The sequence below is a fragment of the Cellulomonas sp. Y8 genome, from assembly GCF_008033115.1.
Classification (GTDB): Bacteria; Actinomycetota; Actinomycetes; order Actinomycetales; family Cellulomonadaceae; genus Cellulomonas.
In genome coordinates this window covers 3833374-3890206 of the sequence record NZ_CP041203.1, presented here as the reverse complement: position 1 = coordinate 3890206, position 56833 = coordinate 3833374, and the positions used below count along the sequence as shown (strand labels likewise).

At 76.4% G+C, this 56833-nt stretch carries 51 protein-coding genes and 1 tRNA gene (2 of these 52 running past the window's edge); 25 read left to right on the top strand and 27 right to left on the bottom strand.

Annotated features, from left to right (window positions below; all coding sequences use genetic code 11):
* Positions 1-1395 carry the 3' portion of a threonine/serine exporter ThrE family protein gene (locus FKM96_RS17640; protein ID WP_147796343.1) on the top strand. It extends 555 nt beyond the left edge of the window, so 1395 of the gene's 1950 nt are visible here — the last part of the coding sequence; the start codon falls outside the window, past its left edge; the stop codon is at positions 1393-1395.
* Here the strand turns inward: FKM96_RS17640 and FKM96_RS17635 are convergent, their stop codons facing one another.
* Genes FKM96_RS17635 through FKM96_RS17620 form a run of 4 tightly spaced genes read right to left on the bottom strand, consistent with a single transcriptional unit; the run spans position 1396 to position 5260 of the window.
* Entirely contained in the window at positions 1396-2184 is a 789-nt protein-coding gene (locus FKM96_RS17635; RefSeq protein ID WP_147796342.1) for a histidine phosphatase family protein, read from the bottom strand.
* The gene (locus tag FKM96_RS17630) at positions 2184-2924 is read right to left on the bottom strand and encodes a zinc ribbon domain-containing protein (protein ID WP_147796341.1); all 741 of its coding nucleotides are present in this window, start codon (positions 2922-2924) and stop codon (positions 2184-2186) included. The genes FKM96_RS17635 and FKM96_RS17630 overlap by 1 nt, the downstream gene beginning before the upstream one ends.
* A complete protein-coding gene (locus FKM96_RS17625) occupies positions 2921-4162 on the bottom strand; it encodes a Nif3-like dinuclear metal center hexameric protein (RefSeq protein ID WP_147796340.1) in 1242 nt (413 codons plus the stop codon). The genes FKM96_RS17630 and FKM96_RS17625 overlap by 4 nt, the downstream gene beginning before the upstream one ends.
* A 48-nt stretch (positions 4163-4210) precedes the next feature.
* Positions 4211-5260: a zinc-dependent alcohol dehydrogenase family protein gene (locus FKM96_RS17620; RefSeq protein ID WP_147796339.1), complete on the bottom strand. Its 1050-nt coding sequence runs from the start codon at positions 5258-5260 to the stop codon at positions 4211-4213.
* A gap of 62 nt (positions 5261-5322) precedes the next feature.
* Here FKM96_RS17620 and FKM96_RS17615 point away from each other — a divergent pair, with 62 nt between their 5' ends.
* The 3 genes from FKM96_RS17615 (at position 5323) to FKM96_RS17605 (ending at position 8570) form a co-directional block, all read left to right on the top strand.
* Positions 5323-7110, top strand: coding sequence for an HNH endonuclease signature motif containing protein (locus tag FKM96_RS17615; RefSeq protein WP_147796338.1), 1788 nt, complete (start codon positions 5323-5325; stop codon positions 7108-7110).
* A gap of 131 nt (positions 7111-7241) precedes the next feature.
* Entirely contained in the window at positions 7242-7967 is a 726-nt protein-coding gene (locus FKM96_RS17610; RefSeq protein ID WP_147796337.1) for an SOS response-associated peptidase, read from the top strand.
* A gap of 27 nt (positions 7968-7994) precedes the next feature.
* Entirely contained in the window at positions 7995-8570 is a 576-nt protein-coding gene (locus tag FKM96_RS17605; RefSeq protein WP_147796336.1) for a hypothetical protein, read from the top strand.
* Between the two features lie 52 nt (positions 8571-8622).
* Here FKM96_RS17605 and FKM96_RS17600 read toward each other — a convergent pair whose 3' ends face one another.
* A complete protein-coding gene (locus tag FKM96_RS17600; protein WP_210417296.1) occupies positions 8623-9471 on the bottom strand; it encodes a siderophore-interacting protein in 849 nt (282 codons plus the stop codon).
* Positions 9472-9634: 163 nt separating this feature from the next.
* On the opposite strand from FKM96_RS17600, the gene FKM96_RS17595 reads away from it, so the two are divergent.
* Positions 9635-10312 carry a hypothetical protein gene (locus FKM96_RS17595; protein ID WP_210417295.1) on the top strand — a complete coding sequence of 226 codons (678 nt, stop codon included), beginning with the start codon at positions 9635-9637 and terminating at the stop codon, positions 10310-10312.
* 9 nt (positions 10313-10321) lie between these two features.
* Here FKM96_RS17595 and FKM96_RS17590 read toward each other — a convergent pair whose 3' ends face one another.
* The 4 genes from FKM96_RS17590 to FKM96_RS17575 form a co-directional block, all read right to left on the bottom strand.
* Entirely contained in the window at positions 10322-10867 is a 546-nt protein-coding gene (locus FKM96_RS17590; RefSeq protein ID WP_147796335.1) for an NUDIX hydrolase, read from the bottom strand.
* A 34-nt stretch (positions 10868-10901) separates the two neighbouring features.
* A complete protein-coding gene (locus FKM96_RS17585) occupies positions 10902-11966 on the bottom strand; it encodes a hypothetical protein (protein ID WP_147796334.1) in 1065 nt (354 codons plus the stop codon).
* Positions 11967-12106: 140 nt separating this feature from the next.
* Positions 12107-12769: a response regulator transcription factor gene (locus FKM96_RS17580; RefSeq protein WP_147796333.1), complete on the bottom strand. Its 663-nt coding sequence runs from the start codon at positions 12767-12769 to the stop codon at positions 12107-12109.
* Positions 12766-13953, bottom strand: coding sequence for a sensor histidine kinase (locus tag FKM96_RS17575; protein ID WP_147796332.1), 1188 nt, complete (start codon positions 13951-13953; stop codon positions 12766-12768). Before FKM96_RS17575 ends, FKM96_RS17580 begins: the two co-directional genes overlap by 4 nt.
* Positions 13954-14159: 206 nt before the next feature.
* Between FKM96_RS17575 and FKM96_RS17570 the strand changes: the two genes are divergently transcribed.
* Together FKM96_RS17570 and FKM96_RS17565 are read left to right on the top strand one after the other, a co-directional pair.
* The gene (locus tag FKM96_RS17570; protein ID WP_147796331.1) at positions 14160-14657 is read left to right on the top strand and encodes a DUF1269 domain-containing protein; all 498 of its coding nucleotides are present in this window, start codon (positions 14160-14162) and stop codon (positions 14655-14657) included.
* 58 nt (positions 14658-14715) lie between these two features.
* Positions 14716-15153, top strand: a complete 438-nt coding sequence (locus FKM96_RS17565) for a hypothetical protein (RefSeq protein ID WP_147796330.1) — start codon at positions 14716-14718, stop codon at positions 15151-15153.
* Between the two features lie 89 nt (positions 15154-15242).
* Here FKM96_RS17565 and FKM96_RS21135 read toward each other — a convergent pair whose 3' ends face one another.
* Positions 15243-17879: a LuxR C-terminal-related transcriptional regulator gene (locus tag FKM96_RS21135; RefSeq protein ID WP_246855050.1), complete on the bottom strand. Its 2637-nt coding sequence runs from the start codon at positions 17877-17879 to the stop codon at positions 15243-15245.
* A gap of 267 nt (positions 17880-18146) precedes the next feature.
* On the opposite strand from FKM96_RS21135, the gene FKM96_RS17555 reads away from it, so the two are divergent.
* On the top strand, positions 18147-19451 hold the full coding sequence (locus FKM96_RS17555; protein WP_147796329.1) for a DUF1254 domain-containing protein: 1305 nt from the start codon (positions 18147-18149) through the stop codon (positions 19449-19451).
* A gap of 9 nt (positions 19452-19460) precedes the next feature.
* Here the strand turns inward: FKM96_RS17555 and FKM96_RS17550 are convergent, their stop codons facing one another.
* Positions 19461-19667, bottom strand: coding sequence for a hypothetical protein (locus tag FKM96_RS17550; RefSeq protein WP_147796328.1), 207 nt, complete (start codon positions 19665-19667; stop codon positions 19461-19463).
* Positions 19668-19763: 96 nt separating this feature from the next.
* Entirely contained in the window at positions 19764-20333 is a 570-nt protein-coding gene (locus FKM96_RS20850; protein WP_168216822.1) for a hypothetical protein, read from the bottom strand.
* Between the two features lie 87 nt (positions 20334-20420).
* On the opposite strand from FKM96_RS20850, the gene FKM96_RS17545 reads away from it, so the two are divergent.
* On the top strand, positions 20421-21011 hold the full coding sequence (locus tag FKM96_RS17545; RefSeq protein WP_210417294.1) for a TetR/AcrR family transcriptional regulator: 591 nt from the start codon (positions 20421-20423) through the stop codon (positions 21009-21011).
* A gap of 278 nt (positions 21012-21289) precedes the next feature.
* A complete protein-coding gene (locus tag FKM96_RS17540) occupies positions 21290-22930 on the top strand; it encodes an FAD-binding protein (protein WP_147796326.1) in 1641 nt (546 codons plus the stop codon).
* Here the strand turns inward: FKM96_RS17540 and FKM96_RS20845 are convergent.
* A complete protein-coding gene (locus tag FKM96_RS20845; RefSeq protein ID WP_168217030.1) occupies positions 22836-25367 on the bottom strand; it encodes a hypothetical protein in 2532 nt (843 codons plus the stop codon). The genes FKM96_RS17540 and FKM96_RS20845 overlap by 95 nt on opposite strands.
* Before the next feature lie 191 nt (positions 25368-25558).
* Complete coding sequence (locus FKM96_RS17535; RefSeq protein ID WP_147796325.1) at positions 25559-28534, bottom strand: hypothetical protein; 2976 nt, start codon at positions 28532-28534, stop codon at positions 25559-25561.
* A gap of 375 nt (positions 28535-28909) precedes the next feature.
* On the opposite strand from FKM96_RS17535, the gene FKM96_RS17530 reads away from it, so the two are divergent.
* Both FKM96_RS17530 and FKM96_RS17525 read left to right on the top strand, forming a co-directional pair.
* On the top strand, positions 28910-29965 hold the full coding sequence (locus tag FKM96_RS17530; RefSeq protein ID WP_147796324.1) for a hypothetical protein: 1056 nt from the start codon (positions 28910-28912) through the stop codon (positions 29963-29965).
* A 240-nt stretch (positions 29966-30205) separates the two neighbouring features.
* Entirely contained in the window at positions 30206-31012 is an 807-nt protein-coding gene (locus FKM96_RS17525) for a hypothetical protein (protein WP_147796323.1), read from the top strand.
* A 113-nt stretch (positions 31013-31125) separates the two neighbouring features.
* Here the strand turns inward: FKM96_RS17525 and FKM96_RS17520 are convergent.
* The 3 genes from FKM96_RS17520 to FKM96_RS17510 form a co-directional block, all read right to left on the bottom strand.
* A tRNA-Val gene (locus FKM96_RS17520) sits at positions 31126-31199 on the bottom strand.
* Between the two features lie 49 nt (positions 31200-31248).
* Positions 31249-31713, bottom strand: a complete 465-nt coding sequence (locus FKM96_RS17515; protein ID WP_147796322.1) for a redoxin domain-containing protein — start codon at positions 31711-31713, stop codon at positions 31249-31251.
* 10 nt (positions 31714-31723) lie between these two features.
* Positions 31724-32143, bottom strand: a complete 420-nt coding sequence (locus tag FKM96_RS17510) for a DUF3052 domain-containing protein (RefSeq protein ID WP_147796321.1) — start codon at positions 32141-32143, stop codon at positions 31724-31726.
* 488 nt (positions 32144-32631) lie between these two features.
* On the opposite strand from FKM96_RS17510, the gene aceE reads away from it, so the two are divergent.
* Positions 32632-35373: a pyruvate dehydrogenase (acetyl-transferring), homodimeric type gene (aceE, locus tag FKM96_RS17505; RefSeq protein WP_147796320.1), complete on the top strand. Its 2742-nt coding sequence runs from the start codon at positions 32632-32634 to the stop codon at positions 35371-35373.
* A 188-nt stretch (positions 35374-35561) separates the two neighbouring features.
* Here the strand turns inward: aceE and FKM96_RS17500 are convergent, their stop codons facing one another.
* The gene (locus FKM96_RS17500; RefSeq protein WP_147796319.1) at positions 35562-36242 is read right to left on the bottom strand and encodes a hypothetical protein; all 681 of its coding nucleotides are present in this window, start codon (positions 36240-36242) and stop codon (positions 35562-35564) included.
* Positions 36243-36354: 112 nt separating this feature from the next.
* On the opposite strand from FKM96_RS17500, the gene FKM96_RS17495 reads away from it, so the two are divergent.
* The 9 genes from FKM96_RS17495 (at position 36355) to FKM96_RS17455 (ending at position 45365) form a co-directional block, all read left to right on the top strand.
* Positions 36355-37716, top strand: a complete 1362-nt coding sequence (locus FKM96_RS17495; protein ID WP_246855049.1) for a CdaR family transcriptional regulator — start codon at positions 36355-36357, stop codon at positions 37714-37716.
* A 193-nt stretch (positions 37717-37909) separates the two neighbouring features.
* Positions 37910-38890, top strand: coding sequence for an ACP S-malonyltransferase (locus tag FKM96_RS17490; protein ID WP_147796318.1), 981 nt, complete (start codon positions 37910-37912; stop codon positions 38888-38890).
* Positions 38887-39891 (top strand): beta-ketoacyl-ACP synthase III, encoded by a 1005-nt coding sequence (locus tag FKM96_RS17485; protein WP_147796317.1) that lies wholly within the window; start codon positions 38887-38889, stop codon positions 39889-39891. Before FKM96_RS17490 ends, FKM96_RS17485 begins: the two co-directional genes overlap by 4 nt.
* Before the next feature lie 89 nt (positions 39892-39980).
* Positions 39981-40229, top strand: a complete 249-nt coding sequence (locus FKM96_RS17480) for an acyl carrier protein (protein WP_146838928.1) — start codon at positions 39981-39983, stop codon at positions 40227-40229.
* A 148-nt stretch (positions 40230-40377) separates the two neighbouring features.
* Complete coding sequence (locus tag FKM96_RS17475) at positions 40378-41616, top strand: beta-ketoacyl synthase (RefSeq protein ID WP_147796316.1); 1239 nt, start codon at positions 40378-40380, stop codon at positions 41614-41616.
* A 97-nt stretch (positions 41617-41713) separates the two neighbouring features.
* Positions 41714-43099 carry an NAD(P)/FAD-dependent oxidoreductase gene (locus FKM96_RS17470; protein ID WP_147796315.1) on the top strand — a complete coding sequence of 462 codons (1386 nt, stop codon included), beginning with the start codon at positions 41714-41716 and terminating at the stop codon, positions 43097-43099.
* 25 nt (positions 43100-43124) lie between these two features.
* Entirely contained in the window at positions 43125-44102 is a 978-nt protein-coding gene (gene sigJ, locus FKM96_RS17465; protein WP_147796314.1) for an RNA polymerase sigma factor SigJ, read from the top strand.
* A gap of 69 nt (positions 44103-44171) precedes the next feature.
* Positions 44172-44930, top strand: coding sequence for an SDR family oxidoreductase (locus FKM96_RS17460; protein WP_147796313.1), 759 nt, complete (start codon positions 44172-44174; stop codon positions 44928-44930).
* A gap of 87 nt (positions 44931-45017) precedes the next feature.
* The gene (locus tag FKM96_RS17455) at positions 45018-45365 is read left to right on the top strand and encodes a hypothetical protein (RefSeq protein WP_147796312.1); all 348 of its coding nucleotides are present in this window, start codon (positions 45018-45020) and stop codon (positions 45363-45365) included.
* Here the strand turns inward: FKM96_RS17455 and FKM96_RS17450 are convergent.
* Together FKM96_RS17450 and FKM96_RS17445 are read right to left on the bottom strand one after the other, a co-directional pair.
* Positions 45362-46312 (bottom strand): alpha-L-glutamate ligase, encoded by a 951-nt coding sequence (locus tag FKM96_RS17450; protein ID WP_147796311.1) that lies wholly within the window; start codon positions 46310-46312, stop codon positions 45362-45364. The two genes, FKM96_RS17455 and FKM96_RS17450, sit on opposite strands and share 4 nt — an antisense overlap.
* Positions 46313-46703: 391 nt before the next feature.
* Positions 46704-47594 (bottom strand): M12 family metallopeptidase, encoded by an 891-nt coding sequence (locus tag FKM96_RS17445; RefSeq protein ID WP_147796310.1) that lies wholly within the window; start codon positions 47592-47594, stop codon positions 46704-46706.
* Positions 47595-47753: 159 nt separating this feature from the next.
* Between FKM96_RS17445 and FKM96_RS17440 the strand changes: the two genes are divergently transcribed.
* Complete coding sequence (locus FKM96_RS17440) at positions 47754-48110, top strand: RidA family protein (protein ID WP_147796309.1); 357 nt, start codon at positions 47754-47756, stop codon at positions 48108-48110.
* 153 nt (positions 48111-48263) lie between these two features.
* On the opposite strand, the gene FKM96_RS17435 is transcribed toward FKM96_RS17440, so the two are convergent.
* Entirely contained in the window at positions 48264-49223 is a 960-nt protein-coding gene (locus FKM96_RS17435) for a hypothetical protein (RefSeq protein WP_147796308.1), read from the bottom strand.
* Positions 49224-50165: 942 nt separating this feature from the next.
* Between FKM96_RS17435 and FKM96_RS17430 the strand changes: the two genes are divergently transcribed.
* Complete coding sequence (locus FKM96_RS17430; RefSeq protein ID WP_147796307.1) at positions 50166-50549, top strand: hypothetical protein; 384 nt, start codon at positions 50166-50168, stop codon at positions 50547-50549.
* Between the two features lie 33 nt (positions 50550-50582).
* Here FKM96_RS17430 and FKM96_RS17425 read toward each other — a convergent pair whose 3' ends face one another.
* From FKM96_RS17425 to FKM96_RS17415, 3 genes are read right to left on the bottom strand one after another with little or no spacing between them, the layout of a single operon-like run.
* Entirely contained in the window at positions 50583-52097 is a 1515-nt protein-coding gene (locus tag FKM96_RS17425) for an FAD-dependent oxidoreductase (protein WP_147796306.1), read from the bottom strand.
* On the bottom strand, positions 52094-52996 hold the full coding sequence (locus tag FKM96_RS17420; RefSeq protein WP_147796305.1) for an FAD:protein FMN transferase: 903 nt from the start codon (positions 52994-52996) through the stop codon (positions 52094-52096). Before FKM96_RS17420 ends, FKM96_RS17425 begins: the two co-directional genes overlap by 4 nt.
* On the bottom strand, positions 52983-53486 hold the full coding sequence (locus FKM96_RS17415) for an FMN-binding protein (RefSeq protein ID WP_147796304.1): 504 nt from the start codon (positions 53484-53486) through the stop codon (positions 52983-52985). Before FKM96_RS17415 ends, FKM96_RS17420 begins: the two co-directional genes overlap by 14 nt.
* A 191-nt stretch (positions 53487-53677) precedes the next feature.
* On the opposite strand from FKM96_RS17415, the gene FKM96_RS17410 reads away from it, so the two are divergent.
* Entirely contained in the window at positions 53678-55231 is a 1554-nt protein-coding gene (locus FKM96_RS17410; RefSeq protein WP_147796303.1) for a CehA/McbA family metallohydrolase, read from the top strand.
* A 183-nt stretch (positions 55232-55414) separates the two neighbouring features.
* Here FKM96_RS17410 and FKM96_RS17405 read toward each other — a convergent pair whose 3' ends face one another.
* The 3 genes from FKM96_RS17405 to FKM96_RS17395 form a co-directional block, all read right to left on the bottom strand.
* A complete protein-coding gene (locus tag FKM96_RS17405) occupies positions 55415-55912 on the bottom strand; it encodes a DUF3145 domain-containing protein (RefSeq protein ID WP_147796302.1) in 498 nt (165 codons plus the stop codon).
* 195 nt (positions 55913-56107) lie between these two features.
* Positions 56108-56593, bottom strand: a complete 486-nt coding sequence (gene def / locus FKM96_RS17400) for a peptide deformylase (protein ID WP_147796301.1) — start codon at positions 56591-56593, stop codon at positions 56108-56110.
* A gap of 66 nt (positions 56594-56659) precedes the next feature.
* On the bottom strand, positions 56660-56833 hold the final stretch of the coding sequence (locus FKM96_RS17395) for an AlkA N-terminal domain-containing protein (protein ID WP_147796300.1). The gene runs 1542 nt beyond the window's last position; only the last 174 of its 1716 coding nucleotides appear in the window; its start codon lies beyond the right edge, outside the window — the gene reads right to left on this strand; the stop codon is at positions 56660-56662.

The following is a 56833-nucleotide window of genomic DNA, read 5'->3' as shown; positions in this document are numbered from 1 at the left end:
CAGGGTGCCGACGGCGGCGCGGCCGGTGCGACGCCGGTGCCGTCCGGCGCGGCGGGCGCGGACGGAGCCGCCGACGACACCGCCGAGCTGCGCCCACCGCCGACGTCCGCCGAGGTGCTGCGCCTCATGGTCGTCGCGGGCGAGGCGATGGTCGACGCCGGCCACACGGTGTCCTCGGTCGCCGACACGCTCGACGAGCTCGCCGCCGTGCACGGCGTCGCCGGCACCGAGACCGTCGTCCTGCCGACCGCGCTGCTCGTGTCCGTCCCCGACGGCGACGGCGTCGCGACCGCGGCCGTGTCGACCGGGCGGCGGCCGCTGATGCTGCACCAGGTCGACGAGCTCACCGACGTGCTCCGCGACGCGTCGGCGCCGGACGCCGACGTCGCCGGCGTGACCGCGCGCATCACCCTGCTGCGGACCGCGGCGCCGCCGTTCGGCATGCTCGCGCGGCTCGGCGGGTACCTGCTCCTGTCGGTGGGCCTCGCCGCGCTGCTCGGCGGGTCCTGGGTGGACCTGCTGGTCGCCGCCGGTCTGGGCCTGGCCGTGGGCGCGGTGCAGCTGGTCGTCGGCCGGATGCCGAGCGGCGTCGAGGTGCTGGTCACCGTGGCGTCGGCGTTCGTCGTGGCGGCCGCCGTGCTGCTCGCCGCGCGCGTGGTCCCGGACCTCGGCGTGCTGCCCTCGCTGATCGCGCCGCTCGTGCTGTTCCTGCCGGGCGGGCTGCTCACCACGGGCGTCATCGAGCTCGCGACCGGGCAGATGCTGTCCGGCGCCGGGCGGATCGCGGCGGGCGCGATGCAGCTCGTGATGCTGGCGGGCGGCATCGTCGCGGCCGCCGCGCTGGTGGGCGTCCCCGCCGTCGACCTGGCGACCGGCGGCCACCCGCTCGGGCCGCTGGCGCCGTGGATCGGGGTCGCGGCGTTCGGCGCCGGGACGGTGGTCTACCGGTGCGGCCGGCCGCGGACGATCGGCTGGGTGATCCTCGTGCTCGCCGTCGCGTACGGGGCGCAGGTGCTCGGCGACGCGCTGCTGGGCGGGGCGCTGTCGGCGTTCGTCGGCGCGCTCGCGATGACGCCGGTGGCGCTGGCCGTGGCCCGGTTCCCCTCCGGGCCGTCGCCGCTGGTGTCGTTCCTGCCCGCGTTCTGGCTGCTGGTGCCGGGGGCGCTCGGGCTGGTCGGGGTCACCAGCCTGCTCGACGGCGACAGCAACGGGGTGTCCACGCTGGTCACGACCGGCGGGACGATGGTGGCGATCGCGCTGGGCGTGCTCGTGGGGCTGTCCGCGGCGCGGGGCCTGCCCGGCCGGCAGGCGCGGTGGTCGCTGGGCGGCGTGCCGGGCCTGATGCCGGCGGCCCGGCCGTGGCCGCGCCGCGGCCGCACCGACCCGCCGGTCTGATCAGCCGCGCGCCGGCCAGCCCTCGCTCGGCGCCCCGGCGACGGCGACCTCGTCGCGCTTGTCCGCGAACAGCCGCACGATGCTCACCGACGCCGGCGCGACCCGCAGCTGGCTCCACGACCCGGGCTGCGCGCCCATGGTCCGGCCGAGAGCGGCCCGGATCGACACGGCGTGCGACACGACGACCACGGTGCGGTCGGTGCCCGCCGCCAGCAGACCGTCGAGCGCCGCGCCGATCCGCTCCCCCACGTCGGCGATCGACTCGCCGCCCTCGGGCCGCAGGTCGGCGCGGGTGTGCCAGGGCTCGAGCTGCCCGGGCCAGCGCTGCTCGATCTCCTCGGCGGTGAGCCCCTGCCAGGCGCCGAAGTCGGCCTCCTGGAACGCGGCGTCCACGCGCGGGGTGAGCCCGAGGCGTGCGCCGATGATCGCCGCGGTCTCCTGGGTCCGGACCATCGGCGACGCGATCAGCTCGGTCGGGTACGGGACGTCGCCCCACAGGTCGTCGCCGACCCGCCGGACCAGCTCGCCCGCGGCGGCGGCCTGCGCGCGGCCGCGCTCGGTCAGCGACGGGCCGGGCTCCGACGAGCCCGAGTAGCCGCGCGAGACGGTCATCTCGGTCTCGCCGTGCCGCACCAGGATGACGGTCACCGGCTGGGCGTCGTCGAACCGCACCGCCGCACCCGACGGCCGGCCGCGGCGCGCGGGCTGCTCGCCCCGCCCGGGCGGCGCCGGGGTGCCGGCCTCGGGCTCCAGCGGCTGCGCGCTGCCCTGCGGGCCGTCGGCGGGCATCAGTACGCGTCCTCGCCGCGGACCAGGATCCGGCCGGAGTCCTCGCAGTAGACGATCTCGTCCTCGGGCGTCGCCTTGATCTTGGCGAGCTCGGTGGCGGGGACCGGCAGGCCGCTGCCCTCGGACCGCCCGTGCCGCAGCGCCGCGACGGCCACGCCGCCGAGCCGGCCGCGCAGCCGGTCGTAGAGCTGGATCAGCGGCTCGGCCAGCGGGGCGGCCATCGCGTCGCGCTGGGTCGTCACCTCGCCGGCCTGCTTCTCGATGATCGCGAGCTCGGCGTCGCGCTCGGCCACGACGGCCGCGCGGTCGTTGAGCAGCGCGGCGTGCGCGGTGGTGAGCTCGCCGAGGGTGCCCTCGTGCGCCTCCAGCCGCTCCATCGCCTCCAGCTCGACCTCCTCGAGGTCGCCCTGCCGGCGGGCCAGCGAGACGAGCTCGCTCTGCAGCGCCTGCAGGTCCTTCGCGGAGCCCTGGCCGGAGTCGAGCCGCGTCTGGTCGCGCGCGGCGCGGTCCCGGACCTGCTGCACGTCGGACTCGGCCTTGCTGACCTCGCGCTGGATGTCGCCGACCGCGGTGCGGGAGGCGGCGATCGCGGTGTCCAGGTCCTTCAGCTGCGCGTCGAGCTCCGCGATCCGCTTGTGCTGCGGGAGCGCGGTGCGCTTGTGGGCCAGCTGGTCGAGCTTGGTGTCGAGCCCCTGGAGGTCGAGCAGCCGCTTCTGGTCCTGCGGGGAGGCCTTGGTCACGGGTGGTGTCCTTCCGACGGTGCGGTGGTGCTGGAGGGCGCCGGGACGCGGCCGGTCCACGGGTCGGTGCGCAGGGTGCTCACGCGGGTCTCCACCGTAGTGCCGCGCGCGGCCAGGTCGGCGCGCAGGTCGCGCTCCGCGCCCCGCAGCCAGGGCCACTCGGAGGCGAAGTGCGCGGCGTCCACCAGGTACGGCGGGCTGGCGGCGGCCCCGCGGGCCTCGAACTCGGCGCGCTCGCGCAGCTCGGAGGCCGGGTGGTGCCGCAGGTCGGCGGTCAGGTAGGCGTCGGCGCCGGACGACCGGACGTCGTCGAACAGCGAGTCGCCCGACCCGCCGACGACGGCCACCGTCCGCACGGTCGCGTCCGCCGGGCCGGCGTACCGGATGCCCTGCGCCGTGGCGGGCAGCGCGGCGGCGACCCGCTCGGCGAACGCGTGCAGGCTCAGCGGCTCGGCCAGGTGCCCGACGCGGCCGGTGCCGGTCGGGCCGTCCCAGGTCGCGAGCTCCAGCACGTCGAAGGCCGGCTCCTCGTAGGGGTGCGCGGCGCGCATCGCGGCGACGACCGCGGCACGGAGCCGGCGCGGCGCCACCATCTCGACCCGGGCCTCGACCACGCGGGCGGCCTCGCCGGCGCGGCCGATCGCCGGGTCGGCCCTGTCGGACGGCGTGAACGTGCCCTCGCCGGTGCTGGTCCAGGCGCAGCGGCTGTACTCGCCGATCGCGCCGGCGCCGGCCGCGGCGAGGGCGTCGACCAGGCGCTCCGCGTCGCCCGCCGGGACGAACACGACGTGCTTGTCGAGCGGCTCCGCGGGCGCGGGGACCAGGGGGCGCAGGTCCTCGAGCCCGACCAGCCGGGCGAGCTCGTCCGCGACCCCGCCCGCCGCCGCGTCCGCGTTGGTGTGCGCGGTGTACAGGGCGACCCCGCCCCGGATCAACCTGTGCAGCAGCGCACCCTTGGCGCTGGTCGCGGCGACCGAGTGGATCCCGCGGAGCAGCAGCGGGTGGTGCACGACCACCAGGTCCGCGCCCCAGTCCAGCGCCTCGTCGACGACGGCGGCCAGCGGGTCGACGGCGAACAGCACCCGGCGGACCGGTTGGCCGGGGTCGCCGGTCACCAGGCCGACGCGGTCCCACGACTCGGCGGTGCGCGGCGGGTAGCGGCGATCCAGCACGCCGACGACGTCGGCGAGGGTGGCGTGCGCGGGCGAGGGGGTGGGCGGCGGGGCGGGCTGGCTCACGCGGTCGAACCTACCGGTGCCGGTCACGCCCTCGCCGCACCGCACGCGTCAGGGCAGCAGCATCGACTTGATCGCGCGGCGCTCGTCCATCGCGGCGTACGCCTCGGCGACCTCGTCCAGCGGCAGCACCAGGTCGAACACCTTGCCCGGCAGGATCCTGCCGGACCACACCTCGGCGGCGAGCTCCTCGATGTACGCGCGCACCGGGGCGATCCCCCCGCGGACGCCTACGTTGCTGCCGAACATCTGCTGCACCGGCAGCTCCGGCCCGCCCGCGGGGACGCCGACGAAGCCGACCTGCCCGCCGGGCCGCGCGGTGTCGAGCGCCTGCTGCATCGACTCCTTGGTGCCGACGCACTCCAGCACCTGGTCCGGGCCGACGCCACCGAGCAGGTCGCGCACCGCCGCGGCGCCCTCGTCGCCCCGCTCCGCGACGACGTCGGTCGCGCCGAACTCGCGCGCCAGGGCCTGGCGGGACGCGTGCCGCGACATCGCGATCACGCGCTCCGCACCGAGCCGCTTCGCCGCGAGCACCGCGCACAGGCCGACCGCGCCGTCGCCGACCACGGCCACCGTCGAGCCGGGTCCGACGCCTGCCGAGAGCGCGGCGTGGTGCCCGGTGCCCATGACGTCGGTCAGCGTGAGGACGTGCGGCAGCAGGTCGGCGTCGGGGGTGTCCGGCATCGCGACGAGCGTGCCGTCGGCCAGCGGGACCCGGACGTACTCGCCCTGCCCGGCGTCGGTGAACACGCCCTCGGCGTCGTCGCCGCCCCAGCCGCTGCTGTGCACGCAGGACGTCGGCACGCCGTTGCGGCAGTGCACGCAGGTGCCGTCCGAGACGGTGAACGGCGCGACGACGAACTGGCCCGGCCGCAGCGTCCGGACGTCCGACCCGACCTCCTCGACCACGCCGACGAACTCGTGCCCGATCCGGCGCGGCTGCCTGGTCGGGCGCACGCCGCGGTACGGCCACAGGTCGGAGCCGCACACGCACGCCGCGACCACGCGCACGAGGGCGTCGGTGGGGCGCTGGATCGTCGGGTCCGGGACCTGCTCGAGGCGGACGTCGTGGGGGCCGTGGATGAGGGTCGCTCGCACGGGGGCAGCCTACGACGGGGGCGTCCGGCGGGCGTGTCAGTGGTGGCCGGTAGTGTCGTTCCATGGCATCTGACCTGCAGGAACACCCCGACGGCGACCCGGTCGCCGCGGTGGTGCTGCCGGTCTACGGGCCCGACGGGACCTGCCTGACGGACTTCGGCCCGGACCCCGTCGTCGCGGCCGGTGGGGCGCCGCGGACGGGTGAGCAGCGGCAGATCGAGGCGATCCGGTCCTGCGAGCCCGGACCCGAGCTCGATGCGTGGTTGCGGGGGCTGGATGCGAGCGTGCTGCCCTCGGCGATCGTGGTCGAGGTGATCGCCGCGCAGACCCGGATCGAGTCCTACCAGCACGCCCGGACCCTGGGCCTGATCGCGGAGCTCGCCTCCCGGGAGGAAATGAGCCCGGAGTGGTCGCCGCTGGCGGGTGCCCCGCCCACGCAGGCGTGCGTCGCGGGCGACGAGCTCGCGATGCGCCTGGGGTGGTCGCGGGTCGCCGCGACGAAGACCGTGCACCGGGCCCTGGTGCTCGACAGCATGCTCGGCGCGACCCGGGAGGCCCTGGAGGTCGGTCACCTCGATCCCGCCAAGGCCCAGGTCCTGACCGCAGGGCTGGCGGACCTGCCCTTCCAGGTCGCGCACGCGGTCGAGGACGCGGTCCTGCCGGACGCCGATCAGTGCTCGGTCGCCGAACTGCGGCAGCGCGTGGCGCGGGAGATCCGCCTGGTCGACCCCGAGGGCGCCGCCGCCCGCCGCGAGCGCGCCCGCTGCACCCGCAAGGTCTCCCACCCCCGCCCGCAGCCGGACGGCATGGCCTCCATGTGGCTGGTTCTGGACGCGGCGGACGCACTGCGCGTCGACGGGGTCCTGACCCACGCGGCGAAGACCGCCAAAGCGCTCGGCGACGACCGGACCCTGGATCAGCTGCGGGCCGACGGGCTGCGCGACCTGGTGGTCGGCGACGTCCCCGCATCCGACGGGCCGGCGTTCGAGGTCCACCTGTCCCCGGGCCTGCCCGTGCCGCCGGAGCCGAAGCGGTCGTGGAACGGGGCGACCTCCACCGACCGGGACGGCGCGCTGCTCATGCGCCCGGTCGAGCCGATCCCGATCGCCACCCTCACCCCGGTCGACGACACCGCCACGCACCCCGCGCGCGACCAGGTAAGCCGCGCTTCGCTGCCCGGCGCTCCGGACGCACCGACCGGGACCGCGACCGGCACCGAGGCCGCGACCGACACCGCGATCAGGACCAGCACCGTCGCGACCACGACTGCCACCGCGCGTCGTGGCTGCACCCGCTGCTCGGGACGCCCCGGCGCCGAGGTCCGGATCACCATCCCCGCGTCCACCCTGCTCGGCCTGGACGACCAGCCGGCGCACCTCGACGGGCACGGCCCCATCGACGCCGTCCAGGCAAGGGCCCTGGCGATCGGCGGGGTCTGGCAGCGAATCGTCACCGACCCGCTCACCGCCCGGGTCCTGGACGTCGGCCGCGAACGCTACCGACCACCCGCCGCCCTGGCCGACCTCATCCGCACCCGCGACAAGACCTGCGCCGCACCCGGGTGCAGAGTCCCGGCCTGCGCCTGCGAGCTCGACCACACCCAGGAGTTCCACCCCCAACCCGGCGGCGACCTCGACGCGCCCCTGGGCCGCACCGACGCCGACAACCTCGGGCCGGTGTGCCACCGGCACCACCGACTCAAGACCGACGGCGGCTTCCGGCTGCGGCAGATCAGCCCCGGGCTCTACGAGTGGATCACCCCCACCGGACACCGGTACCTCACCCGGCCCGGCACTGGTCAGTGCCACGACGCCACGGCCGACCCCCACGACGCACCGCCCCCGTTCTAGCCGCTCAGGTTCTAGCCGCTCGGGCCCGAGCTCCCGTCCCGGGCGCAGGCCCGATCCCGCGACCCGAGCCCGGCCCGTGCCCGGCACCCTTCGCGTCGTCGATGTCGGTGGTGCGCGGCACACTGGGCCCCATGTGTGGCCGCTACGCGCAGACCCGTGCCGCCGACCAGCTCGAGCGCGACCTCGCGATCGACCGGATCCTCGGCGAGCACCCGGGACCGTCCTGGAACGTCGCCCCGACCCAGGACGTGCCGGTGGTGCTCGAGCGCGTCGAGGACGACGGCCCGCAGCGCCAGCTCCGGCAGGCCCGGTGGGGCCTGGTGCCGTCGTGGGCCAAGGACGTGTCGATCGGGTCGCGCATGATCAACGCGCGCTCGGAGACGGTGCTCGACAAGCCGGCGTTCCGGAAGGCGGCGGCGAGGCGGCGCGCGCTGGTCCCGATGGACGGCTACTACGAGTGGCAGGCCAACGAGCGCGGCCCCAAGACGCCGTACTTCCTGCACGGGGCCGAGCCGCTGGCGGCCGCCGGGCTGTACGAGCTGTGGCGCGACCACGCCAAGGCCGACGACGACCCGACGCGCTGGCTGTGGACGGTCACGATCATCACGCGCCCCGCGACCGACAGCCTCGGGCACATCCACGACCGCTGCCCCGTGCTGCTGCCCGGTCACCTGTGGGACGGCTGGCTCGACCCGTCGATCACCGCGGCCGACGAGGTCGGGGCGATGCTGGTGAACGTGCCGGAGCCGCACCTGACGCCGCGCGAGGTCGGGCGGGCCGTGGGCAACGTGGCGAACGACGGCCCGGGGCTCGTCGAGCCGGTAGCCCATGAGGCCGGGCCCGAGACTCAGGGCTGAGCAGCGGGGTCCTGAGAAGGAGGCGGCGTGCCCGGCTGGGACAGCGCTCTGGAGGCGTTTCTCGCGGTCGCGGACGACGACGTCGCGTGGATGGTCGTCGGCAGTGCCGCGACCCGCCTGCAGGGCGTCGCGGTCGAGCCGGGTGACGTCGACGTCCTCGTGCACCCCGGCACGTCCGACGACGCCATGCGGGTGCTCGCCGAGCAGCTCGTGGAGTTCGCCGTCCCGGGACCTGCGTCCAGGGAGCTCGACTCGTTCCTCAGCGCGCCCGACCGACCCCTGGTCGCGACGCCGGACGGCGAGTGGCTGTTCGGACGCTGGTGGGTCGGCGGCGGGAAGCTGGAGCTGGCGCGGATCCGGGTCGATCTGGGCGACACGGCGGTCGTCGAGACGATGGGGACGGCGGTCTGGAAGACGCGGCGGACCGTCGGCTGGCGCGGGCGCGACGTGCCGGTGGTGCCGCTGGAGGTGCAGCTCGCGACGATGCTGCTGCGCGGGCAGGCGGACCGGCAGCACGCGGTTCGGGCTCGGCTCGCCCGAGCCGGCTCCGACGACGCGCTGATCGCGCGGGCGCTGGCTGCCCGAGGGCTTCCTGTGCCGTGACCGACTCGGACCGGCCTCTCGGCCGTCGAGAGGCACGGCTCGTACGCGCCCGTCAGGCCGCCACGCGCGCCTTCGCCGCCCGCCAGTAGCCGCAGAACGTGACGTCCTGCTTCGGCACGCCCGCAGCGACCCAGTGCCGCCGGGCCGCGGCGACCAGCGACTGCTCCCCCACCACCCAGGCCGTGACCGGCTCGTCCGGGACGGGCAGCGCCTCGACCGCCGCGAGCGCCGCCGGCCCCGCCACGGCGTGCGGGTCGTCGCGCACCACCCAGCGCACCTGGACGCCGGCCGGGCCGGCGAGGTCCTGGACGTCGTCGGCGTGCGGCACCTCGACGACGGCGACGCCCCGGGCGCCGGTGCCGAGCGAGCCGAGGATGCCGGCGACCGCGGGCAGCCCGGTCTCGTCGGCGACGAGCAGCACCCGGTCGTGCGCGGCGGCCGCGGGGAACGTGATGCCCTCGTCGAGGATCGCGACGGCGTCCCCGGGCGCGCAGGTCTGCGCCCAGGTCGCGGCGGGCCCGGAGGTGCCGTCCTCGGGGGTGCCGTGCAGCACGAAGTCGACGTCGAGCTCCGGGCCCTCGGGTCCGTCGGGCCGGTGCGCGCGGACGGTGTAGTTCCGCAGCACGGGGCGCTCGGTCCGCGCGATCGCGAGGTACTTGAGGTACGCGAGGGTGTCGAGCCTGTTCGGCAGCCGCGACAGCACCGCGTCGTCGGCGACGGGGATGAACAGCCGGAACCACTGGTCGTAGCCCATCGGCCGGAACCGCGCCGCGTCGCCGCCCCCCAGCGTGACCCGGACGAACCCGGTCGACACCCGCGCGGTGCGCAGCACGTGCAGCGTCAGCAGCTCCGTGAACTCGGGCTTGCGCCGGCCGGCGCCGATGTTGCTGCTGCGGGCCACGGGGCGCTCCTGTCGTCGATGTTGGTAAGCCTGTCCTTACCGGAGCGGCGACCGTAGCAGCCGCCGGCCCCGGCACCGGAATCCCCCGTCCACGCCCGGCGGCGCCCCGGCCCGGGACGTCGGTCCGTGGCGGCGGGCGCCGCGCGGTGGCGTGATGGTGCGCATGACGCCCGCCGCCACGGACCACCGGCCGGATCCGGGCGGGCCCTCGCCCGGCGTGCTGCTCTGCTGGATCCCGCTCGGCGCGGGCGGGCCGCGGGTCGTGCGCGCGAGCGGCCGCGCCTACGAGGCCGTCGCCGCGCTCCGGGACCGCCGCCCGCGCCGGACGCTCGTGCACGCCGCGCTGCTCGTCCGGCCGGCGACGGGTCCGGAGGTCGCGGTCGAGGTGGCCCCCGCATGGGGGCAGCCGGCGGGCGACCGCGGCGTCGTCGCCACGGGCCCCGTCGGCGCGCGAGTCCTCGGGAGGTCCCGGCTGTTCCGCTACGAGGTGCGGTGCTGGGCGGGCGGCTCCGTGCCGGACCTGGCGTGGGCGGTCGCGCGGCGGTGTGCGACCACGGACCCACGGGTGGCCGCGGCGCTGCTGGCGGCGGCGCCGGGCGTGCCCGTGCGGACCTGGGGTGGTCGTGCTCCGGGCGTCCGGGACATGTGGACGTCGAACTCGGTCGTCGCCTGGCTGCTGGCGGCGGCGGGCCTCGACCCCGAGCACCTCGGTCCCCCGCCGGGCTGCCGGGCACCGGGCTGGGACGCGGGCGTGCGGGCGGCGCCGAGCCGTCGCGCCGCCCTGCCGACGCCTTCCGGCCCCGCCGCCCCCGATCGGCGCAGGCCGGGCCGGAACGCGTAGGCGCCCCGGTCAGGACACCCGGCCGAGCGCCACCGCCGCGTGCAGCAGCGCGCCCAGGGACTCGTTGTCGGTGATCCCGCCCGCGCGCACCAGGGCCGGCAGCTCGGACCACGGGACCCGGCGCACGCCGACGATGCCCTCCTCGTCCTGGGCGTGCGCCTCGTCGGCCGGCCGCAGGCCCCGCGCGAGCAGCACGTGCCCCGGCGCGTGCGCCACGCCGTTGAGCGAGAACACCGGCCCGAGGTGCGTCCAGTCGTCGGCGGCGAGCCCGGTCTCCTCGCGCAGCTCGCGCGCCGCGGCGACCAGCGGGTCCTCGCCGTCGGACCCGCCCGCGGGCACCTCGAGCGACACCGCGCCGGTGGTGTACCGCTCGACCTCGACCAGCACCACCTCGTCGTCGTCGGTCACGGGGACGACGAAGACCGCCGGCTGCCGGACCTCGACGACGCCGTACACCCCGTCCCCGCCGTCGGGCCGGGTGACCGCGTCCTCGCGGACCCGGATCCACGGGTTCTCGTAGACGGTGCGGGAGTCGTGGGCGTGCCAGGCGGACATGCCCGCCATCGTGCCAGGAGGGCGGGCGCCGGGCTCAGCGTCGCCGACCGCCCGGCCCGCGGGAGGCGTGCCGCGCGAGGTGCGCGGCGCCGAGCACGACCAGCCCCAGCCCGACCGCGCCGACCGCGCCGGCGGCGAGGCCCGCGGCGTCCGATCCGGTCGCCGCCAGCACCGCCGACGACGTCACCGCCGGCGCGTCCGGGTCGGCCGCCGCCACGCAGGACGCCGCGGCGGGGTCGCCGGGCACCTCGTCGAGCACGGCCGGGTGCAGGACCGTCCGCCCCGGGTGGTCGACCGTGACGGCCTCGTGCTCGACCGTCCGGGCGGGGTGGTCCACCGTCTCGGCCGGGTGCTGCACCGTCGTCGCGGGGTGCTCGACCGTCGCGGCCGGGTGCTCGACGGTGCCCCACTCGTCCGGGACCTCGACGGTCCGGGTGACCGCGGGGTGCTGCTCGACGTGCGTGACGGCCGCGTGCTCGATCGTCTCGGTCCACGCGGCGTGGTCGACGACGGTCTCGGTCCAGGCGGCCGTGACGACGGTCTCCCGCTGGTCGACGACCCGCCAGCCGTTCCCGGGGAACGTGGACCGGTCCGCGGTCCACGCCGAGCCGTTCCCGTTCTTCTGCTCCATCAGCCACTCGGTCCGGGTGACGGCCGGGTGCTCGACGGTGCGCGTGACGGCGGGGTGGTCGACCGTCTCGGTCCACGCCGGCGCGTCCACGACCGTCTCGTCCCAGGCCTCCGTGACGACCTCCTCGACGGCGTGCGCGGGCGTGACGAGCACCCGCTCGGACCACGCCTCGCGGACGGTCTCCGTCCACGCCGGCACCTCCTCGGTCCACGCCTCGCGCACCGTCTCGGTCCAGCCGGGCACCTCTTCCGTCCACGCCGCGCGGACGGTCTCGGTCCACCCGGGGACGTCCTCGGTCCACGCGGCGGACCGCAGCACCCACGTCGACGCCGCCGGGGCCGCCGCCGTGCAGACGATCCCGTGCCCGCCCACCCCCGCGAGGTCCGTCGCCGGCGCCGCCGGGGCGGCCGGGAGGACGAGCGTCGCGCCGGAGACGGACGCGGCGAGGGCGAGGGCGAGGGACGACATGGCGGGCTCCTGGTGGCTGTGCGGGGGCGGCCTGCCCGCCCCGTCGACACCCACCACGCTCCCGCCGCGGGCACCCCCGCGACCTCGTCCGACCGGCTCGTCCGACCCGGTCCGAACGGATGCTCCTGGACGTCGGCGGGTCAGCCCGCGGCGGGCGGCACCAGCCCTGCGTCGTGCGCCACGATCGCCGCCTGGGTCCGGTTGTCGACGCCGAGCTTCGTCATCGCGTGCGCGAGGTGCGCCTTCACGGTCGGCTCCGCCAGGTAGAGCCGCCGCGCCGTCTCCGCGTTCGACAGCCCCTCCGCCACGCAGGCGAGCACGTCCCGCTCCCGTGCGCTGAGCGGCGCGACCCGGTCCCGGGCCTCCTGCGCCAGCCCGGAGAGCGCAGGCCCGACGGCGTCGAGCAGCCGCCGGGTCACGGTCGGTGACAGCATCGCGTCCCCCGCCGCCGCGGCGCGGATCCCCCGGTGCAGCTCGTCGACCGTGCTGTCCTTGAGCAGGTAGCCGGCGGCCCCCAGGCGGAGCGCCGGGACGATGTACCGGTCGGACAGGAAGCTGGTGAGGACGACCACGGCCGCCCCGGTGCCCGCCCGCAGGATCTCCTGCGCGGCGCTCAGACCGTCCATCACCGGCATCTGCATGTCGAGCAGCACGACGTCGGGCCGGTGCGCGCGCACCTGCTCGACGGCGGCCCGCCCGTCGGCCGCCTCGCCGACGACCTCGAGGTCGGGCGCGGCGGCGACGAGGCGGGCGATGCCCTGCCGGAACAGCGCCTCGTCGTCGACGACCAGCACCCGGATCACGCCGGCGTCGCCCGCCTCGGCAGCCGGGCGTCGAGCAGGAACCCGCCCGCCGGCGTCGGCCCGGCGTCCAGCCGGCCGCCGACCAGCGCCACCCGCTCGCGCAGCCCGGCCAGGCCGGTGCCGCCGGTCGTGAGCCCCGTGGGCACCGACCGCGCCTCGGTCGTGAGCACCTGGACGTGCAGCTCGGGCCCGGCGTCCTCGACCAGGACCCGGGTGCCCGCGCCGGGCGCGTGCCGGACGGCGTTGGTCAGGCCCTCGCGGACGACCCGGACGGCGGTGCGCTCCGCGGGGTCGGGCGGGTCGCGGTGCGCGGCGGCGACCACCGCGGTGACGGGCTGCCCGACGTCGCGCGCGGCGGCGACCAGCCCCTCGACCTCCGGCAGCGCGTGCCGGGCCAGCCCGTCCTCGCCGGGGTCCCGCCGCAGCAGCCGCAGCACCTCGCGCATCTCGTCCAGCGCCGCGCGCCCCGTGTCCCGGATCTCGCCCGCCGCGGCGTGCACGGCCGGGTCGTCGGTAGCGGCATCCAGCAGGTTCGCGTGCAGCACGATCAGGCTGATCCGGTGCGCGACGACGTCGTGCAGCTCCCCGGCGAGCCGGGTGCGCTCGGCCCGCCGGACCGCGAGCGCGGCGGCCTCCGCGGCCGCGCGCTCCTGGGCGACCCGCAGCACCGCCGCGTGCGCCGCCGACCGCTGCCCGCGCCCGGCCAGCCAGGGCACGAGCACGTCGAGCAGCAGCAGGAGCGGCACCGCCACGCCCGTGCGGAACGCGGTGACCTGCCACACCGGCCAGACCATCAGCAGCGCGGCGACCAGACCGAGCCAGGCCGCGCGCGGGCCGGCCCACCGCGCGACGAGGTACAGGGCGACCGGGGTCGCGAGCACGGGCGACACCAGGCACAGCGCGAGGCAGACCGCGAGCGCCACCACCTCCCGGCGCAGCAGCAGCGTCGCGGCGCCCACCACCTGCGCGGCGGCCTCCCACGCGACGGGTTCGAGCGCGACGCCGGCGCGGGCGCGCGCGACGACCAGGGCCAGGCCGCCCGCGGCGGCGACCGCGGCGAGCGCGAGGCGCGGGGCTCCCGGCGCGAGCACCGGCTCGGGCTCCCCCGGGGCGCGGCCGGCCCGCTCCGGCGCGCCCGCGTCCGGGGCGTGGCCGAGCGCCGTCGCGGCACGGTCCTCGGGCATGGCGACTCCCCCCGGTCGTCGGTGCTCGCGACGAGCCTCGCGCCCCGGCGGCCCCGGGGCGTCGTCCTCCGCGGATGACCCGCCCCGGACCGGCGGGGTCACCCGGCCCGGGCGATGCGCGCCGCTCGTCGCCCCGGTGAGGCTGGCAGACGTCCCACCCGGCGACGAGACCGACGAGCACGACGAACCGACGAAGGAGCACGACGGTGGCCACTCTCAGCGTGTGGAAGTTCGAGACCCCCGGCGGCGCGCAGCAGGCCGAGCAGGCGCTCGAGTCGCTGGCGAAGCAGGAGCTCATCCAGGTGCACGACGCCGCCACGGTGTCCTGGGACCCGGACAAGTCGAAGCCGAAGACCCGGCAGGCGCACAGCCTCGCGGCCGCGGGCGCGCTGGGCGGCACCTTCTGGGGCATGCTCTTCGGCCTGCTGTTCTTCATCCCGCTCATCGGCGCCGCGATCGGTGCGGCGGCCGGCGCGCTCGCCGGATCGCTCACCGACGTCGGCATCGACGACGACTTCATCGAGTCGGTGCGCAGCAAGGTCACGCCGGGCACGTCGGCGCTGTTCCTGCTGTCGTCCGGCGCCGTGCCGGACAAGGTCTTCGGGGCGCTCAAGGAGCAGGGCATCCACCCCGAGCTGATCCAGACGAACCTCTCCGAGGAGGAGGAGGCCCGGCTGCGCGAGGCGTTCGAGGAGAACGCCTGAGCGGTCGGCGGAGCCGGAGCGGGGACCGGGCGACGGCCCGGTCGGGAGGGGGACGACCATGACGAAGGCGTACGCGGACCCGGGCGCCCGGGTGCAGCCGCGCGAGACGGCGTGGGTCGGCTGGATCTGGTTCGCCGCGCTCATGATGATCCTCATGGGCCTGTGGGGGATGTTCAGCGGCCTGGTCGCGGTGTTCTCGCCGCACACGATCGTCGCCTGGACGAGCTATGGGCTCGCGACGGTGGACGTCTCGACCTGGGGCTGGGTGCACCTCGCGGTGTCGGCCCTGGTGTTCGTGGTCGGCATCTCCCTGCTGACCACGGCCGCCACCTGGGCCCGGGTGACCGCGGTGGTCCTGGTCGGCCTGGAGCTGCTGCTGCAGTTCGCCGCCCTGCCGGCGACGCCGTGGTGGTCCCTGGTCTCGATCGGGCTGTGCGTCACGGTGCTCTGGGCGCTGGTGGTGCACGGCGGCGAGCTGCGCCCCGTGTCGACCTGACGCGGGACGGGCCCGACGCGCAGCAGGGCGGCGGCACCCGGGCGGGTGCCGCCGCCCCGGCACGTGCAGTGGCGGGCGGGGCGCCCGGGTCAGAGCAGGCCGCGCTGCACCGCCGTCCGCACGGCGGCCCGCCGCCCGTCGACGCCGAGCTTCCGGTAGATCGCCCGCATGTGGGTCTTCACCGTGTTGATCGACAGGAAGAGCGAGCCGGCGATCTCCTCCGAGGTCAGCGACGACCGGAGGCAGGCCAGCACGTCCCGCTCCCGCGGGGTGAGGTCCCAGGCGGAGGCCCGCGGCGTCGGCGCCTCGTGCTCGGCGACGAGCAGCCGCGTCACCAGCGGCTCGTGCGCGCTCCCCCACTCGAGGTGCGCCGACAGCAGCGGGTGCAGGGCGGCCGCGCGGTCGCGGAGCGGGCGGACCAGCCCGTGCGGCTCCGCGGCCGCGAGCGCCGCCTCGAGCGCCGCGTGCGCCGCGCCCGCGTCCTCGTCGGCGTGCAGCGCGGCGGCCGCCGCCAGGTTCGCGACCCGCACCTGAGCCGGTGTCGCGCCGAGGACGTCCGCCGCGCCGGCCGCGGCGTGCTCGGCCGCCCGCAGCGCGCGCTCCGCGCCCTCGATGTCCCCGATGCGCAGCAGCTGGTCGCTCTGCCAGCCGAGGGCGAGCGGGTCCGCGAACGCGACCGAGGACTCGTCGACGATCGCCAGCGCCTCGCGCGGCCGGTCCTCGGCGCCCAGCTGCACGGCAGTGAGGAAGTCGCGGAACGCCGTCAGGTGCTCCGGCGCGGACCCGTCGGGCCAGGACGCGTCGGTGATCTCCCGGGCCCGCGCGAGCCCGGGCGCGTCGCCCTGCGCCAGGCAGACGATCGCCAGCACGCCCGCGGCGTGCACCGCGACCTCGCGCCGGTTCCGGCCCGCGGCCTCGATCGCGGCGCGCAGGTGTCCCGCGGCCGCGCACAGCTCGTCGCGCCAGTACGACGCGACACCGCACGCGAGGTGGGCCGAAGCGACGATGCTCGTGCCCTGCCACTCGTGCAGCGCCGCGGTCGCCAGCACCGCCCGTGCCCCGTCCAGCGCGGCGCCGACGTCGCCACGCAGCGAGGCGGCGAACGCCTCCTCCGCCCGGCAGCCGAGCTCGAGCGCGACCCAGCCCCGCTCGGCGGCGAGCGCGCCGCCGGCCGCGAGGTGCCCGAGCGCGGCCGGGTCGGGGCCGTACTGCTGCAGCTCGGCGCGGCCCACGAGGTACAGCGCGAGCGCCCGGACGGCGTCGTCGGGGACCCCGCTGTCGGGCACCCCGCCGTCGAGCAGGGCCCTGCCGCGGCGGACCGACTCCTCCAGCGACGGGCGCCCCGGCCCGAGGAACGTCCGCACCAGCTCGCCGACCCAGGCCGGCCCCCCGTCGTCGTCGCGCGCGCCGTCGGCCTCGTAGGCGTGCGCGGCGGCGAGCGCCAGCAGCACGTCGGGGTCGCTGCGGTACCGCGGCGGCAGTGCCGCACGCAGCCCGCGCACCTGGCCGACGTCGCCGCGCACCACGAGGTCCGGCCACCGCTCGCCGAGCACCCGTGCCGCGAGGTCCGGCGCGTGCCCGTCGAGGGCGTGCCGGATGGCGGCCGCCGGGTCGCGCGGCCCGAGGTGGGCGGCCACCACCCGGTGGGCCACCCGCGCAGCGAGCGGGTCCCGGCGGGTCAGGACGGCCCGCGCGTGGGCGGCCACCAGCGCGTGCCACCGGTAGACCGGCCCGTCGCCGGCGTCGCCGACGTCGGTGAGGAACAGCCCGCGGCCGACGCACTCGTCGAGCAGCCGGGCCCCGCCCGGCACCAGCGCCTCGGCGAGCTCGGGGTCGACCTGGTCGGCCACGCTCGCCCGCAGCACGAAGTCCGCCAGGTCGTCCGGCAGCGACCCGACGACCTCCTCCACCAGGTACCCCGTGATCGGCACGTCGCGGTCACGCAGCTGCGCCAGCGGCTCGCCCGACCCGTCGAGCACGTCGGCGGCCAGCGCCAGCCGCACGGCGACCGGCCAGCCGCGCGTGATCTCCCAGAGCGCCCGGACCGCCGCGGCGTCGCCCGGGACGCCCACCGCGCGCACGACGTCGGCGACCTCCTCCTCGGTGAACGCCAGCGCCCGCTCCCGCAGCTCGCCCACCTCGCCGGCCATCCGCATCCGGTTGACCGGCAACGCCGCGTCGTACCGGCCCGCCAGCACGAACCGGGGACCGGCGTAGCGGAGCACCGGCCCGAGCACCTCGCGGGAGGTGCGCGCGGAGAGCAGGTGCACGTCGTCCAGCACCACCACCGTCTCGGGCGGCAGCGCCTCGAGCGCCGTGACCAGGGCGTCCAGCCGCCGGGCGACGGTGGCCAGCCCCCGGTCGGGCCCCGGGTCGTCCTCGGGCCGGGCGCCCGGAGCGATCCGCGCGAGCGCGTCGCCCAGGACCCGCACCAGGCGCCCGGGCTCGTCGTCGAGCGGGTCGAGCGAGACCCACGCCACCGGGCCGGGCGCGCGGGCCACCCACTGCGCGAGCAGCGTCGTCTTGCCGAAGCCCGCCGGCGCGCTGACGACGGTCAGCCGGTGCGCGGCCACCGTCGTCGCCAGCGCCTCGTCGCACCGCGACCGCACGACCAGACCGCGCGGTGGTCGCGGGACCGTGAACTTGCCCCCCGGGGCCGCGCGACCGCGACCCGCCCCCGCGCGCGCCCGGCGCACCGCCCCGCCGCCGTCGTCCTCAGCGTCCATCTCCACGCCCCCCGACGCGTGCTCGACCTCACCGTAGACCGCCTGCTCGCGGGTCCCCGGTTCGCCTGCCACCACAGTGACACACCCGGGGTGATCGTGAGTCACGCTTTGTCCTGACTCCCTCACCCGCCCGGGGTGACCCGCGAGGCGGGCGCGCAGGTCGCCGTCCGCGGCCGCGCGGTTCACGCGCCGCGGGTGAGGCCCCGGGCGCCCCGCGCGGCTGTGCTGGTGGGCGTCGGTGCGGGACGGGCGCGAGGACGGTGGGCGATGCCGGAGACCCTGCCCGCGCCGGTCCCGGTCCCGCACGACCCGGAGGTGGTGCGCGCCGCCGCCGAGGCCGCGGTGTGGGCGCACCCGGCGCTCCTGGGGTACCGCGAGCTGCGCACCGAGCTGCGGACCGGCGTCGCCGCGCTCGGGGTGCTCGACCACGACGAGGGGCCGCCCGCGCCCGGCGACGGCACCCGGTCCGCGGACCCGCTGCTGCTGCGGTCGAGCGCCTGGCTCGACCTGCGGGCCGAGCCCGCCGTCGTCGGCCACGCCGACCTCCCCGCCGGGCTGTACTCCGGGGCGCAGGTGATCGACCTGCTGGGCCGCACGGTCGCCCACGTCGGGGCCGCACGGACCGGCACGGGCGCGGGTGACTGGGCCGTCGTCGGCCCGGGCTGGGACGGGCCGGTCCCGCCCGGGGTGCGCGGGGTGCTGCGGTCGACCTCGTCGCTGGTGCGGGTGCTCACCCGCACCGCGGTGCCCCGCCCCGGCGATCTGCCCGCGGCGCGGGCCGTGCAGCGGGCGTACCGGGTGCGGCCCCTGCACGCGCTCGGCGGCGTCACCCCGCCCCGGCCGGCGCCGTCGGTCGCGTGGCTGCCGTGGGACGAGGAGCGCGCCTGGGGCGCCGGGTTCGTCGACTACCTCGCCCTGCTGCTCCGGCTCGCGCGGCCCGCCGACCCGGCGGACCGCGAGGGCGTCGAGCGGTGGGTGCGCCTCGGCGTGCTGCCCGGCGGGCCGGACGGGTGGGGGGCGCGCGGCCCGGACGCACGGACCCGGGTGCTCGTCGCGCGCGGGGCGGCGCTGGGGGCGGCGCAGCTCGAGGACGCGCTGCGCCGGGAGGGCCTGGGGTCGGGGACGGGGGGCGGTGCCGGGGCCGGCTCGGCGGCGCTGCGCCGGGCCGTCGCCGCGGAGCACGAGCTGCACGAGCCCGAGCCCGAGGAGGTCCGCACCCTGCGCTGGCGCGCCGTCGACGACGAGCCCCTGGACGGCCACCGGCGGTACCGCATGACGCTGCCGGCCCCCGTGCCCGCCCGGCTGCACTGGTCGCTCGCCGCCCACGCCGACCCCTCCGGCGAGCTCGTCGCGAACCCGGCCCGCCGGTACGCCCTCGGGCCGGGCACGCCGGACCTGCCCCGCGCACCCGACGGCGCGCTGGTCGTGGCGCTGCAGCACGACGCCCCGGTCGACGCCGCCGGCCGGGCCGGGTGGCTCCCCGTGCCGCCCGGGCCGTTCAGCCTGGTGCTGCGGCTCTACGCGCCCGAGCCGGGGCAGGAGTGGTCGCCGGTGCTCCGCGCCGTGGGGTGACCGCCGACGTCACGCGCGGCGGGACACGGCCTGGAGCTCCGCGATGTCCACCCCGAGGTCGCAGAGCAGCGCCACCACCCCGGTCAGCCCCGAGGCGTCGGGCACCTCGCAGGACAGGATCGCCCCGTCCCCGGTCGGCGCCGCCACGATGTCGGCGTAGTCGCCCAGCCCGCCGAGGTCCCGCTCGGGGCCGACGACCCGGATGTGGTAGAGCACCGCCCCGCCCCCTCCCGCGCCGCGTCCTGACCCGACGCCGCCAGCGTGGCGCCCGGCGCGCGCCGCGTCGTCACGCGCCGGGGGTGAGCCGCGGGGTCAGGAGAGGACGACGGCGACGGCGGCCCGGGTCTCGGGGAGCACCTCGAACGACCAGCTCCCGCTCAGGTCGTCCAGCGGCAGCACCGTGACCAGCGGCTCCGCGTCGAGGTCGGCGCCGTTCGAGCACGCGACGTCGGCCTCGCCCAGCACCTCGCCGCCGGCTGTGACGGTGAGGTGCGCACCCCGTCCACGCTCCGAGGCGCACAGCACCGTGACCTCGCGGGGGCCGCCCGGGGCGTCCGAGGAACCGCCGGTGAGCCCGACGTCCGGCCCGGCGGACCCGGTCGACCCGAACCGGTAGTCGCTGCCGGAGGGCATGAGCCCGTCGGACGACTCCGAGACCCGCGCGACGGCCGCGTCGAGGTCGAACGTGCCTCCCGCCGCCTGGACCCCGAGCACCGCCGCGACGGCGACCACCGGGACCGCGAGGGCCACGAGCGGGACCCAGCGGCGGGCGGGGCGGCGGGCCCCTGCCCGACGGTCGGGGTCCTCGGCGGGGGCGTCGTGCACGACCTCGACCAGGTCGCGAGGGCGGGCGCGCGCGGGACGGTCGTCGTCGGCAGCCATCCCCCGAGCCTCGCACGCAGAGGCCGTCCGGCGGGGTCGTCCGGTCGGTCGAGCCGACCGGCCCGCCGCGTCCCCTACTCTCGGCACGTGGCGGAGCGACGGGACGCGGTGCGCAACCGGCGGCTGATCGTCGCCGCGGCCGAGGCCGTGTTCCGCGAGGAGGGCGCGGCGGTTCCGCTCGACCGCGTGGCGCAGCGGGCCGGCGTCGGCCGGGGCACGCTGTACCGGCACTTCCCCGACCGGCTCGCCCTCGTCGCGGCGGTGTACGCGGCGCGGGTCGACGCGCTGGAGCGGCACGTCGGCACGCTGCCGCCGGAGCGCCTGGTCGAGCACCTGGTCGCCGAGATCGGGGCGCAGCAGGTCGCCGCGCCCGGGCTGTTCGGGGCCGTGCACGCCGCCGACGACCCGGCGGTCGCGGAGGTCGAGCGCCGGGCGGGCGCCCTGCTCGACGCCGCGCTGGCGGACGCCCGCGCCCGGGGCCGCGTGCGACCCGACGTGACGGCCGAGGACCTGCGGCTGCTGTTCGCGATGTCGGAGGGGGTGCTCGCCGTCGAGAGCGGCGACGCCGCCGCGCACGTGCGGCGCGCGCTCGTGCTCGGGCTGCGGGGCGTGCTCGTCGACGCGCCGGACGAGCTCCCCGCCGCGACGCTCGTCGTCGGCGGCCCGACGGACGCCTGACCCGCGCCGCCCGCTCCGCGCCCGCTCCCGCCTGTCCGCCCGCGCCGCCGCACCGCCGCCCGCCGACCGAGCAGCCGACACGTCGAGCGAGCAGGCGCCGGCTGCTCGCTCGACGCGTCGCGTACTCGCTCGGCGCACGCGACGCCGCGCCACGCCGCGTCGCGCCACGCCGCGTCGCGCCGCAGGGCACCCGCTCGGCCGTTGCGCCGTGCCGCCTTCCCGGGCCATGCTGAGGCCCAAACGGACATCGGTGTCCGGATCGCGTCGAGGAGGACCGCATGGGCACGAGCGACGAGCACGTCTACGACGTCGTGGTGGTGGGCACCGGCGCGGCCGGGTTCGCCACGGCGCTGGGGGCGGTGGACGAGGGCCTGAGCGTCCTCCTGCTCGAGAGCACCGACCGCTGGGGCGGCAGCACGGCGATGTCGGGCGGCGGCATGTGGCTGCCGGACAACCCGCTCATGCGGCGGGACGGCGTCGGCGACTCCCGCGCGGAGGCGCTCACCTACCTCGACGCCAGCGTGGGCGACGTCGGCCGGGCGTCGGACCGGGCACGCAAGGAGGCCTTCGTCGACGGCGTCGAGGACTTCGTCACCACGGCGGAGCGGCACGGCATGCGGTTCGTGCGGGCGACCGACTACCCGGACTACTACCCGGAGCTGCCGGGCGGCAAGATCGGCCGCGCGATCGAGGCGAAGCCCCTCGACACCAAGGTGATCGGCGACTGGTGGTCGACCTGCCGCGCCCTGGTCCCGCTGCCGATCAAGACGGACGACATGTGGCTGCTGGAGCGCGCCTGGTCGACGCCGGCCGGGTTCGTGCGCGGCGCCCGGTTCGTGTTCCGCACCCTGGGCGCGGTGGCCCGCGGGCAGCGGCTCGCCGGCATCGGGGCCGCCCTCGCGACGTCGTTCCTCGACGCGGTCGTGCAGCGCGGCGGCGCGTCGCTGTGGCTGGAGAGCCCGCTGGAGCAGCTGGTCGTCGAGGACGGCCGGGTCACGGGTGTGCGGGTCACCCGCGAGGGCCGGCCGGTCGTGGTGCGCGCCCGCCGCGGCGTGATGATCGCGGGCGGCGGGTTCGAGCACAACGCCGAGTGGCGGCAGAAGTTCCACGGCATCGACGGCGCCCCGTCGGGCAACCCCGGGAACGTCGGCCGGCCGATCGCGATCGCGCAGGAGGCGGGCGCGGCCGTGGAGCTCATGGACGACGCGTGGTGGGGCGCCTCGGTGGCGTCGCCGACGCCGGGCGAGCCGCCCGCGTTCCTGGTCGGCGAGCGCTCGCTCCCCTACTCGATCCTGGTGGACGCCCGCGGCGACCGGTTCGCCAACGAGTCCGAGTCCTACGTCGACCTCGGCCACCACATGCTCGAGCACGACCCGGACGGCGCCTACTGGCTGGTCGCCGACGCCCGGCACGCCCGCCGGTACCTGCGGAACTACGCCCTCGACCCCCGCGCCCTGCGCGCCCTGGCCGCCGCGGGGATGTACGTGAAGTCGCCCTCGCTCGCCGACCTGGCCGACCGGATCGGCGTCGACCCCGCGCGGTTCCGGGCCACGGTGCAGCGGTTCAACGGCTTCGCGCGCTCGGGCGTCGACGGCGACTTCGGCCGCGGCAACTCCGCGTACGACCGGTACTACGGCGACCCGACGGTGCACCCGAACCCGAACCTCGGCCCGCTGGAGCGCGGGCCGTTCACCGCGTTCCGGGTCGTCATCGGCGACCTCGGCACCAAGGGCGGCGTGCTGACCGACGCCGACGGGCGGGCGCTGCGCGAGGACGGCAGCGTCGTCGACGGGCTGTACGCGGCCGGGAACAGCTCGGCGTCGGTCATGGGCCGGACGTACCCCGGGCCGGGGTCGACGATCGGGCCGGCGGCGGTGTTCGGCCTGCGGGCGGCGCGGCGGATGGCGCGGACGGCGTAGACCCGCCCGGGCGGGCGGTGCGGCCCAGGAGCCACGTCGCGCACGCGGCCACCAGCAGCGGCACCGCCAGCCCGACGCCGGTCGCGGGCACGACGACGCCGGAGTCGTTGATCGCGAACCCGAACCCCAGCGCCACCGCGAGCGCCGTGAGCCCGCCGACCAGGAGCGGGGCGTCGTTCGTGAGCGCGCGCAGCGGCGCGCCGCCCGACAACCACGCGTACGGACCGCCGTCGGCCGCCCGCAGCGCCGAGCGCGCGGGGCGCCCGAGGAGGATGACGACCAGCAGCAGGCCGCCGATCGCCAGCAGGGTCTGCTCGCTGCCGAGCAGGATGCGCAGGTTGGTACCGGCCTTGCGCAGCAGGACGCCGCCCAGCCCGCCGTCCAGCACGGTCTCGACGAACCGGCCGAGGTGCGTCCGCTCGTCGGCCGGCCGCAGCCAGTCGAGCACGGACAGCACCACCGAGGCCGAGATCCCCGCGCCGACCACCAGCACCAGCCGGCGCCAGCCGAGCCGGGCCCCGGCCGTCACCACGACCAGCACCAGGAAGCCCGCGACGACCACCGGCGGGCCGCCGAAGTTCGCCCCGGTGGTCGGCATGGTCGACACGATGCCGGACACCACCCCGAGGGTCAGCAGCCCGGTGAGCGCGACCACCGCGGTCGCCGCCCGGCGCCGGCCCCGGCGGACCAGGGGGTCGACGAGCGCGACCGCGCCGAGGACCGTCGCGGTGACGAACAGGGCGAGCGCCGGGTTGCCGAACCCGTAGAACCGCCCGGCCACCAGCGAGCCCGGGCCCATCAGCGAGTCGAGCGACAGCCGCGCCCCGAGCGCGACGTCGAGGCCGAGCACCGTCGCCGTGATCGCGGCGACGACGCCGACCGGGCCGAGCGGGACCCGCCGCCACGCCGGGACCGCGCACGCCGTCGCCGACACCACGAGCGCGAACGCCGCGACGAGCGGGCCGAGGACCCACCCCGGCTCCCCCGAGCGCCACCACGGCACCAGGTTCGCCAGGAACGTCGCCACCGGGATCGACGCGACCGCGACCGCGGCGACGCGGAGCACCTCGAGCACCCCGCGGGCCTGGGCCTGCTCCTGGTCCGCGTGCGGCGCCTCCGCGGCAGCCCGGGACCGCCGGCGGACCCACGCCAGCAGGGACCGCCCGCGGCGGGTCAGCCCCACGGTCACCGCGGCGTACAGCGCGAGGTTCAGGCCGACCCACAGCACGTAGAACCCCGAGACGCGCGGCGCGACCGCCTGGGCGCGCCGGTTCTGGTCGACGAGCGCCGCGACACGCTCGGCGCCCGTCCGGTCGTCGGCGGCGGCCCGCACCGGCGCGCCCACGAGCGCGCCCGCGGCGGCGTGGTCCCGGATGCCGAGCGCGTCGAGGACGGTCGGCGCGACGTCGGTCGTCTGCAGCAGGCCGGGCTGCCGCGTCGAGGCGGACCCGAGCAGGCCGCCGGGCGCGCCGAGGCCGGTCGCGGCCGCCACCTGCAGGTGCGCGCGGCGGCCGGAGTCGGCCACCGAGACCAGCAGGACGGTCGGGTCCGCGTCCGACAGGCGGGCGGCCTCGAGGGCGGCACCGAGGCGGGCGTCCAGCGCCCGGACCTGCTCGGCGCGGTCCGGTTCGGCGACGACCTCGGGGCCGACCTCCTGGGCGGGGTCGGCCCGGGTGGCGTCCACCGGGGACCCGTCCGCCTCGCCGCCGGCGCGGTCGGACGCGACGCGGTCCCGCGTCGCCCGGCCCGGGTCGCGCACCGAGCCCGCGTCCACGACCACCAGCGACGACCCGGCCAGCGCGGCCGCCGTCGCGTCGCGCAGGTCGTCGACGCCCTCGGGCCGGTCGACGTGCTCCTCCACCACCCGGCCGTCCGCGCCGGCGAGGGCGACCGCCGCGCCCGGCCCGATGCCGGTCGCGGCGAGACCGGACGACGCGACGGCGTCGCCGAGCAGCCCGAGCCGGGAGTCGTACGCGGAGGCGTCCGTCGCCGCGACGTAGTCGTCCCAGCCCGGCACCCGGCCCGCCGCGCCGGGCTCGGTCAGGGTGCGGCAGCTCCCGTCGGCGACCCGGGTGTCGTCCGCGCGACCGCCCGCGCCGACGGCGAGCCAGCCGGCGCTCGGGCAGGTGAACGAGCGCACGCTCCGGACGACCGTGCTCCCGACGGCGCCCGTCGCGGCGAGCTCCGCGAGGGCCGGGGTGCCGACGGCGCTCAGGTCGTCCCAGCGCAGGCCGGTGACGCCGACGAGCAGCACGGGCGGCTCGGCCGCCGTCTCGGCGGGCCTCGCCGCGGCGGCGCGGTCCGCCGCGCCCGGCAGCGCGCGCGGCAGCGCGCCCGGCACCCCGGCCGATGCCCCGACCGGGGTCACGAGCACCGCCACGAGCAGGGCGGTCAGGGTCGTGAGGGCACGGCGGAGCAGCGGGGAGAGCGGGGGCACCGGTTCACCGTACGAGCCGCCGCACCCCCGCACCGGCCACTCAGGCCGCGTGGCCGCCCGGCTGCCCGGGCCGTGCGCAGGACGCACACGAGATCGTCACGGGACGCCCGCGACGGGCCGGCGCACCACGACGAGGACCCCCGGCCGGAGCGATCCGACCGGGGGTCCTCGGCTGTCCGGGGCCGGACCGGTCAGGCGGTGGCGTCCTCCGCACGGGCGGCCACCTGCGCGGCCGTCCGCCGCCGGACCGCGAGCACCGTGGCGCCGCCCCCGACCAGAAGCAGCCCGGCGAGCGCGAGCGGCGCCGCGAGGTCGGCGCCCGTCACGGCCAGCCGGCCGCCGGCGCCGGACGCGGTGCTGCCGGCGCCCCCGCCGGTCCCGGAGGCCGCACCCGCGCCGGACCCCGCGCCCGGGTCGACCGTGCCGTCGTCGCCCGCCGCGGCGGGCAGCACCGTCACGCCGAGCCGGGCCTCCCCGCTGACCGCCGAGACGACCAGCGTGTGCGCGCCGGCCGGCACCGAGGCGGGGACCACGACCCGCGCGACGGCCCGGCCGTCCGCGCCGGCCACGACGGTCGCGAGCGTGACCGGGTCGGAGTTCAGCACCACCGACACGCGCTCGCCGGCCGCGAACCCGGCCAGCGCCAGGTCGACCGGCTCGCCGACCCGCAGCGTCGTCGCGCCGCCGGGCAGCGTCACCGACTTCGGCGTGAACACCGCGCCGAGGTCGAGCGCGTAGTCGTGCCCGACGAACTTCTTGAGCTCCGGGCTCGGCAGCTCCTGCGCGACGGTGCCCGTGCCGTAGATGTCGACCTCGCCGGCGTCCTGCAGCAGGCGGACGACGGTGCCGTCCGCGAGCGACGAGGCGCTGACGATGCCCTCGTACGAGCCGTCCCAGCCGGCGAGCGACGGCAGGGCCGCCGAGCGCACGGGAGCATCCGCCGGGTCGCCGTTCCAGCCGAACAGCGTGAACTCGCCCTCCTCGTCGGAGCCGCCGGCCAGGATCAGGTACCGCCCGTCGCCGGTGCGCTCCATGTCGCGGATCGCGAGGCCGTCGAGGTCGAGCAGGACCGGCTCGCCGATCTGCGGGGTGGCCGTCCCCGCCACGACGCCGGCGATGTCCCGGACGCCGATGACGACGGCGCGCTCGACGCCGTCGGCGCCGGTGATGATCGGCGAGCGGAAGCCGAGCCACAGCGTGGTGCCGTCGGGGGCGATCGTCGCGCCCTCCAGGTTCAGCGAGTGCGGCCCGCGCGCCGAGGTGCCCGGCCGGGTCGCGGCGGTGAATCCGAAGTGGTCGGCGCCCAGGCCGTGGCCGTCGGCCGCGTCCCAGTCGACGAGCGCCTGGCGGATGCCGTGCGCCGACCCGACGTACTCGAGCGTGGTGGCCGCGCCGGAGCCGTGCACGCGGGTGGCGACCACGACGTCCCGCGCCGGCCGGACGTTGCCGCTGTTGGTGTTCCCGAGGGAGCCGACCCAGTAGATCGTGTCGCCGACGCGCGCGGCGGCCTCGATGTCCCAGGCGTCGTCCGGGCGCGACGGGTCGCCGGGTGCGACCTGCGCCTGGACGTCGAACTCCGCCACCGGCTCGCCGCCCGCGGGGGCGAACAGGCGGATCTGGTTGCTGTCGTCGTCGCCGGCGAGGAAGTAGCCGTCGCCCACGTCGTACGCGGCCGAGGCGTCGGACATGCCGACGTAGGCCGCGGCGGTCGGGTCGGCCAGCGCGGCGGAGACCCAGTAGTCGAGCACCGAGGTCGCGGTGCGGCCGTCGGCGGTCGTGGCGGTGACCGTGATCGGGGCGCGACCGGCGGCCGTCGGCGTGGCGGTCAGCGTGAACCGGCCGCCCGCGGCCGTCGTGAGCCGGATCGCCGAGTCGGCGAGAACGGCGGCGTCGCCGGAGGTCGCCGTCAGCGTGACGTCCTCGCCGAGGGGGTCCGCCACGGTGCCGGTCGCCGCCGGGTTGGCCGGGTCGCCGACGACCGCGGACAGCGCGTTGCCGGTGCCGCCCGCGACACGCACGTCCCAGGCCAGCGTCGGCAGCTCCTCCCCCGGGTCGACCGCGTCGGTGCCCGGCACGTAGCCCGGGGCGAACGCGACGCCGCGGAACGCGGTGCCCGGCGCCGCCTGCGCGATCGTGCGCTCCTGCGCGACGTCGAACGTGGCGTCGCCGGTGTCGATCAGCCGGACCGCCTCGTTGCCCTGGAGGGCGCCGCGGACCGCGTACAGCACGACGTCGTCGCCGGCCACGCGGCCGGTGACGCCCCAGAACGCGCCGGCGTAGCTCCCGACGTAGGTCCAGGCGGCGCCGTCGCGGACGTACTTCGCCAGGCCGGGGCTCGTGCCCTCGGTGTAGGTGACGTACAGCAGGTCGTCGCCGACGAACGTGAAGTCGTGCGCGACGTCGGAGCCGGCGGGGGCGGCCGCGACGAGCGTCTGGGCGGCGCCCCCGGTCGTGGGCAGGCCGGTGCCGACGGCGCTGACGCCGGAGAACCCGGAGCGGTCGCTCGACACGTACAGCTGCCCGTCGTGGATCACGGGCACCCGCGCGTTGTTGAGCGTCGACGAGCCGGACACCACCGCGGTCGGCGCGTCGCCGCCCCGGGGGACCGCCAGCACGCCGCCCTTGGTCGTCGGCGCGTCGTTGCCGTGCCCGCCTGCCCAGAGCGTCGAGCCGTCCGCCGTCACCACGCCGCGGACGTGCCGCTTCGAGAAGCCGTCGGCCAGCGTCGTCGAGGTGTCGACCGAGCCGTCCGCGCCCACCAGCGCCGCCACCCGGAGCAGCCCCGGGGCGTCGGCGTCGTTCACGGCGGCGGTGCCGGGCGCCGCGTCGTACCCGCCGAGCGTCACGTACCGGTGGTCGGCCGACTGCTGGAGCGCGCCCTGCTGGTCCCGGTCGGCGCCGAGGGTGAACGCGTGCTGACCCGTCCCCGCGTCGGCGGCGGTCGGCAGCGCGATGCTGCCACCCAGGACGCCCTCGCCGTCGAGCAGCTGGATCGCGACCGGCACCGCCACGTTGCCCGTGGTGGCGCCGTCGCCGACCACCGACAGGGCGAGGCGGTCGGGGTCCGGGTCGGCGGCGCCGGCGGACGCGGCGAGGCCGGTCCCCGTCAGCGCGGCGGCGACGGCGATCGCCGCCAGGCGTGGTGCGAGGCGTCGTGCGAGGCGCATGGGTGGCGGACCTCCGGGTCGGGGGTGCGAGGGGGCGCCCGGGCGCGGCGGCGCTGCGGCGCGCGCACGACGGGCCCGCCCACCCAACCGGGACGGGGTCAACCGGAGGTGAACGGCGGGTGGCCGGGGCGCCACGCGGGGGCCAAGGGCAGGGGCGCCGTGCGGTTCCGGCTACCCGGCGGCGCGCGGCGGCCCGGCCGGGCCGCCGATCGGGCACCACGCCGCCACCAGCCACGGTGACGCTGCGGTGGCACGGGACCGTCGTCCCGGGTGAAACCCGCCCGGATCGCCGGAATCACCCTCCCGCTCCATCGCCTCGGGGCACAGTGAGCGCACAGGGCCCCTCGACGAACGGACACCGACGTGCGCGCAGCAGTGAGCACCCCCCGACCCCGAGCTGCCGTCCAGAACGCGCGTCGGGTCGCAACGGCCGCGCTGAGTGCAGTCCTCGCCCTGTGCGCGACCGCCCTGCCCGCCTCAGCCCGGACGGGCACCTTCGACGATGAGACCGGGGAGCCCGGTCTCATCGCCACGACCGACATCGCGCGGTACTCCCTGCGCCTGGACGGCTCCACGGCGAAGGCGACGATCTACTTCGCAGCCTGGGACCCCTCCGTGGTCGACCGGTACCAGTACTCCGCGGCGATCGAGACGACCGGTGACGTCCGGGTCGAGTACCAGATGATCAAGCTCTCGGTCGGCAACGGGTCCGGGAACGACGGGCGGACCGAGCTGCTCAGGCCGACCGGTATGGACTCGGAGGTCGTGCCCGGTTGCCCTGTCACCTTCACCCCGTCGGCCACGTCCCGCAGCGTCAGCCTGAGCGTCGCCGCGGAGTGCATCGGTAGCCCGTCCGCGGCACGCGTCTCGGTGTACGCGGTTCCGATCTTCGGGGCGATGGAGACGGACAGCGCACCGAGCGACGAGTACGCCTACAGCCCGTGGGTGACCGCGGGCCCGAGCGGACCGGACGTGCCGACGCTGCCGGTGTACCGGTTCTGGAGCCCCGGATTCGACAACGCCCACTTCTTCACCACGAACCCCGACGAGGCCGCGCGGTTGACCGCGAGCGACCGGAACTGGGTCGCCGAGGGCCAGCCGTTCTCCGCGTTCGCCGCCGACGGCAGCACCTGCGCCGCCGGGACGACGGCGGTGCACCGGTTCTACTCGATGCGGTTCCGGTCCCACTTCTTCACCGCCAGCGCCGCCGAGAAGAACGCAATCGTCGCCGGCGACAAGAACTGGGCCTACGAGGGCGTCGCCTACTGCGCGACCACCACCGCGCAGCCGGGCACCACGCCCCTGTACCGGTTCTGGAGCCCGACGTTCGGCAAGCACCACTTCACCACCGACGCCGCCGAGGCCCGCCGGCTCGACGTGGACGACCCGAGCTGGGACGCCGAGGGCATCGCGTACTACGTCGCCCCCTGACGCGTCCTCGTCCCGCCTCGAGAGGCCCGGCACTACGTTGACGGCACGACCTCGACGTCCGCGAAGGTGCGGTTCGACGCTTCCGCTCGGGGTCTCGGTGGTGAACCACGGCGGGAGGCGCCATGCGGGTGCACGGAGAACAGGTCATCGGTCGGCCCGCCCGGGCAGCGACCGCGTCGGTGGTGCTCGCGCTGTCGCTCGCGATGGTGATGGGTACGGGGCCCGCCCCCCGCGCGGGGCATGTCCACGGGTCACGACACGGCCGTCCTGCCGACACGTGTCGAGCTGGATCCGCTGCCCGGCGGCCCCGGGCTGTTCCGCGACGGGCACTACTACGCGAGCCTGCCCTATCAGACCGGGCACTCGGGCTGGCCCGGGCCAGGCACGGTCGACATCGGTCAGACCGGTGACCGCTTCGTGATGCTGAACTCCTTCCGGTACTGCAACCGGTGGCCGTCGGGGTGCAGCTGGGACGAGGGCGGGTTCGGCGGTGCGACGGTTGTCCGGCCGGGGGCCGGCGGAGGCGTCCAGTGGTTCCAGATGGGCACGGCCGCGTACCCGCCCGGGCAGACCACTTACCGCAGCTTCTTCTTCGGGAACCCCGGGGACATCCCGCTGGCGCTGACGATGCAGGACCAGATCCGGGTTCCCGCGGTGTTCCGCCCGTCGACCGGGCAGTGGTTCGTCGCCACCGGCTACGGACCCGAGACGGGGCCGCCCGGCGGCGCGATCGCACTGTCCTACGGCGACCCGGGCGACGTGCCGGTCGTCGGAGACTGGGACGGCGACGGGACGCAGACCCCGGGAGTGTTCCGGAACGGGGTGTTCTACCTGCTCAACTCGCTGCGCTCGGGCGGTGCCGACATCGTCGTACGGTTCGGCAACCCGGGGGACGTCCCCCTCGGCGGGGACTGGGACGGGGACGGGGACGCCACGGTCGGGGTGTACCGTGCCGGCCGCTGGTTCCTCACCGACGACTCCGACGCGGCCCGCGTCGGCCACGTCTTCGACAACGGCACCGCGGACTTCCAGCCCTACGTCCCCTGACCTGCAGGCGTGCCGGAAGAGGCGCGGGAGTCCGATGCGCCGGCCCGCCCCCGGTCGGCGGTGCGATCGCGCTCCGGGCGGGAGGAGCGCGCGCTGACCTGCGCGTCGAGTAGTGGGCCCGGCCGGTCTCGAACCGACGACCTCCGCGGTGTAAGCGCGGCGCTCTGACCAACTGAGCTACAGGCCCCTGCTGCGGTGCGCAGCCTACCGGTGCGGGTGCTGCCCCTGGACGCGGGTCACAGCCCTGCGACCGCCTCGCGGTACGCCGCGAACGGCCGCGCGACCCCGGCGGCGGACTCGACCGACCACCGCAGGACACCGGCGGCGTCGAGCAGGAACGACCCCCGCCGCGCGTACCCGTCGACCTCGTCGAGCACGCCGTACGCCCGCGCCGCGGCGCCGTGCGGCCAGAAGTCCGACAGCAGCGGGAACGTGTACCCGTCCTGCTCGGCCCAGGCGCGCAGCGAGGGCGCGGGGTCGCAGGACACGGCCCGGACGTCGACGCCCGCGAGCTCGGGCAGGTGCGCCTGCAGCTCGGTGAGCTCGGCGGTGCACACCCGCGAGAACGCGAACGGCACGAACACGAGCAGCACCGGTCGGGCGGACGGTCCGCCGACCGCCACCTGCGCGCCGTGCGCGTCCGGCAGCGTCAGCGCGGGCGCGGCGGCGCCGACGACCGGCGGCCCCGCGGCCCCGCTCACGACCGGGAGGTCAGCGCCCGCGGCCGCGGCTGCCGAGGCGCGTCGCGGACCAGTCGCCCGCGATCGAGAACGTGCTCGTCGCGTGCAGGCCGGCCGTCGTCGCGGCCTCCTCGATGTCGTCGTGCCCGACGTGGCCGTCGCGGCCCGGCTTCGGGGTGAGGACCCACATCTGGCCGCCATCGTCGAGCACGGTCATGGCGTCCATGAGGGTGTCGGCCAGGTCGCCGTCCTCGTCGCGGAACCAGATGACCACGCCGTCCACGACGTCGTCGTAGTCCTCGTCGACGAGCTCCGTGCCGGTGATCTCCTCGACCCCGGACCGCAGGGCGTCGTCGACGTCGTCGTCGTAACCGAACTCCTGGACCACCTGGCCCGAGGTGAACCCGAGACGGCCCGCCCCCGAGGGAGCGTCGCCGGTGCTGGATGCCACGTCCTGACCTGTTCCTTCCGTCGGGCGTGCCGGGCCGGTCCCGAGCACCACCTGTTCGATGATCACCGAACGGTAGCCCACCGCACCCCACGTCCGCGTGGCAAGCGGCGTCGTGGCGCCGGGATGTCGGCGCGGCGCGGACCAGCGCGTCCGGCCCGCAGGACGCCGCGACCCGGCCGAGGTGTCCGCCCGGGACCGCGCCGGGCACCGCACCCGGAGGTCCTCGCGGGCCGCGCGACCCGCACGCGCACCCCGGAAAGCGCCCGTGACGTGCCCGGACGTGACCGGGGACACCCTCCCGGGAGCCGATTGTCACGGACGTCACGCATCCCGACCGGTGGACTGGGAGACTTTCGGTGTCCGGACGGCGGACAATGGTCCTACTACCCGCCCGGCGGCGGCGCGCACCGAAACCGGCGCGCACGCCGGCGGGCCGAGATGCGCACCGGGGCCGACCGGCCCCCCGCGTGGAGAGGCGAGGAGCACTGGTGGCTTCGAAGGACGAGCGCGGACCGCTCATCAACGGCCTGCTGAGCCAGGTCCCGGACGTGGACCCCGAGGAGACCTCCGAGTGGGTCGAGTCCATCGACGGGCTCATCGACGACAAGGGCGGCCCCCGGGCCCGCTACGTGCTGCTGAGCATGCTCAAGCGAGCGCGTGAGCGGAACGTCGCGGTGCCGGCCGAGCTGAACACGCCGTACGTCAACACCATCGGCGTCCACGAGGAGCCGTACTTCCCGGGTGACGAGGTGCTGGAGCGCCGGTACCGCTCCTGGAACCGGTGGAACGCCGCGGTCATGGTGACCCGCGCGCAGCGCCCCGGCGTCGGCGTCGGCGGCCACATCTCGTCGTACGCGTCGGTGGCGACGCTGTACGAGGTGGGCCTCAACCACTTCTTCCGCGGCAAGGACCACCCGGGCGGCGGCGACCAGATCTACTTCCAGGGCCACGCCTCCCCCGGCGTCTACGCCCGCGCGTTCCTCGAGGGCCGGCTGTCCGAGCACCAGCTCGACGGCTTCCGCCAGGAGGTCTCGCACCCGGGCGGCGGGCTGCCGTCCTACCCGCACCCGCGCCTGATGCCGGACTTCTGGGAGTTCCCGACGGTGTCGATGGGCCTCGGCCCGGCGTCGGCGATCTACCAGGCGTGGACCAACAAGTACCTGCACCTGCGCGGCATCAAGGACACCAGCCAGCAGGACGTCTGGGCGTTCCTCGGCGACGGCGAGATGGACGAGCCCGAGTCGCGCGGCATGCTGCAGCACGCCGCCCAGCAGGGCCTCGACAACCTGACCTTCGTGGTGAACTGCAACCTGCAGCGCCTCGACGGCCCGGTCCGCGGCAACGGCAAGATCATCCAGGAGCTCGAGGCGCAGTTCCGCGGCGCCGGCTGGAACGTCATCAAGGTCGTGTGGGGCCGCGAGTGGGACGCCCTGCTCAACGCCGACAAGGACCGCGCGCTCGTCCACCTGATGAACGAGACGCCCGACGGCGACTACCAGACGTACCGCGCGGAGAACGGCGCGTTCATCCGCGAGCACTTCTTCGGGCGCGACCCGCGCACCAAGCAGCTCGTCGAGAAGATGACCGACGACGAGATCTGGGCGCTCAAGCGCGGCGGCCACGACTACCGGAAGATCTACGCCGCCTACAAGGCCGCGCGCGAGCACACCGGGCAGCCGACCGTCATCCTGGCGCACACCGTCAAGGGCTACGGCCTGGGCTCCGGCTTCGCCGGGCGCAACGCCACGCACCAGATGAAGAAGCTCAAGGGCGCCGAGCTCAAGGCCCTGCGCGACTCGCTCTCCATCCCGATCACGGACGAGCAGATCGACGAGAACCCGTACCTGCCGCCGTACTTCCACCCCGGCCAGGACGACCCGGCGATCCAGTACCTCCAGGAGCGCCGCCGCCAGCTGGGTGGCTACGTGCCCGAGCGCCGCTCGACGCACAAGCCGCTGACGCTGCCGGGCGACCAGGCCTACGAGCTGCTGAAGAAGGGCTCCGGCACGCAGGAGGTCGCCACGACGATGGCGCTCGTGCGGCTGTTCAAGGACCTCGTGAAGGACAAGGAGCTGGGCAAGCGCCTGGTCCCGATCATCCCCGACGAGGCCCGCACGTTCGGCCTGGACTCGATCTTCCCGAGCGCGAAGATCTTCAACACGAACGGCCAGAACTACCTCGCCGTCGACCGCGACCTCATGCTCTCCTACAAGGAGTCCGAGTCCGGCCAGATCATGCACACCGGCATCAACGAGGCCGGTTCCGCCGCCGCGTTCCAGTCGGTGGGCACGTCGTACGCCACGCACGGCGAGGCGCTGATCCCGTTCTACTTCTACTACTCGATGTTCGGGTTCCAGCGGACGGCCGACCAGTTCTGGGCGGCCGGCGACCAGATGACCCGCGGGTTCCTCATCGGCGCCACCGCCGGCCGCACCACGCTGACCGGCGAGGGCCTGCAGCACGCCGACGGCCACTCGCCGCTGCTGGCCGGCACCATGCCGCACGTCGTGCACTACGACCCGGCGTACGGCTACGAGATCCGGCACATCGTCCGCGACGGCATCCAGCGGATGTTCGGCGAGGACGGCCGCGAGCCCGACGTCATCTACTACCTGACGGTCTACAACGAGCCGATCGTCCAGCCGGTCGAGCCGGAGGACGTGGACGTCGAGGGCATCCTGAAGGGCATCCACCTGCTGTCCCCGGCCGAGGGCGACGGGCCGAAGGCCCAGATCCTCGCGTCCGGCGTGGCGGTGCCGTGGGCGCTCGAGGCGAAGCAGCTGCTCGCCGACGACTGGGGAGTGCACGCCGCGGTCTGGTCCGTGACGTCCTGGAACGAGCTGCGCCGCGAGGCGCTGGCCGCCGACCAGCACGCGTTCCTGAACCCGGGCGAGGAGGCGCGCACGCCGTACCTCACCGCCAAGCTCCAGGGCGCCGAGGGCCCGTTCGTCGCCACCACCGACTACGACCACCTCGTCGCCGACCAGGTGCGCGAGTGGATCCCGGGCCGGTACGCCACGCTCGGCGCCGACGGGTTCGGGTTCTCCGACACCCGCGCCGCCGCCCGCCGGCACTTCAAGATCGACGGCCCGTCGACCGTGGTCCGCGTCCTGCAGCAGCTCGCCCGCGAGGGCAAGGTCGCGGCGGACGCCCCGGCGCAGGCCATCGAGCGGTACCGGCTGCACGACGTGACCGCCGGGACCTCCGGCAACGCGGGCGGCGAGTCCTGACCGGACGAGCCTAACGCACGCGACGGGCCCCGCACCCCTCCACGGAGGGATGCGGGGCCCGTCGCCGTCCCGGGGGCGATGCGCGGCGTGCCTGGGTGCGCCGGGACCGGTGGTTCGTGCTCGAGATCGGTGCTTGCAAGCACCGATCTCGAGCGGAACCACCGATCTCGGCGACCTCCCGCCGCGCGTCAGGCGCCCGCGTGCCGCTCCGCCTGGTCGACCAGGCGCGTCAGCTCGCGGCGCATCTGGGCGATGTCGTCCTGCTTCGGGTACAGGTCGAGGCTCGCGAGGTGCTGCTTGGCGTCGAGCGGCCGGTCGGCCTCGACGGCGGCGAGCACGAGCTCGCGCCCGACCTCGGGGTCGTGGTCCTTCGGGTGCCAGTGCCCGGTGCCGAGGCCGAGCGCCTCGACGGGCAGCCCCGCCTCGCGCAGCAGCCGCAGGCCGGCGACCAGGGCCGCGCCCGAGGAGTCGCGCTCGGCGGCTGTCGTCAGCCGGCGGAGCGTCCCCTCCAGGTCGTCGCGCACGGACAGCCGCGCGACCTCGACCAACGGGTACCAGGCCCGCGGGTTGCCGGCGAGCTCCTCGCCGAGCGACCACACGGCCAGGTCGGCGGCGCGCTGGCGCTCCGCGTCGTCGGCCTCGGCGGTCAGGGGGTCGTCGTCGACGCCGGTCACGGCGTGCCGGCGGACGATCTCGGCGAGGGCCGCGAAGGCGCGCTCGTCGTTGGGATCGTCGCCGAGGCGGGACCTCAGGGCGTCCTCCTGGGGGACGTCGCCGTGCCGGGGGGCAGCCGTCGGCCGGCGCGCCCCGATCCGGGACGCGGGCGCAGGGCGGCCCAGCAGGCGGCGCAGTCGGGGCAGCAGAGCCATGACGCGACACTATCCGGTGCACTCGTCCCGCACCGGTCGAACGGCCCGCAGCTCCCCGCGCCACGGCCCGGACCTTTGTCGGTTCCCCACAACGGGGCCCTATGCTCACGCCATGCCTCAGCCCCGCCGGACGTCCGCGGCCCCCGCCCCCGAGGGCGCCGCCCCGGCCCCGTCGCCCGCCGCGCCGTCGACCCCGACCGCCGCGACCGCGACACCGCCCGAGGCCCCGGCCGGCGACGCCCCCCGGGCCGCCGCCCCGGTCGACGGCCTGTCCCCCGCCCGCACCCGCACCCGCGCCGGCCGCATCGCCACCGCGCCGGACGCGAGCAACGGCGAGACCCTGCGCCGCGTCCGCGAGGGCAGCGGCGTGCTGGCCGCGGCGGCGATGCGCCGGCTGGACGAGGACCTCGACTGGTACCGCGCCCTGCCCGCCGACGACCGGTCCTGGGTCGGGCTCGTCGCCCAGGCCGGCATCACCGCCTTCGTCACCTGGTTCGCCGACCCGTCCCGCCCGCCGCACGGCGTCGGCGAGATCTTCGCGACCGCCCCGCCCGAGCTGACCCGGTCGATCTCCCTGCAGCACACGCTGCAGCTGGTCCGCGTGGTGGTCGACGTCGTGGAGTCGCACAGCGACCGGCTCGCGGCGCCCGGCGGCGAGCGCGACCTGCTCGAGGCCGTGCTGCGGTACTCCCGCGAGGTGGCGTTCTCGGCCGCCGAGGTCTACGCCCGCGCCGCCGAGGTCCGTGGCGCCTGGGACGCCCGGCTGGAGGCGCTGGTCGTCGACGCCCTGCTGCGGGGCGACGTCGACGACTCGCTGCGGTCCCGGGTCGCGGCGCTCGGCTGGAGCGGCCGCGGCAGCACGCTGGTCGTCGTCGGCACCACCGCCTCCCCGCTCGACGACGTCCGGACATCCGACCTGCGCCGGGCGACCCGCCGCGCCGCGGACGACGCGCTGGTCGGCATCCAGGGCGACCGGCTCGTGGTGTTTCTCGGCGGCACCGGCGACCTGCGTGAGGCCGCGGCGTCCCTGCTCCCGCGGTTCGGTCCCGGCCCCGTGGTCCTCGGCCCGACCGGCGAGGACCTCGCCGACGCCGCCCGGTCCGCCCGCGCCGCGCTCGCCGGGCTGGCCGCGATCTCCGCGTGGCCGCAGGCGCCGCGCCCCGTGCTCGCCGACGACCTGCTGCCCGAGCGGGTGCTCGTCGGCGACGCGAGCGCCCGCGCCCTGCTGGTCGAGCAGGCGTACGTCCCGCTGCTGGCCAGCACCGGCAGCCTGCTGGAGACCCTCACCGCGTACCTGGCGGCGGGCCGGTCCCTGGAGGCCGCGGCCCGCACGCTCTACGTGCACCCGAACACGGTCCGCTACCGCCTGCGCCGCGTCGCCGAGGTCACGGGCTGGGACCCGCTGGACCCCCGCGAGGCCTACGTCCTCCAGCAGGCCCTCGCGGTCGGCCGCCTGGACCACCCCGGCGCCTGACTCCCGCCGAGGTCGTCGGTTCCGGCCACCGCACCCCCGGCGGAACCGACGACCTCGGGCGCAACCGCCGACCTCGCGCCCCGCGGGACGCCGCGGGACGCCGCGGGGGTTGTGGGACCCGGACAAGTCGGACCCGGCAACGGTGTGCGGGTCGTGAGCGGGCGCGGCGCGTCCGCACCGGCAGAGTGGTCGGGTGCTCGCGATCGTCTGCCCCGGACAGGGCGCCCAGACCCCCGGAATGCTCGCCCCCTGGCTCGAGCTGCCCGGATCCGCCGACCGCCTGGCGGCCTTCTCGGAGGCCTCGGGCGTCGACCTGACGGCGCACGGGACGACCTCCGACGCCGACACCATCCGCGACACCGCGGTGGCCCAGCCCCTCATCGTGTCCACCTCGCTCCTCGCGCTCCGAGCGCTCGAGGACGAGGGCGGCGCGGTGACCGCCGGCGCCACGGCGGGGCACTCGGTCGGCGAGTTCGCCGCCGCGGCCGTCGCGGGCGTGCTCGACGACGCCGCCGCGGTGGCCCTGGTCGGGCAGCGCGCCCGGTTCATGGCCGAGGCCGCGGCCGCCGAGCCCACCGGGATGACCGCCGTCCTCGGCGGCGACCCGGACGAGGTGCTCGCGGCGATCGAGGCGGCCGGCCTGTGGCCCGCCAACGTCAACGGCGGCGGCCAGGTCGTCGCCGCCGGTGCGCAGGACGCGCTGGCCCGGTTCGCCGAGAACCCGCCGGCCCGCGCCCGCGTCGTGCCGCTGCAGGTGGCCGGCGCGTTCCACACCCCGTTCATGCAGCCCGCCCGCGACGCGTTCGCCGCCGTCGCCGCCGAGGCCGCCGCCGCGTCGCCCCGCGTGACCCTGCTCACCAACGCCGACGGCACCGCCTTCGGCCCGGACGCCGCCGGCGCCGACGTCGTGGCCCGCCTGGTGTCGCAGATCGCCCAGCCGGTGCGCTGGGACCTGTGCCAGGCGACCCTCGTCGAGCTCGGCGTGACCGGCCTGCTGGAGCTCGCCCCGGGTGGTGTGCTCAAGGGCCTGGCCCGGCGTAGCCTGCCCGGGGTGGAGACGGTCGCGATCACCTCGCCGGCCGACCTGCCCGCCGCCCGGGACCTCGTCGCCCGCCACACCGCGACCCCCGGCGCCGCGCCCACGACCGACGACTCCCGGGAGACCGCGAAGTGACCCGCCCCACCCTGACCCAGGCGACCGGCCCCGCCCACACGCGGATCCTCGGCCTGGGCGCCGCCCGCGGCGAGAACGTCGTCCCGAACGACGACCTGGTCGGCCCGATCGACTCCTCGGACGAGTGGATCCGGCAGCGCACCGGCATGGTGACCCGCGTCCGCGCGGGCGCCGACACCGACGTGCTGGACCTGGCCGAGGCCGCCGCCCGCCAGGCGATCGCGAACGCGGGCCTGACCGGCGCGGACATCGACGCGGTCATCCTGGCGACCGTCACCTACTTCCACCAGACGCCGTCGGGCGCCGCGATCCTCGCGGACCGGCTCGGCGCGACCCCGGCCGCCGCGTTCGACGTGTCGGCCGCCTGCGCGGGCTACTGCTACGGCATCGGCCAGGCGGACGCCCTGGTGCGCGCCGGCACCGCGCGCAACGTGCTGGTCATCGGCGCGGAGAAGATGAGCGAGTTCGTCGACCCCACGGACCGCTCCATCTCCTTCCTGCTCGGCGACGGCGCGGGCGCGGTCGTCATCGGCCCGTCGGACTTCCCCGGCATCGGCCCGACCGTGTGGGGCTCGGACGGCTCGCAGTCGCAGGCCATCCGCCAGACCCACTCCTGGCTGGACACCCGGGACAACGGCGCGGGCTGGCCGACGCTGCGCCAGGAGGGCCCGAGCGTCTTCAAGTGGGCCGTCTGGCAGATGGCCCCGGTCGCCGAGAAGGCCCTGGCCGCCGCGGGCGTCACCGCCGACCAGATCGACGCGTTCATCCCGCACCAGGCGAACATGCGGATCATCGACCAGATGATCAAGCAGCTGAAGCTGCCCGAGACCGTCGCGGTCGGCCGGGACATCGCCGACACCGGCAACACGTCGGCCGCCTCCATCCCCCTGGCCACCGAGCGCCTCATCCGCGAGGGCCAGGTCAAGAGCGGCGACCTGGCGCTCCAGATCGGCTTCGGCGCGGGCCTCGTCTACGCCGCCCAGGTGGTCGTGCTGCCCTGACGGGCCGCGCGACCGCAGTACCGTTCATCGACCGCACGACCGTCGCCCCGCCTCACGGCGGGGTGCAGCACACAACCAAGGAGACACCGATGGCGCACAGCGAGCAGGAGATCCTGGCCGGCCTGGCCGAGATCGTCAGCGAGGAGACCGGCCTGCCGACCGACTCGGTCCTGCCCGAGAAGTCGTTCACGGACGACCTCGACATCGACTCCCTGTCGATGATGACGATCGTGACCCTGGCCGAGGAGAAGTTCGAGGTCCGCATCCCGGACGACGAGGTCAAGAACCTCGCGACCGTCGGCGACGCGGTGTCGTTCATCTCGAACGCCCAGGCCTGAGACACCCGACCGGGGTCCGCGCCGCGCCGCCGCCTCGCGCGGCGTCGACGGGAGCCGAGCGCTCCCGCGGCGCGGACCCCGGTCGCGTCCCGGCACCCCCGGGGCACCCCCGAACCACCCGCACGCACCCGACACCCAGGAGCACCTCATGAGCACGCGAGTCGTCGTCACCGGCCTCGGCGCCACGACCCCGCTCGGCGGGGACGTCCCCACCACCTGGCAGGCCGCCCTGGCCGGCACGTCGGGCGCGCGCACCCTGGACAACGACTGGTCGGAGAAGTACGGCCTCCCGGTCGACTTCGCCGCCACGCTCGCGGTCCGCCCGGAGGAGGTCCTCCCCCGGCCCGAGATGAAGAAGATGGACCCCTCGGCGCAGTACGCGATCATCGCGTCCCGCGAGGCGTGGGCCGACGCCGGCTCGCCCGAGGTCGACCCCGACCGGCTCGGCGTGGTCGTGTCCTCCGGCATCGGCGGCATCTGGACCACCCTCGACGCGTGGGACACCCTGCGCGAGAAGGGCGCCCGCCGCGTCCTGCCGATGACCGTCCCCATGCTCATGCCGAACTCGCCGTCCGCGTACGTCGAGCTGGAGTTCGGCGCCCGCGCCGGGGCGCACGCCCTGGTGTCGGCCTGCGCCTCCGGCGCCGAGGCGATCGGCTACGCCGTCGACATGATCCGCAGCGGCCGCGCGGACGTCGTCATCGCCGGCGGCACCGAGGCGACGATCCACCCGATGCCGATGGCCGCGTTCGCCGCGTCCCGCACGCTGTCGACCCGCTCCGACGACCCGGCCCGCGCCTCGCGCCCCTACGACGTCGACCGCGACGGCTTCGTCATCGGCGAGGGCTCCGGCATCGTCGTCGTCGAGTCCGAGGAGCACGCCCGCGCCCGCGGCGCGAAGGTGTACGCCGAGATCGCCGGCGTCGGCCTGTCCTCGGACGGCTACCACATCACCTCCCCCGAGCCGACGGGCCGCGGCCAGATCGCCGCGATGCGGATGGCGATGAAGGACGCGGGCATCGGCACGGCGGACGTGCGGCACGTCAACGCGCACGCCACCTCGACCGTCGTCGGCGACCTCATCGAGGCCCGCGGCGTCCGCGAGACCCTCGGCGCCGACGCCGACCAGGTCGCGCTGTCCGCCACCAAGTCGATGACCGGCCACCTGCTCGGCGGCGCCGGCGCGCTCGAGACCGTGTTCTCGGTGCTCGCGGTGCACGACCGCCAGGCCCCGCCGACGATCAACGTCGAGAAGCCGGACCCGGAGCTCGTGCTCGACCTGGTCCGGGACACCCCGCGCGCGCTGCCCGAGGGCGACATCGCGGTGGTCAACAACTCGTTCGGCTTCGGCGGCCACAACGTGGCCCTGGTGGTCACGAACGCCTGACCCCCGGGGCCTCGGCCCTGCGCTCCTTCCCCCGACCTCACATCCCGGGACCCTGCGTCGTCATGCAGGCGACCGGACAGGGAGAGGGGTCGCAGCCGTGAAGCACGTCGTCGTCGTCGGTGGTGGGTACGCCGGGTTCTACGCCGCATGGGGGCTCGAGAAGAGGCTCCGCCGGGGCGAGGCGCGGGTCACCGTGATCGACCCGCGCCCGTACATGACGTACCAGCCGTTCCTCCCCGAGGTGGCCTCGGGCTCCGTCGAGGCCCGGCACGCCACCGTGCCGCTGCGCCGGCACCTGCGCCGGACCCGCCTGGTGGCCGGGGCGGTGACGCGGATCGACCACGCGGCACGGACGGTGACGGTGGCGCCGCGGGACGGCCTGCCGTTCGACCTCGCCTACGACGTGGTCGTCGTGACCGCGGGCGCCGTGACCCGCACGCTGCCGATCCCCGGGCTGGTCGACACGGCCATCGGGCTGAAGCAGGTCGAGGAGGCGGTGGCCGTGCGCGACCACGTGCTGACCGCGTTCGACCGGGCGGCGGTCCTGCCTCCCGGCCCGGAGCGGCGCCGGCTGCTCACGTTCACGTTCGTCGGCGGCGGCTTCTCCGGCGTCGAGGCCTTCGGCGAGACCCTCTCGCTGGCGACCTCGCTGCTGGCGTCGTACCCGGAGCTCGGCCCGGAGGACCTCACGTTCCACCTCGTCGAGGCCCGCGACCGGATCCTGCCCGAGGTCACCGATGCGCCGGGCGCGTGGGTCGTGCGGCACCTGCGCGGGCGCGGCGCCCGGGTGCACCTCGGCGCGCAGCTGCTGTCCGCCGTGGCGGGGCACGTGGTGCTGTCCACCGGCGAGGAGTTCGACACCGGCCTCGTCGTCTGGACGGCCGGCAACGCCGCGAACCCGGTCGTGAGCCGGCACACCGACCTGCCCGTCACCGCGCGCGGCCTGGTGCGGGTGCGCGCCGACCTGCGCGTCGAGGACGAGGACGGCGCCGTGGTCCCGGACGCGTGGGCGGCGGGCGACGACGCGGCCGTCCCGGACCTGGCCGGGGCGCCCGGGGCGCTGACCGTCCCGAACGCGCAGCACGCGGTCCGGCAGGGCCGGCTGCTCGCCGCGAACCTCGTCGCGACGCTGCGCGGCCGCCGACCGCGGGACTACGTGCACCACAGCCTCGGGGTCGTCGCCACGCTCGGCCGGCACCAGGGCGTGTTCCAGTACCGCCGGCTGGTGCTCACCGGCCCCCTCGCCTGGCTCGCCCACCGCGGCTACCACGTGCTCGCCGTGCCGACCTGGGAGCGGAAGGTCCGCGTCCTGCTGGTCTGGCTGGGCGCGGCGCTCGGGGGCCGGGACATCGCCTCGCTCGGCGCCGTCGTCGACCCGCGGCGCGCGTTCGTCACCGGCGGCGCCCCCGAACCCGCGGCCACGCCCGTCGACGCGTCGGCGGGTCCCCGCGCGGCCGACCGTGCCACGATCGCCGCAGCGTGACGGGCGACGGGGAGGACACGCGGAGATGAGCGAGCGCGCACCCGGCGTGGACCCGGTCGGCGTCCACGCCGACCCGGGCGGCGACCCGGGCCCCGCCCCGGACGACCTCCCCGACGTGCTCGCCGAGCGCCGCCGGCTGCTCGCGATCGGCTACCGGATGCTCGGCACGCTCGCCGAGGCGGAGGACGCCGTCCAGGAGACGTACGTCCGCTGGTACCGGATGACCGACGCGGAGCGCGCGGCCGTCCGGAACCCCCAGGGCTGGCTCACCCGGGTGATGAGCCGGGTGTGCCTCGACGTGCTCGGGTCCGCGCGGGCCCGCCGCGAACGGTACGTCGGCGAGTGGCTCCCGGAGCCGGTGCCGGCCGACCTGTTCTCGGGCGTCGCCGGCCGGTCGCCCGCGCCGGCCGACGGGGACCCGGCCGACCGGGTGTCGCTCGACGAGGAGGTGAGCACCGCGCTGCTCGTCGTGATGGAGGCCATGACGCCCGCGGAGCGCGTCGCCTTCGTGCTGCACGACGTGTTCGCCCTGCCGTTCGACGAGATCGCCGCGGTCGTCGGCCGGAGCCCGGCGGCCGTCCGGCAGCTCGCCACCTCCGCCCGGCGCCGCGTCCGGGCGCACGACGCCGACCCCGGCCGCGGGACCCGGGAGCACGACGAGGTGCTGGCGGCGTTCGTGGCCGCGGCCGCCGGCGGGGACCTCGCCGCGCTCACCGGGCTGCTGGACCCGTCGGTGACGCTGCGGGCGGACGGCGGCGGGGTCGTCAGCGCCGCGCGGCGGCCGGTGCTGGGCGTCGACCACGTCGCCCGGTTCCTGCTCGGCATCGTCCGGAAGCGGCCCTCGGCGGTCCTGGCCGCCCGGCGCACCGGGGACGGCCTGGCGTTCGCCCTGGAGGACGGCGGGCAGGTCCAGGCTCTGGTCAACGCCCGGGTGCGCGGCGGCCTGATCACGGACCTGTGGCTGCAGGTCAACCCCGGGAAGCTCACCACCTGGTCCGCCTGACCTCACACCGGCGGGCGTCGCGTCGTCATCCTCCCGAGGCCGGCAGGGCGCCGTCCGGGAGGGATCGCCATGAGGATGCTCGTCGCCGGGGGCACCGGCCACGTCGGGAGCCGGCTGACGGCCCGGCTGCGGGAGCTCGGGCACGAGGTGGTGGTCGGGTCGCGGCGCGACGGGTTCGACCCGGTGACCGGCGCGGGCGTCGGGGACGCCGTCCGGGGCGCCGACGTCGTGGTCGACGTGCTCAACACCCCCGAGATGGACGCCGCGGCCGCGACGGCCTTCTTCCGCGGCACCACGGAGCGCCTGCTCGCCGCGGAGCTCAGCACCGGTGTCCGCCACCACGTGCTGCTCTCCGTCGTCGGGGCCGACCGCGCGCTGGCGAACGGGTACTTCGCGGGCAAGGTCGCGCAGGAGGACGCGGTGCGGGAGGGCGACGTGCCGTTCACGATCGTGCGCGCCACGCAGTTCCACGACTTCGTCCCGACGATCGCGGACTGGCTGACCGCCGACGGCGCCGTGCGGGCCACCGGCACGCTGCTGCAGCCCGTCGCGGTCGAGGACGTCGTCGCGCTGCTCGCCGACGTCGCGCAGGGGGCGCCGCTCCAGGACACGGTCGACCTCGCCGGGCCGGACCGCTACCGGCTCGACGACCTGCTCCGCGCCACGCTCGCCGACCGCTCGGACCCGCGCGACGTGGTGACGGTCGACGGCACGTCGCTCGGCGCCGAGTCCGCCGAGGCGCTGGTGCCGCTCGGCGCGCACCGCCGGGGCGGGCGGCCCTACCCGGTGGCCGGGGTGCCGGTGGCGGGCGGGGCGGGGGCGTCGTGAGACCCCGGGGCTCGTGGGCCGCGGCGGGCGCGAGGGGCGGGCGCGCGTGCCGGGCCCCCGCGCACCCCCGGGTGTAGCGTCGCGGGCGTGCAGCTGACCGTGCGCGTCGTCGCGGCCGGCGCGGGCCCCCGCCCGGCGCCGGGCACCCCCGTGCGGGTCGAGGTGCGGGACGTCACCGAGCAGGACGCGGCGAGCGTGCTGGTCGCGGGCGTCGACGCCGAGGCGGTCGACGACGGCACCCGGACGATCGCGACGGTCGCCGTGGACGCCCCCGACGACCTCCTGGCGAGCACGGCCGACCTCGTCGTCTGGGCGCGCGTCGCGGTGAGCGGCGCCGAGCGCACCTCGCACGCGGACCTGGTCTCGACGCAGTCGGTGGCGGTGCCGCGGGACCCGGCGACTCCCGAGGTCGACCTCCCGGTCGTCGCGATCTAGCCGGGCGCGGCCAGCCAGCCGGCGACGGCGTCCGTGAGGGGCAGCCCCGAGCCGTGCTCCGCGAACAGGAACTCGCCCGCCGGGTTCACCTCGAGGAACACGTACTCCCCCTCGGGCGTGAGCCGGAGGTCGACCGCGCCGTACACCAGCCCGAACCGCTTCATCAGCGCGCGCAGCCGGTCGGCGACGTCCTCGGGCAGGTCGGCGGCCCCGGTGCGGGCGCGGGCGAGGTGCAGCCGGAAGTCCGCGTCGTACCCCGTGCCGCTGCTGTCGATCGCGAGCGGGAACAGCCGGTCGCCGACGACGGTCACCCGGAGGTCGGCGCGCGCGGGGACGAACTCCTGGAAGATCACCGGCGCCAGCGGGAGCGAGTCCAGGAGCGCGAGGTCGTCGGGGCGCAGCCGCCGGGTCTCGCGCCACACCCGCTCGGTCGCCGCGAAGATCTTGTAGACCACCGACCCGACGCCCACCCGCTCGACGAACGCCCGGGCCTCCGCCGGGTCGGACGTCATCATCGTCTCCGGCACCCGGAGCCCGAGCCCGCGGGCGACCGCGAGCTGCGTCGACTTGTGCGACGCGGCGGCGTCGAGCGGCGGCGGGTTCATCCACGGGCACGGCAGCAGCTCGTGCAGGCCGCCGAGCGCCGCGTGCCACTCCCCGTACGCGAACCCCCGGGCGTCGTCGTCGGCGATCCCGCCGACGTCGACGAGCTGCGGGCGCCGCCACCACACCGCGGTCGCGTCCGTGAGGTCGGTGACGCCGCGCGCGTCGGCCACCCGCACCGCCGGGCCACCCGCGCCCGCGGGGTCGAGGGTGAGCGTCAGGTCGCGCCCGAACCGCGCGTAGTCGAGCAGGTACGTCTCCCGGCCCCAGGACGCCAGCCGGCCGACCACGGCGGTCGCATGGACGTCCGCGGGGTGCGAGACGACGACGATCACCCCGCTCACTGCCCGGGGTCGACGAGCTGCACGACCTGGTCGACGAGCGCCGCCTGCTCGGCCGCGAGGGCGTCGACAGCCGCCTCGAGCGCGGCGAGCCGGGCCAGGACGTCCGGGGACCCGGCGTCGGACGCGCCCGCGGTGCCCGCGGCGCCCGGGGTGCCCGCGTGCGGCGTGCCGAGGGCGAACGGGACGCGGCCCGCGAGCTGCCCCGGGTCGACGACGCGCCCGCCCGGCCCGGGGAGCGCGCCCTCCTGCAGCGTGAAGCCGCCGAGGTTCTCCCGGATCGTCTCGATCCGTTCCTTGATCGTCTCGGGGATGCGCTCCTTGACGGTCTCGGGCTGCAGCTCCTTGAGCGTCTCCGGCAGGCGTTCCTTCAGCGTCTCCGGGGCGAGCTCCTTCAGGTCTCCGGCTGCAGCTCCTTGAGCGTCTCCGGCAGCCGCTCCTTCAGCGTCTCCGGGCCGAGCTCCTTGAGCGTCTCGGCCGGCGACTTCCCGGGGCAGAGCACGTTCGCCGCGGCGATGTCGCCCGCGCTCAGGGCCACCCGCTGGCCGATCTGCGCGGCGGGGTCGACGGGGGTGATCGTCTCCGCGCCCCCGACGCCGAACGCGTCCCGCGGGTAGTGCATGATCGAGCCGTAGTCGTAGGCGCCGACGTCGTCGCCGTCGGTGATGTGCTGGTTGAAGTTGTGCTCGAAACCCGCCTGGATGTTGGCCCAGTTGATCGTCACGAAGGCGTCCCGGTCGGCCCGGGACTGCTCGTGCCACAGCCCGACGGCGTGCCCGATCTCGTGGATCGTCCGCCCCCGGTCGCACCCGCCCGCGAGGTTGATGAACTGCTGGCCCCCGCGCATCCCGACCGACGACGAGCACCCGCTGCCCGGCCGGAACGTGACCCAGTTCGGGTGGGACGCCGCGTTCGCCGCGGTGCGCTCCACGAACCTGAAGTTGGTGTTCTGCTGCCAGTGCGCGATCGCCTCGGTGACCCGCGCCTGGTCGGTCAGCGTGGGGTCGATGTCGTACGGGACCAGGCACCCCGGCCACCGGAACTGGTCGCCGGTGATGATCACGCCGGACTCGAGCTCGCCGCGCAGCTCCGCCTTGAGCTGCTCGGACTCGCGCTCCACCTGGTCGACCGGGCCGAGCACGATGTCGCCCTCGAAGATCGCGTCCCCGTCGATGTCGACGTAGCGGACGACCTGGGCGCGGAAGTTGTTGCCGGAGATGAACGCGGTGCGCACGTCGTCGGAGGAGCGGAACTCGCCCTCCGGTCCTTCCTGGCTCGGCGACATGTCGGGCCCTCCCCCTGAGGTTGCCGGCGGCGCCGGCACCGACGCCGGGTCCCAGGCTCCGCGCGGTGCGCGCGGGCGCGTCACCCCGCGCGGATGAGCGGGCGGTCCGGGCCGTTCGGCCCGCGCCGTCCCCCGGGCCCGTGCGTAGCGTCGACTCCCATGGACGCGATCACCCGGCACGAGATCCACGAGGGCTGGGCGCACGCCGGGATGGTCGAGGCCGGCGGCCTCGTGTTCGTCTCCTCCTGCGTCGGCAGCACGACCGGCACGACGACCGAGCAGGTGCACGGCGCCCTCGACACCCTGGAGGCCCGGCTGGCCACGCTCGGCCTGTCGCTCGCCGACGTGGTGCAGGTCGACGCGCTGTTCGCGGACATCTGGGAGATCCCGGCGATGGAGGCGGTGTTCCGCGAGCGGCTCGTGGCGGGCTACCCGGCGCGGAAGTCGATCCAGACGGCATTCGCGCACGAGCGGCTGCGGTTCCAGCTCGACGCGGTGGCGCACCGGGCGGGCTGAGCGGGCGCGACCCGCCGCACCGCCGGCGCGGGCCCGGCCTCGCCCCTCCGCGCGCGAGCGAGCCCACTGAGCCAGATCGCCGACTTGCGCCCGGACGCACGAGTGCCCCGTTCCGGGGAGGGACGGGGCACTCGACGCTCGCGGAACGCTCGGTCAGGTGCGGGCCTTGACGGCGCAGGTCCCCACCATGCCGACGTTCCCGCCCAGGATGCCCGCGGCGCAGATGAGGCACCCGGCTCCGGCGGTGGCGGCGCAGACGACGCCGCACGCCGCGGCGATCAGGCCGATCGTCACGCCGACGAGCCCGGCGTCGCTCAGGCACTTCTTGAACTTGTTGATGCTCCATCCGACCGTGTGGAACGTGCCATCGGACTCCGCCTCGTCCGAGGTGGTGACGACGACGTCCTTGACGAGCGTCCCGTCCTGCCAGATCTTCATCCCGGCGGACTCGGGGTCGATCATCGACGAGGCCATCTCGACGATCCCCATGCCCTGCTCGGTCGCCATGAACGCGACCTTCGTCGTCATCGGCAGGTCTGTGCCGCTGAGGGGCACCGTGACGGCCTCGATGCCGTCGAGGTCCTGCGCGACGGCGTTCGCCCAGTCCAGGGTCAGACCGCTCTGAGGCTCGTACCCGAGCCCCTGGGCGAGCTCGATCCGGCTGTCGCTCGCCCTGTCGCTCACGGGCTGCACGTCAGCCGCCTTCTGCACGACCGGACGCAGCCGGCTGTCGGTGGTCAGCTCGTCGACGTCCAGCACCTGCGTCTCCGGGACCGCGGCACTCACGGTCTGGAGGGCCCTCGTCGGCGCCGCGACGCCGGTCGCCGCAGCCTCGAACGTGGTCGAGCTGTTCGTCCAGTGCGCTGACCCCAGCGCGGTCGCAGTCAGCGCGAGCGCGAGCGCGGTCACCGTCACACGCGCCGCGCCAGACTTGCGCACATCAGTGCTGCGATGGCGCCACGCCGACACGACAGCGCCGGCCGCGAAAAGAATCGCCGCGATGATGAGGTACGCCCTGAGCGCCGGGACCGCGACACCGATGAGGAGACAGGCCGAGGTCGCCAGCAGAAGTGCGGCAGCGGCGCGTGGGCGTCGCCGGCCTTCGTGAGTCATGGGAAAGCCCCCTTCTCGACCTCGCGACGTTCGTGAGGCCCGAATGCAGCCTGCTCCTCGCGGGAGCAATCTACGGGTGAAACGCGTGTGACCTATCTCGCGACCACAAGGGGACTTCTGTCCGAAGCGCGAGGCGTCAGCCCGGGTCGTGAGCGGCCTGCGCCGACCGCGCGGGTGGAGGGGCATGATGCGTCCGAGGGCAGAGCGCGGGCTCGAGCAGACGTCACCAGAGGAGGCCCACACATGCGGGTTCGAGAGCCTCGGACACGAGACGGCAGCCGGGACCGTCGGGGGCGTTGATCGTGGGCATGAGGTCCGCACACGCCTCGGGCTGAGGGGGCAACACAGATGAGATCCGCGATCTCTGATCCGTTCGAGCCGGCGCAGCAAGATCGCCATGGCGGGCTTCGCGCTCGCCCTGCTCCTCGTCATGGCCGGCGCACGTCCCGCCGCAGGTGGTGACCTGGACCCCATAGGACAGCTTCACGATCACGTCGGCTGCGAACTGCGAGAGCCGCAAGAGCTACCTGAAGAGCGTGCGGCCGGACATCACCCGCTGGGAGTGCGAGCGTCGGGCCACGCTCACGTGCCCGGTCTCGTACTACTGGCTGGTCATGGTCGGCACGAACTACTGATCCGGAGCGAGGAGCAGCTGTGTACGTCATCCCCGGGACCCTCGTCACCACCTCGGGATGGCCGCTGACCACTCCAGACGGACACGGGCTCGTGCTGCGGCGAGAGGGCGCCCAGTAGGAGCCCGTCCCGACCCTCGACCTGCCCTGGGCGGTTCGCACCGCCCCGCCGACGCCTGAACGGCTACAAGGGGAGCTGGTCGACGTCCGTGGCCTGTGGGATGGGCATCGGATTGCGGTCCGCGAGGTCACGGCGTCCGACTCGCCCGCTGCGCCTGATCCCACACCGATCGGGACGACGACGCCCGGCGTGCCGGATCGGGTCCGTACCGCGGTGGATCACCTCGCGGCGTCCGGCCACTTGGCGACGTGGCGCGTCGAGTGCACGCCGACGCGCCGCATCGTGGTGTGCGTGTTCGATGAGACCCCGCCCGTCGCGGCACTGCGCGCGACAACGGGTGTGGAGGGTGTTCGATGCCGGTGGACCCGCTCCGCGCTGCGCGCCGCGCGGTCGATGTACCAGCGGGTTCCTGACGAGTTCCTCTCCGCGTTCGGGGAGAACACCCGCCCCGATGGGCAGCCCGAGATCACGCTCGAGGTGAAGTACGTGACCGAGCAGCTCGCGAACGCAGTCGAAGCGCTCACCGGCCTGGTCACGGTTCACGGACTCATCCGGCGCGCCGAGCACTCGTGACTTGCCGACCTGTCGTCTCGCGCCTCACGCAGCTCAGTACCCGCTGAACGCGTCCGTCCGCACCCGCCGCGCCCCGGCGCGCCGCAGCAGCGCCCGGGTGCCGTCGACCATCGCCGGCGGCCCCGAGACGTACGCGTCCCGCTGGTCCAGGTCCGGCACCGCCTCGGTCAGCAGCTCGGCGCTCAGCCGGGCCTCGCCGAGGTGCACCGCCCCGGCCGGCAGGCTGTCGAGGTCCGGCGTCGGGGACAGCACCAGCACCCGCGCGCCAGCGGCCCGGGCCGCGTCGGCGTAGGCCAGGTCCGCGTGGTCGGTGACCCCGTGCACCAGCACCACGTCGCGCCGCTCCCCCGCGGCCGCCAGCGCCGCGAGCTGGGACGCGAACGGCGTGATCCCGATGCCGCCCGCCACGAGCAGCAGGGGCCGCGCCGCGTCGTCGGGCAGGACGAAGTCGCCGCCCAGGCCGGTCGCCCGGACCCGGGACCCGACCGGCAGGGCGCCGAGCGCCCGCTTGAACGTGCTCGCCTTCTCCGGGACGGTCAGCGCCACGGTCAGCTCGTCCGCGGACGGCGCGGAGGACACGCTGAACACCCGCCGGGTGCCGCGGCTGTCCGGCCGGGCGTGCGGGACGGTCAGCTCGACGTACTGGCCGGGCCGGAACCGCACGGGGCGGTCGGCGCGGAACGCGAGCTCGACGGTGCGCGGGGTGAGCCGGGTCGACCGGGTCAGCGTGAGTCGCACGGCCCCGCGCTGCCCCCAGGCGAACCCGATGAGGTTGCCCACGACCAGCGCCGCCTCGGGCGTGCTGTACAGCGGGCCGACGTGGTACGACACAGCCATCAGCGCGCCGACGACGACCGCCTCGACCAGCTGCTGCCACCGGCGCGGCGGCAGGGTCAGCGGCTCGGTCAGCATGACGCCGCCGAGGAACAGGATCGGGTACGACACCAGGGCGGTCGACACCGCGGACCCGGGGGCGGAGCCCTCGGCGACCAGCCGCACCGCGACGGCCAGCACCGCCACGGCGACGAACGTACCGACGAGCGCGTACCGCCGGGTCCGGACCACGACCACGAGGGTCAGCAGCGCCACCGGCACGAGCAGCCAGCGGTCCGCGACCCACCACGTCGTCGCGTCCCAGCCCGTGAGGCCGACCAGCAGCGCGCCGACGGCCGCGGGGTTGAGCAGGTGCCGGCCGCGCCAGGCCAGGACGTACTTGGACGCGTTCGCCAGCAGGGCGGCCAGGGCCAGCGTGCCGAGGTACCGGGCGTCGAGGGTCGGCCAGAACAGGAAGAACAGGATCAGGCCGGTGATGATCGCCGACTCGGTGTGCGGGCGCGTGCGGAACGCCAACGCGGCGCCCCACGCGCTCGCGACCGACGCGGCCACGGCCACCGCCGCGCTCACCACCATCGCCCCGGGGTCGAGGAAGATCCGGTCCGTCGCCGCCAGCACCAGCGCCACGACCGCCAGGGCGGACAGCCCCAGCGTCAGCAGCCGGTACATCGTCACGCGGCCCAGCCGCTCGTCCAGCCCCGCGAACGCGCTCACGCGAACACCTCCCCGTCCAGGCCGAGGGACCAGCGCAGGCTCCCGTCGGCGCGCAGCACCACGTAGCGAACGCCGAACCGGGACGCGACCAGGTCCGGGTCGGCGAAGAACAGGGCGGTCGCGGCGACGTCGGCGGTCAGGGCCGAGCCGCCGACCGCCCAGGTGGCCAGCACGTCCGCGGTCGGCGCGCCGGTGCGGGCGTCGACGACGTGGTGCAGGCCCTCGCCCCAGGCGCGCCGGTTGGTCGCCGACCCGCACAGGGCGCCCTCGGACAGCCGGAGCACGCCGACGGCGCGGCCGGTGTCCCGGGGGTCCTCGAGCGCGACGGTCAGGGCTCCGGTCGCGGCGCCCAGGCCGGCGACGCGCAGGTCCCCGCCCGCGTCCACCACGTGCTCCCCGACCCCGTGGGCCGCGAGCACGCCCGAGACCAGGTCGACCAGGTAGCCCTTGCCGCCCGCGCCGACGTCGATGAGCGCGGGCTCGTCCAGCGTGAGCGTCGCGCCGTCCCGCCGGGCCGCGGCTCGCCAGTCGGGTGCCGGGGCCGTGAGCAGGGCGCCCTCGGCGTCCCGGCGCGGGCGTAGCGTGTACGCCGCGTCGTAGCCGAGCCCCTCCAGCGCGCGCCCGACCAGCGCGCTGACCGCGCCGTCCGTGGCCCGCGCCGCCGCGTCGTAGGCGTCCAGCAGCGGCCCGGCGTCGTCGGGCAGCCGGTACGCGCCGGGACCGCCGCGGGCGACCTCCGCCACCCAGGAGTCGTCGCGGAACCGGGACCAGTCCCGGTCGAACCGGTCGATCCGCTCCCGCACGGCGCGCAGGACGGGCTCCGGCAGCGGCTCCGCGCTGTCGATCGTCCAGCGGGTGCCGATGGCGTCGAAGGCCGCGGTGGCCTCAGGCCGCGGCATCGGCCCGGATCTGGTCGAGCGCCGCGTTGAACCCGTCGCCGGTCAGCGACGAGCCGGACACCTTGTCGACCGACAGCCCGGCGAGCTCCTGGCCCACGACCTCGTCGGAGATGCCCGAGGCGAACTCGTCCTGGAACCGGGCCGCGTTGCCGCCGCTCGCCTCCGGGGTGACGGTCACGTCGGTCACGACGCCGTCGGCGACGGTCAGGTCGACCGAGATCGACTCCTCGCCGCCGGGCGTCGAGTACGAGCCCTCGGCCGTGTAGGTGCCGTCGGCGAACCCGCCGGACGACGAGCCGGCCGTGCCGTCGGTGCCGGCGCCGGCCGTCCCGTCGGCGGTGCTGCCGGAGCCGGCGTCGGACTGGGTGCTGCCGGACGACTGCGCGTCGTCCTCGGTGGCCGCGTCCGCGTTGCTGCAGGCGGCCAGCGCCACGAGGACGGACAGGCCGGACATCAGGCCGAGCGTGCGGCGTCGGGTGGTGTGCGCCATGGGTCGTCCTCCCCTGGTCCCGGCCCCCGGGACCCCTTGGTTGAATCCGATCACATTGGGTGTGACAGACGACGCTAGGCACGCATCCTGGGAACGGCCTGGGAACGAGCGCTGCACGCGCTCATCATCCGGTGAACTTCTGGTCACGGCGATGTTGCGGGACGCCCCGGGGCGCTCGCTACGGTCGACGCGTGCCGACGCTGATCATCGAGACCGGCAGGCCCGCGCGGGTGACCGTGCACGGGCCGGACGGGGCGTGGCACGCGCCCGAGGACGCCGTCCGGGACCGGACGGCGAGCGACCGCCCGGGCGTGCTCGGGATGGACCTCGACCCGACGGACGGCTCCGCGATCGAGCCCGGGTACACCGCCCACTTCCTCGTCGACGGAGCCGCCGAGGTGCCCGTGCCGCGCGGGACGTGCTCCGTGGTCGTCGAGCGCGGGCCGGAGCACCGGCGCGTCGAGCGGGTCGTCGACGTCAGGACGGGCGGGGCGCGGGTCGCGTGCGTGCCGGAGCGGTGGGCCGACCTGGCCGCCGACGGGTGGTGGTCGGGCGACCTGCACGTGCACCGGCCGCTCGCCGACGCCGCGGCCGTGCTGCGGGCGGAGGACCTGCACGTGGGGGCGTTCGTCACGCGGTGGAACGAGCAGGCGCCGGCGACCGTCGGCGGCCGGCCGACAGGGGCCGGCGGGGTGCCGCGGGCCGCGCTGACCGTCGACGGCGACCGGCACGCGGTCGCGCCCGTGACCGAGGACGAGCGCGGCGGCGGCGCGGTGCTGCTGCACGGCGTCGACGTGCCCGACCTGCCCGGCACCGGCGCCGACGACTGGTGGTCCCCGCCCGCGCGCACCCTGATCGACGCCGCGCGGGCCGCCGGCGCGTTCGTCGACGCGGAGAAGCTGACCTGGTGGGACGCCCCGGTGCTGGTGGCGACCGGTGCCCCGGACGCGGTCGGCGTGCTGAACAACCACTTCGTGCCCGGCGGGATGCTGGCCAACGAGGCGTGGGGCCGACCGCGCGACCGTGCCGCGCACCCCGGGCCGGAGGGCGCGGCCCGGTACCAGCTCGGGCTCTGGTACCGGTACCTCGGGCTGGGGCTGCGGCTGCCGGCGTCGGCCGGGTCGGCGTCGGGGGTGCTGCCCGCACAGCCCGGGTACGACCGGGTCTACGTCGAGGCGCCGGGGCCGCTCACCGTCGACGGCTTCTACGCCGGGCTGCGGGCCGGGCGGTCGGTGGTGACGAACGGACCGCTGCTCGCGCTTCGCGTCGGCGGCGTCGGTCCGGGCGCGACGGTCCCCGCGGGGCGGCACCGCGTGCGGGCGGTGGCCCGGACGGCGCCGGGCGGGGCGGCGGGCGGGACGCCGGGCGGACCGGCAGGGTCGTCGGCGCGCGGCTCGACCGGCGGGTCGGCGCCCGGGCCCGTGCGGGTGGAGCTCGTCGTCGACGGGCGGGTCGTCGCCGCCTCCGACGGGCCGGTGCTCGACACCGTCCTCGACCTGCGCGGCGCCGGGTGGGTCGCGGCGCGCGCCCGGCAGCCCGACCCGCGGACGATCCGGCTCGCCCACACGAGCCCCGTGCACGTCGAGGGGCCCGGGCCGGACGCCGCGGAGCACCGCGCGTTCTTCGCCCGCTGGGTCGCGGACCTCGCGGCCGCCGCCCGCGCGGAGCCGGCCCGGTTCCCCACGGCGGCCCGCCGCGACGAGGTCCTGGACCTGTACGACCGCGCGGCGCGCTTCTACCGCTGACGGCTGACCGTGGCCCGCCGACCGCCGACGGCTGACCGCGGCCGCGCCGAGCGCGGTCGCTCGCGCCGAGCGCGGTCGCTCCAGCTACCGCGCTCGACGCGAGGTACCGCGCTCGGCGGGCGTGACCGCACGCCGGGGCACGGGCGCCGTGGGGCCACGCCCTCGCGCCGCACCCCGGGCGCGTCAGCCCACGCGGTGCAGCCAGCGCACGGGCGCGCCTGCGCCCGCGTACCGGAACGGCTCCAGCTCGTCGTCCCACGCCTGCCCCAGCGCGAGCGCCAGCTCCTCGCGGACGGCGCGCGCGTCGGCCAGCTCGAGCGCCGCGCGGATGCGGTCCTCGGGGACCACGACGTTGCCGTGCACGTCGGTCTGGGCGTGGAAGATCCCGAGCTCGGGCGTGTGGCTCCACCGGGCGCCGTCGCTGCCGTGGCTCGTGTCCTCGGTGACCTCGTAGCGCAGGTGCGTCCAGCCACGCAGGGCCGACGCGAGGCGCGCGCCAGTGCCGGAGGTCCCCTGCCACGAGTGCTCGGCACGGAACATCCCCGGTGCGGCGGGCTGCTCCGTCCAGTCCATGGACAGACGGATGCCCAGCACGTTGCCCGCCGCCCACTCGAGGTGCGGGCAGAGCGCGCGCGGCGCGGAGTGCACGAAAAGAACACCGCGGGTGATCGCACCTGCCATGTCATCCCTCCCGGATCGGCTCGAGGTTCGCCTTCCCCAACGACCTCGTCCCTACCGGACACGTGACTCCACAGCCTGCACGCGCGGCGTGCTGAGGACAGCATGCCTGATGAGGGCCGGTGCGCACCAGCGCTCCGGCCCTCATCACCTGCTCGATGCCCGGATCGTCCGGGTTCCGGGCGCCCCGACGACCCGTCAGAGGGTCTCGCGGATGGCGCGCATCGCCTTCTTCCGCACGGACCGGTCCAGCCGGTCGATGTAGAGGTGGCCGTCCAGGTGGTCGACCTCGTGCTGCAGGCAGCGGGCCATGAGCTCGACGCCCTCGACGACGACCTCCTTGCCGTCCAGGTCCGTGCCGACGACCCGCGCGTACCAGGCGCGCTTGGTCGGGAACCACAGGTCGGGCACCGACAGGCAGCCCTCGTCGCCGTCCTGGTAGTCCTCGGACAGCTCGACGATGGTGGGGTTCAGCACGTAGCCGAGCTCGTCGTCGATGTTCCAGGAGAACGCCCGCAGGCCGACGCCGATCTGGTTCGCGGCCAGGCCCGCGCGACCCTCGTGGTCGACCGTCTCGAGCAAGTCCTCGACCAGGCCCTTCACGCGGGCGTCGATCGTGGTCACCGGCTCGCACGGGGTGCGCAGCACCGGGTCGCCCACCACGCGGATCTCTCTCATCGCCATGCCCGCGATTCTTCCATGCCACGACCGGCATCCGCGGACCGGGCGCGCGGCACGGAGGCGGCCTGGTCAGCGCGCCGCGGCGGCCCGCCAGAGGTGCATCGCGGCGTACGAGCGCCAGGGCGACCACGCGGCAGCGCGCGCCGCCAGGGCCCGGTGCGCCGCCGGCTTGGGCAGGCCGGGGTCGAGCGCGCCCGCCGCCGTCGCGCCCGCCACGAGCGCCACGTCACCGGCGAGCCACGC

What these genes read in the sequence shown, in the direction of transcription:
- FKM96_RS17635 (WP_147796342.1), bottom strand. Translation starts at nt 2,184, where the DNA reads ATGCCCGCCGACGGCCCGCAGGGCAGCGCGCAGCCGCTGGAGCCCGAG.
- FKM96_RS17615 (WP_147796338.1), top strand. Translation starts at nt 5,323, where the DNA reads ATGGCATCTGACCTGCAGGAACACCCCGACGGCGACCCGGTCGCCGCG.
- FKM96_RS17610 (WP_147796337.1), top strand. Translation starts at nt 7,242, where the DNA reads ATGTGTGGCCGCTACGCGCAGACCCGTGCCGCCGACCAGCTCGAGCGC.
- FKM96_RS17595 (WP_210417295.1), top strand. Translation starts at nt 9,635, where the DNA reads ATGACGCCCGCCGCCACGGACCACCGGCCGGATCCGGGCGGGCCCTCG.
- FKM96_RS17590 (WP_147796335.1), bottom strand. Translation starts at nt 10,867, where the DNA reads ATGTCCGCCTGGCACGCCCACGACTCCCGCACCGTCTACGAGAACCCG.
- FKM96_RS17585 (WP_147796334.1), bottom strand. Translation starts at nt 11,966, where the DNA reads ATGTCGTCCCTCGCCCTCGCCCTCGCCGCGTCCGTCTCCGGCGCGACG.
- FKM96_RS17575 (WP_147796332.1), bottom strand. Translation starts at nt 13,953, where the DNA reads ATGCCCGAGGACCGTGCCGCGACGGCGCTCGGCCACGCCCCGGACGCG.
- FKM96_RS17565 (WP_147796330.1), top strand. Translation starts at nt 14,716, where the DNA reads ATGACGAAGGCGTACGCGGACCCGGGCGCCCGGGTGCAGCCGCGCGAG.
- FKM96_RS21135 (WP_246855050.1), bottom strand. Translation starts at nt 17,879, where the DNA reads ATGGACGCTGAGGACGACGGCGGCGGGGCGGTGCGCCGGGCGCGCGCG.
- FKM96_RS17555 (WP_147796329.1), top strand. Translation starts at nt 18,147, where the DNA reads ATGCCGGAGACCCTGCCCGCGCCGGTCCCGGTCCCGCACGACCCGGAG.
- FKM96_RS20850 (WP_168216822.1), bottom strand. Translation starts at nt 20,333, where the DNA reads ATGGCTGCCGACGACGACCGTCCCGCGCGCGCCCGCCCTCGCGACCTG.
- FKM96_RS17540 (WP_147796326.1), top strand. Translation starts at nt 21,290, where the DNA reads ATGGGCACGAGCGACGAGCACGTCTACGACGTCGTGGTGGTGGGCACC.
- FKM96_RS17535 (WP_147796325.1), bottom strand. Translation starts at nt 28,534, where the DNA reads ATGCGCCTCGCACGACGCCTCGCACCACGCCTGGCGGCGATCGCCGTC.
- FKM96_RS17525 (WP_147796323.1), top strand. Translation starts at nt 30,206, where the DNA reads ATGTCCACGGGTCACGACACGGCCGTCCTGCCGACACGTGTCGAGCTG.
- FKM96_RS17500 (WP_147796319.1), bottom strand. Translation starts at nt 36,242, where the DNA reads ATGGCTCTGCTGCCCCGACTGCGCCGCCTGCTGGGCCGCCCTGCGCCC.
- FKM96_RS17495 (WP_246855049.1), top strand. Translation starts at nt 36,355, where the DNA reads ATGCCTCAGCCCCGCCGGACGTCCGCGGCCCCCGCCCCCGAGGGCGCC.
- FKM96_RS17480 (WP_146838928.1), top strand. Translation starts at nt 39,981, where the DNA reads ATGGCGCACAGCGAGCAGGAGATCCTGGCCGGCCTGGCCGAGATCGTC.
- FKM96_RS17475 (WP_147796316.1), top strand. Translation starts at nt 40,378, where the DNA reads ATGAGCACGCGAGTCGTCGTCACCGGCCTCGGCGCCACGACCCCGCTC.
- sigJ (WP_147796314.1), top strand. Translation starts at nt 43,125, where the DNA reads ATGAGCGAGCGCGCACCCGGCGTGGACCCGGTCGGCGTCCACGCCGAC.
- FKM96_RS17460 (WP_147796313.1), top strand. Translation starts at nt 44,172, where the DNA reads ATGAGGATGCTCGTCGCCGGGGGCACCGGCCACGTCGGGAGCCGGCTG.
- FKM96_RS17445 (WP_147796310.1), bottom strand. Translation starts at nt 47,594, where the DNA reads ATGTCGCCGAGCCAGGAAGGACCGGAGGGCGAGTTCCGCTCCTCCGAC.
- FKM96_RS17440 (WP_147796309.1), top strand. Translation starts at nt 47,754, where the DNA reads ATGGACGCGATCACCCGGCACGAGATCCACGAGGGCTGGGCGCACGCC.
- FKM96_RS17435 (WP_147796308.1), bottom strand. Translation starts at nt 49,223, where the DNA reads ATGACTCACGAAGGCCGGCGACGCCCACGCGCCGCTGCCGCACTTCTG.
- FKM96_RS17420 (WP_147796305.1), bottom strand. Translation starts at nt 52,996, where the DNA reads ATGCCGCGGCCTGAGGCCACCGCGGCCTTCGACGCCATCGGCACCCGC.
- FKM96_RS17415 (WP_147796304.1), bottom strand. Translation starts at nt 53,486, where the DNA reads ATGGCGCACACCACCCGACGCCGCACGCTCGGCCTGATGTCCGGCCTG.
- FKM96_RS17405 (WP_147796302.1), bottom strand. Translation starts at nt 55,912, where the DNA reads ATGGCAGGTGCGATCACCCGCGGTGTTCTTTTCGTGCACTCCGCGCCG.
- def (WP_147796301.1), bottom strand. Translation starts at nt 56,593, where the DNA reads ATGGCGATGAGAGAGATCCGCGTGGTGGGCGACCCGGTGCTGCGCACC.